58 protein-coding genes and 1 tRNA gene (2 of these 59 cut by a window edge) are annotated in these 54,312 nt (G+C 71.9%); 28 read left to right on the top strand and 31 right to left on the bottom strand.

Going from position 1 to position 54,312, the window contains the following annotated elements:
* The 3 genes in view from AB0J66_RS16570 to AB0J66_RS16560 are tightly spaced (at most 55 nt apart) and all read right to left on the bottom strand, a layout consistent with a single transcriptional unit that may run on beyond the window.
* On the bottom strand, positions 1 to 982 hold the 5' portion of the coding sequence (locus AB0J66_RS16570; protein ID WP_364660686.1) for a DUF6596 domain-containing protein. Its footprint begins 212 nt before the window's first position; 982 of the gene's 1,194 nt are visible here — the first part of the coding sequence; its start codon is at positions 980 to 982; its stop codon lies off the left edge, out of view.
* Entirely contained in the window at positions 979 to 1,323 is a 345-nt protein-coding gene (locus AB0J66_RS16565) for a YciI family protein (RefSeq protein ID WP_364660683.1), read from the bottom strand. Before AB0J66_RS16565 ends, AB0J66_RS16570 begins: the two co-directional genes overlap by 4 nt.
* Positions 1,324 to 1,378: 55 nt before the next feature.
* Entirely contained in the window at positions 1,379 to 2,194 is an 816-nt protein-coding gene (locus AB0J66_RS16560) for an LD-carboxypeptidase (protein WP_364660681.1), read from the bottom strand.
* A gap of 115 nt (positions 2,195 to 2,309) precedes the next feature.
* Between AB0J66_RS16560 and AB0J66_RS16555 the strand changes: the two genes are divergently transcribed.
* Positions 2,310 to 2,894 (top strand): isochorismatase family protein, encoded by a 585-nt coding sequence (locus tag AB0J66_RS16555; RefSeq protein ID WP_364660678.1) that lies wholly within the window; start codon positions 2,310 to 2,312, stop codon positions 2,892 to 2,894.
* A gap of 7 nt (positions 2,895 to 2,901) precedes the next feature.
* Positions 2,902 to 3,786 carry an AraC family transcriptional regulator gene (locus AB0J66_RS16550; protein WP_364660675.1) on the top strand — a complete coding sequence of 295 codons (885 nt, stop codon included), beginning with the start codon at positions 2,902 to 2,904 and terminating at the stop codon, positions 3,784 to 3,786.
* On the opposite strand, the gene AB0J66_RS16545 is transcribed toward AB0J66_RS16550, so the two are convergent.
* Positions 3,783 to 4,454, bottom strand: coding sequence for a TetR/AcrR family transcriptional regulator (locus AB0J66_RS16545; protein ID WP_364660672.1), 672 nt, complete (start codon positions 4,452 to 4,454; stop codon positions 3,783 to 3,785). The genes AB0J66_RS16550 and AB0J66_RS16545 overlap by 4 nt on opposite strands.
* A 116-nt stretch (positions 4,455 to 4,570) precedes the next feature.
* Here AB0J66_RS16545 and AB0J66_RS16540 point away from each other — a divergent pair, with 116 nt between their 5' ends.
* The gene (locus AB0J66_RS16540; protein ID WP_364660670.1) at positions 4,571 to 5,959 is read left to right on the top strand and encodes an MFS transporter; all 1,389 of its coding nucleotides are present in this window, start codon (positions 4,571 to 4,573) and stop codon (positions 5,957 to 5,959) included.
* On the opposite strand, the gene prfH is transcribed toward AB0J66_RS16540, so the two are convergent.
* From prfH to AB0J66_RS16520, 4 genes are all read right to left on the bottom strand, one after another.
* Positions 5,956 to 6,561 (bottom strand): peptide chain release factor H, encoded by a 606-nt coding sequence (gene prfH, locus AB0J66_RS16535; RefSeq protein WP_364660667.1) that lies wholly within the window; start codon positions 6,559 to 6,561, stop codon positions 5,956 to 5,958. The genes AB0J66_RS16540 and prfH overlap by 4 nt on opposite strands.
* Entirely contained in the window at positions 6,558 to 7,676 is a 1,119-nt protein-coding gene (locus tag AB0J66_RS16530; protein ID WP_364661196.1) for an RNA ligase RtcB family protein, read from the bottom strand. Before AB0J66_RS16530 ends, prfH begins: the two co-directional genes overlap by 4 nt.
* Positions 7,677 to 7,777: 101 nt before the next feature.
* Positions 7,778 to 8,416 (bottom strand): hypothetical protein, encoded by a 639-nt coding sequence (locus tag AB0J66_RS16525; RefSeq protein ID WP_364660665.1) that lies wholly within the window; start codon positions 8,414 to 8,416, stop codon positions 7,778 to 7,780.
* A gap of 247 nt (positions 8,417 to 8,663) precedes the next feature.
* On the bottom strand, positions 8,664 to 9,380 hold the full coding sequence (locus tag AB0J66_RS16520; RefSeq protein WP_364660662.1) for a carbon-nitrogen hydrolase family protein: 717 nt from the start codon (positions 9,378 to 9,380) through the stop codon (positions 8,664 to 8,666).
* A gap of 41 nt (positions 9,381 to 9,421) precedes the next feature.
* On the opposite strand from AB0J66_RS16520, the gene AB0J66_RS16515 reads away from it, so the two are divergent.
* On the top strand, positions 9,422 to 10,555 hold the full coding sequence (locus AB0J66_RS16515) for an FAD-dependent monooxygenase (protein WP_364660659.1): 1,134 nt from the start codon (positions 9,422 to 9,424) through the stop codon (positions 10,553 to 10,555).
* Here the strand turns inward: AB0J66_RS16515 and AB0J66_RS16510 are convergent.
* The 4 genes from AB0J66_RS16510 to AB0J66_RS16495 form a co-directional block, all read right to left on the bottom strand.
* A complete protein-coding gene (locus tag AB0J66_RS16510; protein WP_364660656.1) occupies positions 10,512 to 11,819 on the bottom strand; it encodes an FAD/NAD(P)-binding protein in 1,308 nt (435 codons plus the stop codon). The two genes, AB0J66_RS16515 and AB0J66_RS16510, sit on opposite strands and share 44 nt — an antisense overlap.
* Positions 11,820 to 11,833: 14 nt before the next feature.
* The gene (locus AB0J66_RS16505; RefSeq protein WP_364660653.1) at positions 11,834 to 12,343 is read right to left on the bottom strand and encodes a winged helix-turn-helix domain-containing protein; all 510 of its coding nucleotides are present in this window, start codon (positions 12,341 to 12,343) and stop codon (positions 11,834 to 11,836) included.
* 72 nt (positions 12,344 to 12,415) lie between these two features.
* Positions 12,416 to 12,835 carry a cupin domain-containing protein gene (locus AB0J66_RS16500; RefSeq protein ID WP_364660651.1) on the bottom strand — a complete coding sequence of 140 codons (420 nt, stop codon included), beginning with the start codon at positions 12,833 to 12,835 and terminating at the stop codon, positions 12,416 to 12,418.
* On the bottom strand, positions 12,832 to 15,021 hold the full coding sequence (locus tag AB0J66_RS16495; protein ID WP_364660648.1) for a molybdopterin-dependent oxidoreductase: 2,190 nt from the start codon (positions 15,019 to 15,021) through the stop codon (positions 12,832 to 12,834). Before AB0J66_RS16495 ends, AB0J66_RS16500 begins: the two co-directional genes overlap by 4 nt.
* Before the next feature lie 208 nt (positions 15,022 to 15,229).
* On the opposite strand from AB0J66_RS16495, the gene AB0J66_RS16490 reads away from it, so the two are divergent.
* Complete coding sequence (locus tag AB0J66_RS16490) at positions 15,230 to 15,739, top strand: flavin reductase family protein (protein WP_364660645.1); 510 nt, start codon at positions 15,230 to 15,232, stop codon at positions 15,737 to 15,739.
* A 190-nt stretch (positions 15,740 to 15,929) separates the two neighbouring features.
* Positions 15,930 to 16,400, top strand: a complete 471-nt coding sequence (locus AB0J66_RS16485; protein ID WP_364660643.1) for an NAD(P)H-dependent oxidoreductase — start codon at positions 15,930 to 15,932, stop codon at positions 16,398 to 16,400.
* A 2,371-nt stretch (positions 16,401 to 18,771) separates the two neighbouring features.
* Here AB0J66_RS16485 and AB0J66_RS16480 read toward each other — a convergent pair.
* The gene (locus AB0J66_RS16480) at positions 18,772 to 20,424 is read right to left on the bottom strand and encodes a S8 family serine peptidase (RefSeq protein WP_364660640.1); all 1,653 of its coding nucleotides are present in this window, start codon (positions 20,422 to 20,424) and stop codon (positions 18,772 to 18,774) included.
* A gap of 174 nt (positions 20,425 to 20,598) precedes the next feature.
* On the opposite strand from AB0J66_RS16480, the gene AB0J66_RS16475 reads away from it, so the two are divergent.
* Positions 20,599 to 20,721 carry a ribosomal protein bL36 gene (locus tag AB0J66_RS16475; protein WP_127501833.1) on the top strand — a complete coding sequence of 41 codons (123 nt, stop codon included), beginning with the start codon at positions 20,599 to 20,601 and terminating at the stop codon, positions 20,719 to 20,721.
* A gap of 100 nt (positions 20,722 to 20,821) precedes the next feature.
* On the opposite strand, the gene AB0J66_RS16470 is transcribed toward AB0J66_RS16475, so the two are convergent.
* From AB0J66_RS16470 to AB0J66_RS16460, 3 genes are read right to left on the bottom strand one after another with little or no spacing between them, the layout of a single operon-like run.
* Positions 20,822 to 21,448, bottom strand: coding sequence for a response regulator transcription factor (locus AB0J66_RS16470; protein WP_364660637.1), 627 nt, complete (start codon positions 21,446 to 21,448; stop codon positions 20,822 to 20,824).
* A complete protein-coding gene (locus tag AB0J66_RS16465) occupies positions 21,445 to 22,599 on the bottom strand; it encodes a histidine kinase (RefSeq protein WP_364660634.1) in 1,155 nt (384 codons plus the stop codon). The genes AB0J66_RS16470 and AB0J66_RS16465 overlap by 4 nt, the downstream gene beginning before the upstream one ends.
* Positions 22,600 to 22,609: 10 nt before the next feature.
* Positions 22,610 to 23,509 carry a hypothetical protein gene (locus AB0J66_RS16460; RefSeq protein ID WP_364660631.1) on the bottom strand — a complete coding sequence of 300 codons (900 nt, stop codon included), beginning with the start codon at positions 23,507 to 23,509 and terminating at the stop codon, positions 22,610 to 22,612.
* A 97-nt stretch (positions 23,510 to 23,606) separates the two neighbouring features.
* On the opposite strand from AB0J66_RS16460, the gene AB0J66_RS16455 reads away from it, so the two are divergent.
* Positions 23,607 to 24,971, top strand: coding sequence for a hypothetical protein (locus AB0J66_RS16455; RefSeq protein WP_364660629.1), 1,365 nt, complete (start codon positions 23,607 to 23,609; stop codon positions 24,969 to 24,971).
* On the opposite strand, the gene AB0J66_RS16450 is transcribed toward AB0J66_RS16455, so the two are convergent.
* The gene (locus AB0J66_RS16450; RefSeq protein WP_364660626.1) at positions 24,934 to 26,040 is read right to left on the bottom strand and encodes an XdhC family protein; all 1,107 of its coding nucleotides are present in this window, start codon (positions 26,038 to 26,040) and stop codon (positions 24,934 to 24,936) included. The genes AB0J66_RS16455 and AB0J66_RS16450 overlap by 38 nt on opposite strands.
* Positions 26,033 to 26,596: a nucleotidyltransferase family protein gene (locus tag AB0J66_RS16445; RefSeq protein WP_364660623.1), complete on the bottom strand. Its 564-nt coding sequence runs from the start codon at positions 26,594 to 26,596 to the stop codon at positions 26,033 to 26,035. Before AB0J66_RS16445 ends, AB0J66_RS16450 begins: the two co-directional genes overlap by 8 nt.
* Positions 26,597 to 26,897: 301 nt before the next feature.
* On the opposite strand from AB0J66_RS16445, the gene AB0J66_RS16440 reads away from it, so the two are divergent.
* Positions 26,898 to 27,755, top strand: coding sequence for a serine hydrolase (locus AB0J66_RS16440; RefSeq protein WP_364660620.1), 858 nt, complete (start codon positions 26,898 to 26,900; stop codon positions 27,753 to 27,755).
* On the opposite strand, the gene AB0J66_RS16435 is transcribed toward AB0J66_RS16440, so the two are convergent.
* The 5 genes from AB0J66_RS16435 to AB0J66_RS16415 are packed head-to-tail and all read right to left on the bottom strand — an operon-like array spanning position 27,727 to position 32,375.
* On the bottom strand, positions 27,727 to 28,125 hold the full coding sequence (locus tag AB0J66_RS16435) for a GNAT family N-acetyltransferase (protein WP_364661193.1): 399 nt from the start codon (positions 28,123 to 28,125) through the stop codon (positions 27,727 to 27,729). The genes AB0J66_RS16440 and AB0J66_RS16435 overlap by 29 nt on opposite strands.
* Positions 28,125 to 28,889 (bottom strand): endonuclease/exonuclease/phosphatase family protein, encoded by a 765-nt coding sequence (locus AB0J66_RS16430; protein WP_364660617.1) that lies wholly within the window; start codon positions 28,887 to 28,889, stop codon positions 28,125 to 28,127. The genes AB0J66_RS16435 and AB0J66_RS16430 overlap by 1 nt, the downstream gene beginning before the upstream one ends.
* Positions 28,886 to 30,355, bottom strand: a complete 1,470-nt coding sequence (locus AB0J66_RS16425; protein ID WP_364660614.1) for a phosphatase PAP2 family protein — start codon at positions 30,353 to 30,355, stop codon at positions 28,886 to 28,888. The genes AB0J66_RS16430 and AB0J66_RS16425 overlap by 4 nt, the downstream gene beginning before the upstream one ends.
* Before the next feature lie 39 nt (positions 30,356 to 30,394).
* Complete coding sequence (locus AB0J66_RS16420) at positions 30,395 to 31,414, bottom strand: YihY/virulence factor BrkB family protein (RefSeq protein WP_364660611.1); 1,020 nt, start codon at positions 31,412 to 31,414, stop codon at positions 30,395 to 30,397.
* A complete protein-coding gene (locus AB0J66_RS16415) occupies positions 31,407 to 32,375 on the bottom strand; it encodes a diacylglycerol kinase family protein (protein WP_364660608.1) in 969 nt (322 codons plus the stop codon). Before AB0J66_RS16415 ends, AB0J66_RS16420 begins: the two co-directional genes overlap by 8 nt.
* A gap of 63 nt (positions 32,376 to 32,438) precedes the next feature.
* On the opposite strand from AB0J66_RS16415, the gene AB0J66_RS16410 reads away from it, so the two are divergent.
* The 4 genes from AB0J66_RS16410 to AB0J66_RS16395 all read left to right on the top strand — a co-directional run bounded on the left by AB0J66_RS16410 (position 32,439) and on the right by AB0J66_RS16395 (position 36,126).
* Positions 32,439 to 32,939, top strand: a complete 501-nt coding sequence (locus AB0J66_RS16410; protein ID WP_364660606.1) for a DUF1990 domain-containing protein — start codon at positions 32,439 to 32,441, stop codon at positions 32,937 to 32,939.
* Positions 32,936 to 33,712, top strand: a complete 777-nt coding sequence (locus AB0J66_RS16405; protein ID WP_364660603.1) for an MBL fold metallo-hydrolase — start codon at positions 32,936 to 32,938, stop codon at positions 33,710 to 33,712. The genes AB0J66_RS16410 and AB0J66_RS16405 overlap by 4 nt, the downstream gene beginning before the upstream one ends.
* The gene (locus AB0J66_RS16400; RefSeq protein ID WP_364660600.1) at positions 33,712 to 34,305 is read left to right on the top strand and encodes a VTT domain-containing protein; all 594 of its coding nucleotides are present in this window, start codon (positions 33,712 to 33,714) and stop codon (positions 34,303 to 34,305) included. The genes AB0J66_RS16405 and AB0J66_RS16400 overlap by 1 nt, the downstream gene beginning before the upstream one ends.
* A 753-nt stretch (positions 34,306 to 35,058) precedes the next feature.
* Positions 35,059 to 36,126 (top strand): DUF4352 domain-containing protein, encoded by a 1,068-nt coding sequence (locus AB0J66_RS16395; RefSeq protein ID WP_364660597.1) that lies wholly within the window; start codon positions 35,059 to 35,061, stop codon positions 36,124 to 36,126.
* A gap of 16 nt (positions 36,127 to 36,142) precedes the next feature.
* On the opposite strand, the gene AB0J66_RS16390 is transcribed toward AB0J66_RS16395, so the two are convergent.
* Positions 36,143 to 37,096 carry a serine hydrolase gene (locus tag AB0J66_RS16390; RefSeq protein ID WP_364660594.1) on the bottom strand — a complete coding sequence of 318 codons (954 nt, stop codon included), beginning with the start codon at positions 37,094 to 37,096 and terminating at the stop codon, positions 36,143 to 36,145.
* Between the two features lie 136 nt (positions 37,097 to 37,232).
* Here AB0J66_RS16390 and AB0J66_RS16385 point away from each other — a divergent pair, with 136 nt between their 5' ends.
* Positions 37,233 to 38,213: a hypothetical protein gene (locus AB0J66_RS16385; protein WP_364660591.1), complete on the top strand. Its 981-nt coding sequence runs from the start codon at positions 37,233 to 37,235 to the stop codon at positions 38,211 to 38,213.
* A gap of 86 nt (positions 38,214 to 38,299) precedes the next feature.
* A complete protein-coding gene (locus AB0J66_RS16380; RefSeq protein ID WP_364660588.1) occupies positions 38,300 to 38,740 on the top strand; it encodes a hypothetical protein in 441 nt (146 codons plus the stop codon).
* Between the two features lie 22 nt (positions 38,741 to 38,762).
* Here AB0J66_RS16380 and AB0J66_RS16375 read toward each other — a convergent pair whose 3' ends face one another.
* The 3 genes from AB0J66_RS16375 to AB0J66_RS16365 form a co-directional block, all read right to left on the bottom strand.
* On the bottom strand, positions 38,763 to 39,545 hold the full coding sequence (locus tag AB0J66_RS16375; RefSeq protein WP_364660585.1) for a hypothetical protein: 783 nt from the start codon (positions 39,543 to 39,545) through the stop codon (positions 38,763 to 38,765).
* Positions 39,546 to 40,000: 455 nt separating this feature from the next.
* A tRNA-Val gene (locus tag AB0J66_RS16370) sits at positions 40,001 to 40,072 on the bottom strand.
* Between the two features lie 51 nt (positions 40,073 to 40,123).
* Positions 40,124 to 40,525 (bottom strand): TIGR02611 family protein, encoded by a 402-nt coding sequence (locus tag AB0J66_RS16365; RefSeq protein WP_364660583.1) that lies wholly within the window; start codon positions 40,523 to 40,525, stop codon positions 40,124 to 40,126.
* A 276-nt stretch (positions 40,526 to 40,801) separates the two neighbouring features.
* Here AB0J66_RS16365 and AB0J66_RS16360 point away from each other — a divergent pair, with 276 nt between their 5' ends.
* From AB0J66_RS16360 to AB0J66_RS16345, 4 genes are all read left to right on the top strand, one after another.
* A complete protein-coding gene (locus tag AB0J66_RS16360) occupies positions 40,802 to 41,233 on the top strand; it encodes an SsgA family sporulation/cell division regulator (RefSeq protein ID WP_020514863.1) in 432 nt (143 codons plus the stop codon).
* Between the two features lie 247 nt (positions 41,234 to 41,480).
* Positions 41,481 to 42,335 (top strand): AraC family transcriptional regulator, encoded by an 855-nt coding sequence (locus AB0J66_RS16355; RefSeq protein ID WP_364660580.1) that lies wholly within the window; start codon positions 41,481 to 41,483, stop codon positions 42,333 to 42,335.
* Positions 42,336 to 42,394: 59 nt separating this feature from the next.
* A complete protein-coding gene (locus AB0J66_RS16350) occupies positions 42,395 to 42,850 on the top strand; it encodes an Rrf2 family transcriptional regulator (protein WP_203759403.1) in 456 nt (151 codons plus the stop codon).
* A 105-nt stretch (positions 42,851 to 42,955) separates the two neighbouring features.
* Positions 42,956 to 43,141: a DUF4236 domain-containing protein gene (locus tag AB0J66_RS16345; protein ID WP_364660576.1), complete on the top strand. Its 186-nt coding sequence runs from the start codon at positions 42,956 to 42,958 to the stop codon at positions 43,139 to 43,141.
* Here AB0J66_RS16345 and AB0J66_RS16340 read toward each other — a convergent pair.
* The gene (locus AB0J66_RS16340; RefSeq protein ID WP_364660573.1) at positions 43,138 to 43,998 is read right to left on the bottom strand and encodes a hypothetical protein; all 861 of its coding nucleotides are present in this window, start codon (positions 43,996 to 43,998) and stop codon (positions 43,138 to 43,140) included. The two genes, AB0J66_RS16345 and AB0J66_RS16340, sit on opposite strands and share 4 nt — an antisense overlap.
* A gap of 96 nt (positions 43,999 to 44,094) precedes the next feature.
* Here AB0J66_RS16340 and AB0J66_RS16335 point away from each other — a divergent pair, with 96 nt between their 5' ends.
* The 4 genes from AB0J66_RS16335 to AB0J66_RS16320 are packed head-to-tail and all read left to right on the top strand — an operon-like array spanning position 44,095 to position 47,771.
* Positions 44,095 to 45,633 carry a fibronectin type III domain-containing protein gene (locus AB0J66_RS16335; RefSeq protein ID WP_364660570.1) on the top strand — a complete coding sequence of 513 codons (1,539 nt, stop codon included), beginning with the start codon at positions 44,095 to 44,097 and terminating at the stop codon, positions 45,631 to 45,633.
* A 46-nt stretch (positions 45,634 to 45,679) separates the two neighbouring features.
* A complete protein-coding gene (locus AB0J66_RS16330) occupies positions 45,680 to 46,375 on the top strand; it encodes a hypothetical protein (RefSeq protein WP_364660568.1) in 696 nt (231 codons plus the stop codon).
* Complete coding sequence (locus AB0J66_RS16325; RefSeq protein ID WP_364660567.1) at positions 46,372 to 46,728, top strand: transcriptional regulator; 357 nt, start codon at positions 46,372 to 46,374, stop codon at positions 46,726 to 46,728. Before AB0J66_RS16330 ends, AB0J66_RS16325 begins: the two co-directional genes overlap by 4 nt.
* Positions 46,725 to 47,771: an acetylhydrolase gene (locus AB0J66_RS16320; protein ID WP_364660565.1), complete on the top strand. Its 1,047-nt coding sequence runs from the start codon at positions 46,725 to 46,727 to the stop codon at positions 47,769 to 47,771. Before AB0J66_RS16325 ends, AB0J66_RS16320 begins: the two co-directional genes overlap by 4 nt.
* Here the strand turns inward: AB0J66_RS16320 and AB0J66_RS16315 are convergent.
* Positions 47,761 to 48,573, bottom strand: a complete 813-nt coding sequence (locus AB0J66_RS16315; protein ID WP_364660562.1) for a helix-turn-helix transcriptional regulator — start codon at positions 48,571 to 48,573, stop codon at positions 47,761 to 47,763. The two genes, AB0J66_RS16320 and AB0J66_RS16315, sit on opposite strands and share 11 nt — an antisense overlap.
* A gap of 85 nt (positions 48,574 to 48,658) precedes the next feature.
* On the opposite strand from AB0J66_RS16315, the gene AB0J66_RS16310 reads away from it, so the two are divergent.
* The 5 genes from AB0J66_RS16310 (at position 48,659) to AB0J66_RS16290 (ending at position 53,236) form a co-directional block, all read left to right on the top strand.
* Entirely contained in the window at positions 48,659 to 49,477 is an 819-nt protein-coding gene (locus tag AB0J66_RS16310; protein ID WP_364660559.1) for an SDR family oxidoreductase, read from the top strand.
* Between the two features lie 191 nt (positions 49,478 to 49,668).
* On the top strand, positions 49,669 to 50,715 hold the full coding sequence (locus AB0J66_RS16305) for an alpha-lytic protease prodomain-containing protein (protein WP_364660556.1): 1,047 nt from the start codon (positions 49,669 to 49,671) through the stop codon (positions 50,713 to 50,715).
* Between the two features lie 60 nt (positions 50,716 to 50,775).
* Positions 50,776 to 51,912 carry a cytochrome P450 gene (locus AB0J66_RS16300; protein WP_364660553.1) on the top strand — a complete coding sequence of 379 codons (1,137 nt, stop codon included), beginning with the start codon at positions 50,776 to 50,778 and terminating at the stop codon, positions 51,910 to 51,912.
* Positions 51,913 to 51,950: 38 nt separating this feature from the next.
* Positions 51,951 to 52,742, top strand: coding sequence for a methylenetetrahydrofolate reductase (locus tag AB0J66_RS16295; RefSeq protein WP_364660550.1), 792 nt, complete (start codon positions 51,951 to 51,953; stop codon positions 52,740 to 52,742).
* Positions 52,739 to 53,236 carry a DUF664 domain-containing protein gene (locus AB0J66_RS16290; RefSeq protein WP_364660548.1) on the top strand — a complete coding sequence of 166 codons (498 nt, stop codon included), beginning with the start codon at positions 52,739 to 52,741 and terminating at the stop codon, positions 53,234 to 53,236. The genes AB0J66_RS16295 and AB0J66_RS16290 overlap by 4 nt, the downstream gene beginning before the upstream one ends.
* Here the strand turns inward: AB0J66_RS16290 and AB0J66_RS16285 are convergent, their stop codons facing one another.
* A complete protein-coding gene (locus AB0J66_RS16285) occupies positions 53,237 to 53,779 on the bottom strand; it encodes a DapH/DapD/GlmU-related protein (RefSeq protein WP_364660546.1) in 543 nt (180 codons plus the stop codon).
* 12 nt (positions 53,780 to 53,791) lie between these two features.
* Positions 53,792 to 54,312, bottom strand: the 3' portion of a protein-coding gene (locus AB0J66_RS16280) for a LysR family transcriptional regulator (RefSeq protein WP_364660544.1). Its footprint extends 412 nt past the window's final position; only the last 521 of its 933 coding nucleotides appear in the window; its start codon lies beyond the right edge, outside the window; its stop codon occupies positions 53,792 to 53,794.

Below are 54,312 nucleotides of genomic sequence, written 5' to 3'. Positions count from 1 at the left end.
TGAGGGCGACGGCGCGGTTGAGGGCGACCACCGGGGAGCCGGGGCAGAGGCGCAGCAACACGTCGTAGAGGCCGGTGATCTCGGTCCAGTCGGTGGCGGCCCAGGTCGGGGCCTCGGCGTGGACGGCGGCGATGGCGGCCTCGACGGCGTAGCGGGTCGGCGGGTGCCGGCGCAGGGCGGCGGTGAGCAGGGCGGTGCCCTCGGCGATCTGCTGGCGGTCCCAGAGCGAGCGGTCCTGCTCGGGCAGGAGGAGCAGGCGGCCTTCGGCCGAGACCCGGCTGGCGGTACGCGCGTCCGTGATCAGCAGCAGGGCCAGCAGGGCGGCCACCGGGGCGGTGCGCGGCATCAGCAGATGCAGCGTGCGGGCGAGGTCGATGGCCGCGGTGACCAGGTCGTGGCGGATCAGCGACGGGCCGGCGGGCGCGGTGTGCCCGGTCGTGAAGAGCAGGTGGATCACATCGAGGACCGGGCCGAGCCGTTCGGCCAGCTGATCGTCGGCGGGCACCCGGTACGGGATGCGGGCGGTGGCGATCTTCTTCTTGGCCCGGGTGAGGCGGGCGGCCATGGTCGGCTCGGGCACGAGGAAGGCGCGGGCGATCTCGGCCGTGGACAGGCCGCAGACCAGGCGGGCGGTCAGCGCGACCTGCGCCTCCCGGGCGAGCGCCGGGTGGCAGCACGTGAAGATCAGCTGGAGGAGGTCGCTTTCTTGAGAAGAGTCGATGACCAGGAGCGGGAGGCGGCGGCGGAAGGCGGCCTCGCGGCGCAGCACGTCCAGGGCGCGGTGACGGGCGGCCTGGGTCAGCCACGCGCCGGGCCGTTCGGGGATGCCGCTGCGCGGCCAACTGCGCAGGGCCTGGGCGTACGCGTCCTGGGTGCACTCCTCGGCCAGGTCCAGATCCCGGGTCACCTGGGCGGTGGTGGCCAGGACCTGGGCCCAGTCGCGGCGGTGCGCCTCGTCGAGGGCGGCACCGATGTCGGTCACGGGTGCTCGATCACCGGCCGGATCTCGACGCCACCGTGCTCGGCGTGCACCTCGGGCAGCAGCGCCGTCAGGGCCAGCACCTCGTCCAGGTCGTTCGCCTCGACGAGATAAAAGCCGCCCAGGACCTCCTTGGTCTCCGGGTACGGCCCGTCGGTGGTGACGCCCGGGCCGCGCAGGGTGGTGGCCGAGGCCGGGAACTCCAGCTGCTCGCCGCCGACGACGCGGGGGCCGGCGGTGGTCCGAAACTCCTCGTGGGCCCGGTCGTGGTCCTTCCACTGCTCGGGAGTCATCGCCTCCCACTGGGCCGGGTCGCCGTAGATGAGCAAGGTGTACTTCGCCATGTCGGTTCCTCTCTTTGCCACCCCGACGAACCGCACCACCGCGAAATCGACAGTCTCACGAAACAGCCGCGTCCACGGTCAGGGTTCCGGCGTCCGCGTCCAGCTCGGCCATGGTGCCGATCGGCAGGTCGTCAAGGGCCAGACCCCCGAGCAGCGGTACGCCCAGAGCGCCGAGCCGGTCGTGCAGGACCTCCAGCATCCGGGGGCCGCCGTCGGTGAACCGGCCGACCGCCACGCCGCGCAGGCCGTCGAGCCGTCCCGCGTGGCGCAGCATGGTGAGCTGACGGTCGACGTGCGTGTGGTGCGGGCCGTGGCCCTCGAGCAGCAGGATCGCCCCGCTCAGGCTGGGCAGCATCCAGCCCGCGGCCGCGGCCACCTGGTCCTGGTCGCCGCCGAGGAGCACACCCTGGCAGCGGCCGGTGGTGGTCAGCTCGCCGGTCGGCGCCTTGGGATCGGCGGCGACGACCACAGGGTCGGTGCTGAACGCGCCGGCCGGATCGCCGCGCAGGCCGGCCAGGCCGGAACGCTCCCACAGGGCCAGGTGCACGATCGTGTGGCCGGCGCCGGCGATGAGCAGCTTCGGGTAGGCCGAGGCGGTGCCGAAGTCGAGCCGGTCGACGACGCGGTGGGCCCACTCGCCGCCGGGGGCGGCGACGATCGCCCGGACGCCGGGGTCGCGCAGCGCCCGGTTGACCGCCTCGATCTCGTCGGTCGTGTAGGCGCCGACGCTGACGCGCAGGCCGAGGCTCTCCAGCCGCGCCCTGATTCCTTCGTCCGGTTCGCCGCCGCCGAGCGCCACCACGCGCACCTCGTCGCCCGGCCGCAGCCTCGGCGGGCGGACGACATCGACCTCGTTGTATGCAAGCGCCACCTGGGCATTATCGCGCCTGCCGGGCCGTCCTCAGGGGCTCCGTTTGGCCGTATCGTTCCGCCTCGGGACGGGAACGTGCCTTACCGGCGGGCGGCCGGGCGCGAAAAATCAAGGCATGACGAACGCGCTTCTGGTGATCGACGTACAGGAATCGTTCCGGCAGCGGCCGCTGTGGGCGACGCTGAACAACCCTGCTCTGATCGACAACGTGCGGCGGCTGGTCGAGGCGGCGCGGGCGGCCGGCGACAAGGTCGTCTGGGTGCTGCACGCCGAGCCGGGCACGGGCGGGCTCTTCGACCCGGAGAACGGGCACGTCCGGGTGGTCGCCGAGCTGGTGCCGGCCAAGGACGAGGCGGTCGTGACCAAGACCTCGCACAACGCCTTCACCACGACCAACCTGCAGCAGCGGCTGACCGCGGCCGGGGTGACCTCGGTGGCGGTGACCGGGCTGCGTACCGAGCAGTGCGTGGAGACCACGGCCCGGGTCGCCTCCGACTTCGGCTACGAGGTCACCTACCTGACCGACGCCACGGGCACGTTCCCGATCCCGCACTGGACGGCGCCGGCCGACCAGACCGTCGAGGAGCTGCTGGCCGATCCGCGTACGCTGGCGGCGGCGGACGTGGTCGCCCGCACCGAGTACGCCCTGGCCGGCCGGTTCGCCACCGTGCGGACGGTCGACGACTACCTGGGGGAGTGACCAGATCGTGCAGCGCGTCGTCTTCGTCCTGACGCCGCGGCTGCACCTGCTCGATCTCGCCGGCCCGGCCCAGGTCTTCACCACCGCGCCCGGCTACTCGCTGTTCTACGTGGCCTCGGCGCCGTCGGTGCCGAGCTGGCAGGGCGTGCGGCTGTCGGCCGACGTCACATGGCCCGCCCTGACCCCGGACGACCTGGTGCTGGTGCCGGGCTGGCGGGACGGCTTCGACCCGCCCGGGCCCGACCTGCTGGCCCGGGTCGCCGCCCACCACCGGGCCGGCGGCACCGTGGCGAGCGTCTGCTCGGGCGCGTCGGCCCTCGGCCTGGCCGGGCTGCTCGACGGCCGGCGCTGCACCACCCACCACGACCTGCAGGAGACCCTGGCCCGGCGGCATCCGAAGGCCACGGTGGTGCGCGACGTCCTCTACGTCAGCGACGACCGCGTGGTGACCTCGGCCGGCATCGCCAGCGGGATCGACCTGGCCCTGCACCTGGTCGCCCAACGGCACGGGCCGGCGGTGGCGGCCCAGGTGGCCCGCGAGATGGTCGTCTACGCGCGCCGCAACGGCGACGAGCAGCAGGCCTCGGCCATGCTGCGGCACCGGGCCCACCTCAGCGACGTGGTGCACCGGGTCCAGGACCGGATCGACGGGTCGTTCACGTCCGCCCTGCCGCTCGCCTCGCTGGCCGCCGGGGCCGGGGTGAGCGAACGGACGCTGACCCGGCTGTTCGAGGCCGCGACCGGGCAGACGCCGCTGCGCTACCAGCAGCAGCTCCGGGTCGAGCGGGCCGAGTACCTGATCGGGCACGGCACGACGGTGGAGGCGGCGGCCCGGGCGGTGGGTTTCGGGGACGCCCGCATGTTGCGGCGCCTTCGTTCCCGTACGGCCTAGCCCTGTTCGGCCTTTGCTTTTCTCAGCGCGCCCTCGATGACGATGTCGATCGCGTAGTGGAAGCGCTGGTCGAAGTCACCGGAGACGATCGTGGCCGCGTGGGCGGTGATCAGCGGGAACTCGTCGGCCGGTAGCTGGGCGAAGTTGGCCGAGACCTGCCGCGCCAGCTCGGCCGGGTCGGCGGTACGCGTCTCGGCCTCGACCGCGGCGTGGGTGACCTGGGCGAACAGCGTGTCGGCGGTCCAGGCGGCGTCGCGCGGGCCGAGACCGCCGGCGAACAGGAGACCGAGCAGGTTCTCCTGCAGGCGCATGGACGCGTACGTGCGGGGTGGGTCGACCATCACCGCCGCGGTGATCCCGGGGTGGGCGACCAGCGCGTCACGGGTCCGCGTCAGCACCGCTTGCAACTGCTCGCGCCAGCGATCGGCCCTCGGCGGCTCCAGCTCGACGGTGGCGGCGACCCGGTCGAAGACGGCCTCGATCAGGGCCTCGCGGTTGGCGAAGTAGACGTAGAGCGAGCCGGCCCCGGTGTCGAGGGCGGCCGCGACCCGGCGCATCGACATCGCCTCCAGGCCCTCCGACCGCAGGATCCCGATCGCTGCGCCGACGATCGCCTCCTCGCTCAACGGCGCCTTCGCCGGGCGGTCCCGGGTCGATCGCGGGCTCATGCCTTGTCCCTCCGGCCGGTGACGGCAACCACCTTGACGCGGCCCAGCCTACACGTACAGTGTACGTAACGAACGGTGTTTGTTACGAACGGCGTTCGACCTGATGGGAGACGCGTATGACCCTCACCGACTACCGCAGCGTCCGCTGGACCGTGGCGATCGTCGTGCTCGCGGCCAACACCATGGACCTGCTCGACGCCACGATCGTCAACGTGGCCGGGCCGTCCATCCAGCGCGAGCTCGGCGGCAGCGCCAGCAGCATCCAGTGGCTCGGCGCGGCCTACACGCTGACCTTCGCGGTCCTGCTCATCGCGGGCGCCCGGCTCGGCGACATCTTCGGCCGCCGCCGGATGTTCCTGCTCGGCCTGGCCGGCTTCACCCTCTTCTCGGCCGCCTGCGCCCTGGGTCAGGACATGGGCATGCTCATCCTGTTCCGGGCGCTGCAGGGCGGCTTCGGCGCGCTGATGATCCCGCAGGGCTTCGGCATGCTGAAGGAGGTCTTCGACGACGAGGAGCTCGGCCAGGCCACCCGCCTGTTCGGCCCGGCCACCGGCCTGGCCATGCTCGGCGCGCCCATCCTGGCCGGCGTGCTCATCGACGCCGACTTCTGGGGCACCGGCTGGCGGATGGTCTTCCTGATCAACGTGCCCCTCGGGCTGATCGCGCTGCCGTTCGCGCTGCGCTCGCTGCCCCGCGGGATCAGCCACCCCGGTCTCAAACTCGACGTCGGCGGTATCTGGCTGATCGGCGCGGCCCTGGTCGCCGTGGTCTTCCCGCTCATCCAGGGCGAGGGCGCGGGCTGGCCGGCCTGGACGTTCGCCCTGCTCGCGGTGGGCGCCGTCCTGCTGTACGTGTTCGTCCGCTACGAGCGCCGCCGCCACACCAACGCGCTCATCGAGCCGTCCCTGTTCGCCAACCGCATGTACCTCAGCGGCGTCGCGGTCATGCTGGCCCTGTTCAGCGCCTTCGGCGGCCTGCTGCTCTGCGTCTCCCTCTACGGCCAGCTCGGCCAGGGCTGGTCACCCGTGCGGGCCGGGCTCTCCCTGACCCCCATGGTCATCGGCATGATCGGCGGCATGGTCGTCTCGGGCGCGCTGGTCAAGAAGCTCGGCCGCCACCTGCTGCACGTGGGCATCGCCGCCGTCGGGGCCGGGGCCGTCACCCTGGCCCTGCTCACCGGCGGCTCCATCTGGACCCTGGTCCCCGGCCTGCTGCTGATCGGCGTCGGTGTCGGCACGGTCCTCGGCCAGATCATCCAGTTCATCCTGGCCGCGGTCAGCATGAACGAGGTCGGCTCCGCCTCGGGCGTCATGGAGGCGGCCCAGCAGCTGGCCACCGCCCTCGGCATCGCCGTCCTCGGCACGGTCTTCCTGGCGGTGCTCAAGCACCACCCGGCCGCCGACGCCCTCCGGGTGACGTCCTGGGCGTGCCTGCTGCCGATCACGGTCGCCTTCCTGCTCGTGTTCCTGCTGCCCAAGCACGCCCGCGCCGAGAACGCCCACTAGGGGCGTTCGGTGCGGACGGGGTTGCCGCGGATCAGGTCGTCGTGGATCTGCCAGCGAGTGGTCTCGGCCGCGCGGGCGGTGGCCTGGTCGGTGCGCTGCAGGCGGTCGCGGAGCTGGCGCAGGGCGAGGCTGCGGTTGAGGGTGAACTGGCGCTCGGTGTCGACGACCACCACCAGGCCGGAGGGGCGATGGGTGGCGCGGACGGCGGTGCTCGCCTTGTTCCGGTGCTGGCCGCCGGGCCCGCCGGTGCGGACGCCCACGATGTCGACGTCCGACTCGGAGAACGGGGTCCGCTGGGTGTCGAGCTCGCACGGCTGCGCGATGACATACCAGTTCTTGCGGCTGGTGGAACGGAACGGACTGGGCGCCTGCCAGCACAGCGTCCCGGTCCAGCCGGCGGCGAACGTACCGGCGTCGTCACCCGACAGCCGGATCACCGCCGAGCGCAGGGTGCCCGCACGGTCGCCGGCCACGGACGAGACGTGCTCGCTGCGCACGCCGTGCCGTTTGGCGTCCGCCTCCAGCCGGGGCAGCAGACGCGCGACGGCCCAGGAGCACTCGATCGGTCCCCGCCCCGCGGAGAGCATCAGATGAACGGTCATGAGCGGCGCCGGGCGGCGGACTTGTAAGTGACGAGGGGAACCGTGACGGCGACCGGGGTGGCCAGGTGGTGCCCGGTCAGGTCGGCGATCACCTGCTCGATGCGCTTGTAGGCGGTGGGGGCCTCCTCGAACAGCAGCTGGCGGTCGCCGCAGACGACGACGGAGCCGAGCGGGGTGCGGCGGAGCTCCTCGACGGTGTGCTTGGCCTTGCCGCGGCGCAGGGCATCCGAGCGGGACATCTTGCGGCCCGCGCCGTGCGCCACCGAGAAGTTGGCCTCGGCCCCGGCGTGGGCGGCCACCAGATAGGACGGGGTGCCGCGGGTGCCGGCGATCAGCACCTCCCGGTCGTCACCGGCGGCGGCCCCCTTGCGGTGCAGGTAGGCGCCGTCGCGAACCTCGACCGAGTTGTGGCACTCGTCGACGATCGGCTCCTGCGGGGTCGCGCCCAGGGCGAGAGCAACCCGGGCCGCCATCAGCCGGCGGTTGAGCGAACCCCAGCGGACGGCGTCGTCGTGGTCGGCGAGATAGGCGGCCGGATCCTCGGCCGGGCCGGCGCCGTGGACCTCGGTGTGCGCGCGCAGGATGCGCTCACCGAGACCGCGCGACCCACTGTGGACGATGAGGACCAGGTCGCCGCGGTCAAGACCGGGGCGAGGCGACGGTACGGAATCCACGCGCGCCAGCTCGACGAAATGGTTCCCCCGGCCGACGGTGCCCAGGTGCTCGTCGTGGCCGGCCGGGATCTCCGACTCGACGTACGACCAGGCGGGGTCGTCGGGCCCGGGGGAGTAGTCGAGATCGGGAAACTTCAGGGCGAGTTTCTCGGGAACGGCCCGCTTGAGCCGGATCGGGAAGACGGCAATACCGCAGCCGATGTCCGAGCCGACCAGGAACGGGTAGAGAACGCTCGACAGCATGGCCGCGCCGATCGGCGCGCCCTTACCGGGATGCAGATCAGGCATGCCGGCCACGTGACGCATGCCTGGGAGGGCGGCCACCTGGTGACACTGGTCGAGCGCATCAGACTCGACCCAGCTCGACGGAGAAGCGAAAACAGCAACAGTTGCGGCCAAAACAAACGCTCTTTCGAAGACGACGACGAAGGGGACCGGAATGGACGGCCGCCTGCGGAATGCGCGGCCGGAGCGTCGGTGCTTCGTCAGTACGTCATGGGCTAACTGTTTCGTAGCGGGGCTGCGCTGACAAACGATTTTCCTCAGGAGCAGTCGAACCGGTAGCCGAACGGCCGCTCCGGGCACGCCCGGCACTCGAACAGGGAGATGCCGCCCGCGTCGCCCAGCATCAGCCCGGCCGGATTCTGCACGGCCCGCCACGGATGATCGTCCGGCGCGTCGAAGCCCCAGCCCGCCATCGCGGGACGGTCCTCCAGCGGAATCCACCGCCGGTCGTCGCCGCGGCTGAACTCCCAGCTGGCAACGGTGAGTAGATGGTCCCTCGTCCGGCCGCACCGGCACTCCGGCCACTCAGGCCCCTGCGTCCAGCCCGGATATCCGCCGACCTTGGTCCCCGGGACGACGCCCAGCTCGTCCTCGTACGGCCAGCCGGTCGCCTCCGGGAACGGCAGCTCGGGAACGTCCTCGGCCAGCAGCTGCAGCACCGGCACGAGCGGAACCCCGTCCTCACCCGGCGACCCGTCGAAGTGGTCGTACGCCCCCGGTCCGTCGCAGGCGGGCCACGCTTCGTCCACGGGCCACAGCAGCGGCCCACCCATCGAGCTCTGGCCGGCCGCCGGTTCCCCACGCCGCGGATGCAACCGAACCGCCGTCCGCGCGTACGGCGCCAGCTCGGGCATTTCGCCGGCAACGTCGAACGGGGCCGGCCCAGTAGTACGCACGGCGCACGATCCTACGGCGCGGTTCCTCTACGAACCGGCAGTGAGATGCCGTTCCGGGCCACCCTCGACGCACAGGACCGGATCGCCTTACTGTCCTTGGCCAGCCCGGGCTCCGGTGACTCCTGGGTGATCGGCCTGAGCGGATACGGAACGACGCCACCGCTGCTCGCACCGCCGGCCGACATCGTCAAGAAGCCCTCGGCGGGGGTGCTGACGATTCTCCGCGGCGTTACGGCGTCAGCGGGAATCAGTCAGTAGACGGAACGTCGGCGACGACGAAGCCGGTGGTCATCGAGGGGACCTGAGCGACCAGGTCGCCGGCCGGATCCAGGATGCTGGTCGGGCCCCAGCCGACGCGGTCGGGGTCGCGCTCGCCGGTGACGTCGGCGGAGATGATCCACAGGCCGGTTTCGCGGGCTCGCTGGGCGCGGATGGCGTTGTGGCGGTCCTTCCAGTGTTCGGCGGCGGGGCGGCGCATCATGTTCTGCGAGCAGACGAGCAGGACCTGCGCGCCCTGGGCGGCGACGGCCGCGGCGGCGGCCGGGAAGCGGGTGTCGTAGCAGATGTTGATGCCGAAGCGGACGCCGTCGAGGTCGAAGACCGGGTAGTCGCGGCCGGCGGTGAAGATCGCCTCGCCCGGGACCAGGTGGGTCTTGCGGTACGCGCCGAGCAGCCGGCCGTCGCGGACCACCACGGCCGTGTTGTGGAAGGACCGTTCGAGGACGCCGAAGACCAGCGTCGGCCGCAGCGGGGCCAGCCGGGCCAGCACGGCGGTGAACGACGGCGAGTCCAGGGCCAGCGCGTGCCGGCGTACATGCTCGTCGGTGACCAGATAGCCCTGCAGGAACCCCTCCGGGAAGAGCAGCAGGTCGGCGTCCGTGGCCGCGGCGAACTGCTTGATGCAGTCGAGTGCCGCCGGCACGTCGCCGAGGATCTCCGGGGTCTGGCAGGCCGCGATCCGCATCCGGCAAGTTTGTCCGGGCCGCCCTGGGAAAGGAAGCGGCCATGACCGCACGACGCGCAGTGATCTCCGGGGCCAGCATCGCCGGGTTGTCGGCCGCCTTCTGGCTCCGGCGGACCGGCTGGGAGGTGACCGTCCTGGAGCGGACGCCGGAGTTCCGCGACGGTGGTCAGAACGTCGACGTGCGCGGGGTGGCCCGTGAGGTGCTCGACCGGATGGGCCTGTTCGACGCGGTCAAGGCGCAGAACACGACTGAGACCGGTACGGTCCTGGTCGACGCGAACGGCAAGGTGCGGGCCGAGCTGCCCTCCGACGGGCCGGACGGGGCCACGGCCGAGCTGGAGGTGCTGCGCGGCGATTTGGCCCGCACGATCCTCGACCACCTGCCCGAGGGCGTCGAGATCATCTACGGCGACACGATCGAGGACGAGTTCGTCACCACGGCCAACGGCCGGCGGATCGAGGCCGACCTGGTGGTCATCGCCGAGGGCGTACGCTCCGCCACCCGCGACCGCCTGTTCGGCGACGCCGTCGACCGCAAGGAGCTGGGCATCACGATGGTCTTCGGCACCATCCCGCGCACGCCGGCCGACGACGACCGCTGGCGCTGGTACAACGCCGTCGGCGGGCGCCAGGTCCACCTGCGGCCGGACAACCACGGCACGACCCGGGCGATCCTGTCCTACGCCCGCGGCGACGACCTGACCGGGCTCGACCGGCGTGAGGCCCTGGCCCGGCTGCGGGAGCGGTACCGCGACGCCGGCTGGGAGGCGCCCCGGATCCTGGACGGCTTCGACGCGTCGGACGACGTCTACATCGACCACCTCACCCAGATCCGGATGAGCACCTGGCACCGCGGCCGGGTCGTGCTGGCCGGCGACGCCGCCTGGTGCGTCACCCCGATGGGTGGCGGCGGCGCGTCTCTCGCCCTCACCAGCGGCTACGTTCTGGCCGCTTTCGCCGACAACCTCGACCGGTACGAGAAATGGATGCGCCCGCTCGTCGACGACGTGCAGAAGCTGCCGCCGGGCCTTGAGCACTTCGCCTATCCACAGAGCCGCTTCGGCCTGGCCGTGCGGGGCCTGCTGGACAAGGCGATCACCTCGTCGCTGCTGGCCCCGCTGACCGCCAAGCTCACACAGGTTGCGGAGACCGACCGGACGCTGCCAGAGATCTAGAGACGGAAAGGCTCCGGGCCTGGGCGCGGATCTCCGGCACGGCCGTGGTCTCCCACCGGGCGCCGCGGCGCAGCGGCCCGATCAGCCACAGGTTGTCCCGGGTCTGCCCGTCGGCGCCGATCAGGTGGCCGGCGTCGTCGATGTCGAGGCCCAATCCGTGCGGGCCGACCCGGGCCTGCCCGGCGTCGAGCAGCCCGCCCACGAAGGAGCCGGCCGCGGCCGGGAGACGACCGGGCCCGGCGCAGTTGATGACGGCGCCGAACCACTGGACGCCGGCCTCCAGCTCGACCAGCAGGCCACCGGCGGGCGGGGCCGTCATCGAGCGGATGCCACCGGCGCGGACCTCCAGGCGCCCCTCGGCCCGCAGCTCGGCCACGCGGGCCCCGACCGACGGGGCCATCCGGTGGCGGTGACACTCCCACGGGCGGGCCAGGTGGCGCAGGAACGCGTCCTGCTCGTCGGGGGTCAGGGCGGTCCAGAGCTGGTCGAGGTACGGGCGAAGGCCGTCGACCACGGCGCGCCAGTCACCGGCCCGGGCCGCCTCGGCCCGCACGGCGCGGACGACGTCGCGCAGGGTGGTGCAGTCGTCGAGGGCGAGCCCGACCGGCGGCGCGGCGACCGCGGTGTGGGTCAGCGGGAGCTGCCCGCGCCGGCTGACCGCGGTGATCGGGGCGTCGCGGTCACGGTCGGCGGTCAGCGTCAGCGCCACGTCGATCGCGGTGAGCCCGGCCCCGACCAGCATGACGGGTACGTCGGTGGGGATGGCGTCGAGCACGCCGGGCGCCCACGGGTCGGCGATGTAGTCGGGGTGGTCGGGGCGGGCCGCCGGCTGGGCCGGGGCCGGGTTGCCGGTGGCCACCACGATGTCGTCGGCGCGGACGGTCGAGCCGTCGTCGAGCTCCAGCCCGCCGGAGACGAGCCGGCGGGCCCGGGCCTGCAGGTGAGAGAACCGGTCGTTATGAGCAGCGGCAGTGGAGTCGAAGACCGACCGCAGGTAGCGGCCGTACTCCGTACGGGGACGGAAGTCGTCCGCGGCGCCGCCGGACCAGCGGGTGAAATGCCCGAGATCGTCGGGGTCGGCGCTCATGGCGCCGGCCCGCGAGTTGAGCAGATGCCACGGCCGGGCCGAGCCGTAGGCCAGGCCGCCGCCCGGCTCGTCCGGCTCGATCAGCACCACCCGGTCGTCGCCGCCGCGCAGCAGCTCCCGGGTGGCCAGCACGCCGGCGCAGCCGCCGCCGACGACCGCAACGGTCCGGTTAACCATGTAGGGAACCCCGATCAGGAGGACACGACGACAGCGGCGTCGTCGGCCAGACGGTATCCGAGGCCGTAGACCGTGGTGACGACCTCCGGGTCGGACAGTTTGGTGCGCAACCGGCTGACGTGGACGTCGACCGTGCGGTTGGTGGTGTGGGTGTGGCCCCAGACCTGGGCCAGCAGCTGGCTGCGGCTGAAGACCTGGCGCGGGTGCTGGGCCAGGAACAGCAGCAGGTCGTACTCGAGGCGGCTCAGGTCGAGCGGCTGGCCGTCGCGGGTCGCCGTGCGTGCCTGGGGGTCGAGGCGCAGCGCGTCCCCACCGGCGACGGGCTCGACGGCCACCTCGACGACCGAGCCGGCCGCGTCGACCAGGTCGCGTAGGGCGGCCAGGACCCGGTCGCGGCCGGCCCCGGCGCCCCCGGCGATGCTGATGGTCACCGTGACCGGTGGCTCGGCGATGTCGGGCACCGGCCGCAGGCGGGTGATGCGGGAGCGCGGCACGGACGGGTGGGCTACGGCGAGCGCGGACATGTGGGTCCTCCTCGGGGGTGTGTAGCGGCCGGTGGGCCGCTGGAATAATACATTTCCTATCTGTTCGATAGGCTAAAACACGCGCAGAGAGGGCAGGTTCACAACGATCGCCTCCTGCGTGGTGCGGGCGATCACCACCACCGCCTCGTTCGCCGGGTCCGGGTTCTCCTCGCGGTGCGGTACCCAGGGCGGGACGAAGACGTAGTCACCCGGCTTCGTCTCCAGCCTTTTCTCCGCGCCCGTCTGCTCGTCGAAGAAGACGAAGACCGGGTTGCCCTTCACCACGTAAATCGCGGTCTCCGACTCACCGTGGTGATGGTTGTCACTCGCGGTGGCGGCCGAGACGTGGGTCTCGCCCATCCACAGCGCCGAGCTGCCCACGGTCTTGCCGCTGATCGCCTCGACCCGGCGCATGCCGGTGGTCTGCGCGGTGTCGCCGGACAGCCCGGACGGCACGACATGGTGCAGCTTCCGGTGGAACTGGTCGGTCACGAGGCCTCCAGCGGCGGGTCGTAGGCACGGACCGGCGGCACCGGCCCGTCGTACCGGCTGATCTGCACCGAGGTCACCTGGCCGGTGCAGCCCTGGGCCAGCCGGGAGGTCCCGGCGTCCTCGGTCAGCGCGTTCGGGTTGCCGTGCACGCAGGTCGCGACCTCCGGCGCCGACGGGTCGAACCAGGCGCCGGTCGACAGCTGGGCCACCCCCGGACGGCACTCGTCGCTGAGCACGGCCCCGGCCAGCACGCTGCCGTGATCGTTGTGCAGGCGCACGATGTCGCCGTCGGCGATCCCCCGGGCGGCCGCGTCGGCCGGGTGCAGCCGCACCGGCTCGCGGCCGGACCGCTTCGCGGCCTGCGAGAAACCGCCCATGTCGAGCTGGGAGTGCAGGCGCGTGCGGGGCTGATTGCAGATCAACACCAGGTCGTACGCTCCGCCGCCCGCCCCGCTTTCGAAGATCGGGTAGCCCGGGCACTCGGGGTAGCCGAACCCGGCCACGGTCGCCGAATAGAGCTCGATGCGCCCGCTCGGCGTGTCCAGCGGCCGGCCGGCCCGGAAGTCGGCGAACAGCACGGTGTCATCGCGCCGCCCCGGCAACTCCATCTCGCCGTCGGCCCAGAACTCGTCGAACGGCTTCTTCGGCTCGGCGCGCCACCGCTCGTACATCTGGCGCAGCCACTCCCGGCTGGACCGGCCCTGGGTGAAGGCCTCGGCGTAGCCGAGCCGAGCGGCGAGATCGGCGAAGATGTCGTACTCGTCGCGGGCCTCGGCGAACGGCGCGGCGGCGGCCTGCATGGCGATCAGATGGGTGTCGCCGTGACTGGCCCCGACGTCGTCGCGCTCGAGCGTGGTGGTCACCGGCAGCACGATGTCGGCGTGGCGGGCGGTGGCCGTCCAGAACGGCTCCTGCACGATCACCGTCTCGGGCCGCTGGAACGCCCGGCGCAGCCGCGTGAGGTCCTGATGGTGGTGGAACGGGTTGCCGCCGGCCCAGTAGACGAGCTTGATGTCCGGGAACGTGTACGTGCCGCCGTCGTACTCGAACTGCTCGCCCGGCCCCAGCAGCAAGTCGGAGATCTTGGCGACCGGGATGAAGTCGGGCACCGGGTTCATCACCTGGGGAAAGGCCGGCAGGCCGTACGGCAGCTGGCCGCCCCCGGTGTTGCCGGACGACCCGTAACCGTGGCCGAAGCCGCCGCCCGGCAGGCCGATCTGCCCGAGCACCGCGGCCAGCGCGAGACCGGCCCAGAGCGGCTGCTCGCCGTACCGCGCCCGCTGCAGCGACCAGCTGACGGTGATGAAGGTGCGGCCCGCGGTCATCCGCCGGGCCAGGTCGACGACGGCCGCCTCGGGCACGCCGCAGATCTCCGCGGCCCGGGCCGGTGGCCAGTCGCGTACCGCCGCCAGGAACTTGTCGCCGCCGACCGTGAAGCGATCCAGGAAGTCGAGGTCGGCCCGCCCGTCCGCGGCGATCTGGTGGGCCAGGGCGAACATCAGCGCCACGTCGGTGCCGGGCCGGATCGCCAGCCACTCGCCGTTGTCACTGGTCAGGTCGTCGCGCAGGGGCGAGACCGAGACGATGTGGGCCTTGGCCGCGGCCAGGTGGCCGGCGAAATCATGGGTGGCGCGACCGCCCGGAGTCACCTCCGTGGTCGCGGCCCGCAGCCCGCCGAAGGCCACGATCAGGTCGGTGTGCTCGGCGATCACCGGCCAGTCGGTGCCCTGCGAGATCACCCGGGCTGCGCCGCGCTGGCCGACGATGTGCGGCAGAACGACCTCGGAGGCGCCGAAGCTGTAGGTGTTGCGCGATCTCGTGTAGCCGCCGCCGAGCGCGAGGAACCGGTGCAGCTGCGACTGCGCGTGATGGAAACGGCCGGCGCTGCCCCATCCGTACGACCCGGCGAAGATCGCGTTGTCGCCGTGCCGCTCGCGGGTGTCGCGCAGCGCCTCGGCCACCAGGTCAAGGGCCACGTCCCAGGCCACTTCGTCGTACGCGTCGTAGCCGCGGCCCTGCGAGCGGCGGCGGACCGACGGGCGGGCGACCCGGGCCCGGTGCCGCTGGGCGTCCTGGATGTTGCCGAGCAGGGGCGAGGGACGGGGGTCACCGGATCGCGGCGTGACGGTGCCGTCGGCCTCCACTCGGAAGGCCCCCCAATGCGAACTGTTCGACTTGGCTGCCACGCGACCACGATGCCACTGCCGTACGACAGAAATCGGGGGAGCGGACATGGGACCACCTTGCGGGCCGCAACACCTTCATGTCAACCATCCCCCCTAGGTTTACTAGGATATGGGAAGAGCATTGACATCTACGGGAGCCGGGACGCACGGTGGGGTCATGCGCCTCCCCTATCTCAAATGGTGGGCGCGACGTTCTTAGGAGACAACCGTGACCGTCAGTTCCCTCGTGGACGCCGATCTCTTCCGGGCCCTCCTGCGCCGCCACGCCGCTGCCGTCGTGGTCATCACCGCGCCCGGCGCGCCCGGCCAGGCCCCCGCCGGATTCACCGCCACCTCGTTCACCTCAGTCTCCCTCGACCCGCCGCTGGTGTCGTTCTGCCTGGCCCACACCGCCTCGGCCTGGCCCGCGGTCGCCGCCTCGGACGTGGTCGCCGTGCACGTGCTGACCCAGGAGCAGGAGCAGGTGGCCCGCACCTTCTCCACCAAGAACATCGACCGCTTCGCCACCCACGGCGCCTGGGAGCCCGGCCCCGGCGGCGTCCCCCTGCTCGACGGCGTCCTGGCCCGCATCGTCTGCCGCGTCGAACAACGCGTCGAGGCCGGCGACCACACCATCGTCCTGGCCACCCCCGAACACGGCTGGCACCACGAGGACCACACCGCCACCCCCCTCGTCTACCACGACGGCCGCTACACCCAGCTCGGCCGCGCCGCCTAGCCTCGCCCGGCGATCACCAAGCTCGACCGTCGGGCTGCCTGCACGCCGCGCCCTCGCCTGTCGCGCAGCTCGACCCTTCCGCCCCTCGCCCGTCGCGGGCTCCGGCTGGCGCTTCGCCTGAGTACCGTTGCGCCGGCACCATGCCGCCGCTCGCTTTCCGCCCCAACCAACCGCTCACATCGGGAGAGTCATGAGTCGAATCGTCGTCGTGTCCGGCAACCCCCGCCCCGGCTCGCGCACCTCGGTGCTCGCGAGCGCCGTCGGCGCCGCCCTGGCCGGCGCCGAGCAGCCGGCGGTCATCGAGGTCGGCGCGCTCGGGGCTGGGCTGCTGACACCCGGGGACGAGGCGACCGCCGCCGCCCTCGAGGCCATCAAGGGGGCCGAGGTGCTGGTGATCGCCACCCCGACCTACAAGGGCAGCTATACCGGCGTGCTCAAGGTTCTGCTCGACAACCTGCCGGCCCAGGCCCTGGCCGGCAAGCGCGCCGTGCCGGTGGTCACCGCCGGCATCGCCCCCCAGGCGGCCGCCGCCGAGGCCCTGCTGCGCCAACTGCTCACCGAACTCGGCGCAGACGTCGCGGCCGGCCTCCCGGTGGTCGAGTCCGACCTCCCGGAGACCCCCGCCATCGCCGAGAAATACGCCGCCGGCTTCGCCGCCTGAGAAGCCCACGATCCCGCGCCGCGAAGAAGCCACAGACACCGCGGCGCGGGAGGCCGCGGTGTCGCGACGCGCGAAGCAGGACCAACCCGGCGGCTCGGCGTGCTACTCGTGCGTCGGCACCAACCCCGCGGCTCGGCGTGCTACTCGTGCGTCGGCACCAACCCCGCGGCTCGAAGTGCCACCCGCGCGTCGGCACCGACGCCGCGCGAGGAGGTGCGACCCATGCAGCGCCTCGAAGCGCGACCACCACGGCGCTACCAACGCGGCGTGAGCAAGCGGGACCGCGGTGCAAAAACGGCGAGGCGGCGCGGCGAGACGCCCACACGCGGGATCGGTCGCTGTGAAAGATTTTCAGCTTTTACCCAGCTGGATTCTAGGTCGCTGAAAGGTGCCGGTCGTAATGTCGAAGACGGCTCGGACAGGGCATCCGCCCCGCCCGGCCGAGCCGGGCAACACACCGCACCCGGCCCCCGTCCCGTTCGTCGATGCCGTGCCCCCGGTCGTCGAACGGGACGGGTCGGCCAGCGCCCTCGAGTCCCTGCCCTCACCGACTCGCGTCGCCGGCCGGGCAACTCACCGGTCGCCATCGACCAGGCCCGCGCCAAGACCCGCGCCAAGGCCCGCCCGCCCGACATCGCACGTCCGAAACCGCCCGCCGCCGGTCCTGCGATACAGCGCCGGGGCAACTCTCGGCGGCTTGGATAGTTGACTACTGAGCGCCGAGCCCTAGGTCGGCCCGCGCGGTCAGCTTCGCCTGACGCGCTGGTCGCGGCAGATCCGTGCACTTGAGCGTTGACGCGATAATCCTTCATCGCGAATGGCGATATGCTGAAAGGGCGCGAGCCGGAAACGGGAAATTTTTCGAGACTGGCATGATCCTATAATGGCGCCGGCCGATCGGATGCGGGACAATTCTTGCATGCGAGGGCAGATCAGTTTAATCAGCCGGGCCGAGACGGCAGCGATGCGTGATCGTACCAAGGCGAAGAATTATTCTCCCTCGCGTGATGAATTCCGGCGTGCTCAGAAGAAACGCCGTGATTGGGGGCTTGCTCAGCGGCACAACGAGAAGCTGCGCCGCGAGTTCGGATCCGTGGAGGCGGCCCGGGCCGAGTTCGAGCGGTGCGCTCGTGAACGGCGGATGCCACAGCCGACGCACGGCGCGGCGAGCGCCGCCGCGCCGGTTGCGGTGACCATGACCGCCAGGCGGGCGCCGTTTGCCCCGGATCACGCCGCGTCCCGGCCGGCGGCATCCCCACCAGCATCATCCGAGCCGGCCTCATCCGCATTGGCATCGACCGCGCCGGTAGTGATCGAAACGGCGATACCCGAGCCTGCGCCCCACGGACCGGCCGCGATCGGGCGGGCCGTGGTTGAGCCGGCGGCTCACCGGACGATGACGGTGCATCCGGCCAGATCCAAGAGCGCGCACCGCCCGCTGGACAGCGTGGGAACGGCAGTATCCGAGACTGCACACGATGTGCTGGCCGCAGTGGAACCGGCGGTGGCTGACCGGGTGCCCCGCGCGCTGGCCGTGGTGGGGCCGGCGGTGGCTGGCCGGGTGCCCCGCGCGCTGGCCGTGGTGGGGCCGGCGGTGGCTGGCCGGGTGCCCCGCGCGCTGGCCGTGGTGGAGCCGGCGGTGGCTGGCCGGGTGCCCCGCGCGCTGGCCGTGGTGGAGCCGGCGGTGCCCGACCGGGTGCCCCGCGCGCCAGCCGTGGTGGGGCCGGCGAGGGCCCGACCGTGCACCCCACCCGCCGGGCGCGATGGAACCAGCGGCGCCCGACCCTGTACCCACCCGCCGGGCGCGATGCACTCAGCAGCGCCCGATCCCTCACCCGGCGCGACGGCATCGATCAAAGCGGAGCCGGCCCCGGCCGCGTGCGCCGAGTCTGTCGCCGGTGCGGGTGCCCCGGCGGCTACGTCCAGCTACGCCCAGCCGCTCGTTCGCGAGCATCAGGCCTGGGCAGCGACCCGATCCGCCGCCGTAGCGAGGGCGCGCGGCGAGACCGCTCATTCCTCCAAGCGGGCCCGACCCGGCCGACGGAAATTCGCAATGAACAGCCGGCCGGACGGCCGCCGGTGCGCCGAAACGGGGCACCTTCTTGGCACCCGAAGAAGCGCGCCGCGACCGGACCGGAATTTCTTTCCCGAGCGGGCGAGCGCGTACTCCCGAATGGATCGGCACAAGCATTTCCGAGAAAGGAGTCCGGCCGCGAACTGAGCGCGCTCAATGCGGCGGATTCGCGCGCCAGCAGGCTCAGCGTCGCTTCATGAGCGCGCATACGCGGGGTGGGGCGGATGCGGGGGCGGGTCGTTGGCAAACGGCGGCGGGGCGCCGGTCGATTGACTGGCGCCCCGCTGAGCGGTTGGGCTACTGGTCGGCGACCTCGATGGTGTAGGTGCGGATCACCTTGTTGCCCCAGCCGTCGGTGAAGGCGGCCGTGAAGGTGCCGGGGCCGGCGGTGGCCGGGACGCCCTGGATGACGCCGGTCGGCAGCAGGGACAGGCCGGCCGGGAGAGATCCGGCGGAGACCGACCAGGCGCCGGCGCGGCCGTCGGCGATGGTCAGGGCGGCGCTGTAGTCGGCGCCTACGGCGGCCGGGGGCATCACGATCGGGTTGATGACCGGGACGGTGTTGCGGATGGTCACCGACAGGGTGCGCGTCACTGCGTACGGCACGAAGTCGGTGAATTTGACGGTGACCTTGGCCGTGCCGCGGCCGGTGGGGGTGCCGGTGATGGCGCCGGCGGCGGAGAGCTTGAGGCCGGTGGGCAGGCGGCCCGCGGTGATCGACCAGGTGCCCTTGCGGGTGGCGGTCAGCGTGATCTTGGCAGGGCGGTTGGCCGCGACGACGACGCTGCTCGACTTGATCGACGGCTTGGCCGGGGGCTTGGGGACGAAGAGCAGGCGGTTGGGGGAGCCGTGGGCGTCGGTCACCTTGTTCTTGGTCGAGTAGGTGACCAGGTAGTTGCGGACCTGGGCCGGGCTCATCCCGGGGTTGGCGTCCAGGGCCAGCGCGGCCGCGCCGGCCGCGTGCGGGGAGGCCATCGACGTGCCGTCGAGGACGGCGCTGGCGGAGTTGCTCGAGGCGTACGAGGAGCGGATGCCGACCCCGGGCGCGAACAGGTCGAGCGACGGGCCGAAGTTGGAGAAGCCGGCCCGGCGGTCCCTGCTGTCGGTGGCGCCCACGGTGATGGCGGCGGGCAGACCGGCCGGGCTGGTGTTGGTGGCGTTGGCGTCCTCGTTGCCGGCCGCCACCACGTACGTCACGCCGGAGTTGATCGACGCCTGGATGCTGGCCTCGAGGGCCGGGCTGTAGGCGCCGCCCATGCTCATGTTGGCCACGGCCGGCTTGACCGCGTTGGCCGTGACCCAGTCGACGCCCTCGATGACCTGGGAGAGCGAGCCCTCGCCGGCGCAGTCGAGGACCCGGACGGCGACGATGCGCACCTTCTTGGCCACGCCGAAACGCGTACCGCCGATCGTGCCGGCCACGTGCGTGCCGTGACCGTTGCAGTCGGCGGCGAAGGTGTCGCCGTCGACGGCGTCGTAGCCGTAGGTGGCCCGGCCGCCGGCGAACTCGGAGTGGGTGATCCGGATGCCGGTGTCGATGACGTACGCGTGGACCGCGCTCCCGTCGTCGGTCGGCGTGAAGCTCTTGGACGGCTTGGTCACCCGCTGGTCGATGCGGTCGAGACCCCAGCCGGGGTTGCGCTGCGTGCCCTCGAGGTGCAGCATCCGGTCCTGCTCGACGGTGCGGACCTCGGGGTCGGCGGCGAGCCGGCGGGCCTGCCGGGCGCTCATCTCGGCCACGAAGACGCCGCCGCGGCCGGCCGCCATCGCCGCGACGTCGCCCTTGGGGGCGTTCCGGTCGAGCGTGACGATGTAGCGGCCGGGGATCGCGTTCGGGGCGCCGGCCCCGATGACCGATCCTTCGGGAGTGGTGGCCAGGGCGGGGACGGCCGGGCCGGAGACGGCGACGACGGCGGCGGTGACCAGGGTCCCGAGGGTTCGCTTGCGCATGCCGGTCCATCGGCCGCCGGACGGCCCGGTTGACGGCCGCCGGAGGATCACTCCGAGACGGCAACCAGATCAGCGGACCGGTCGGTCCGTAAATGGAAATAGGGCGGCCGGGTCCGGCGTTACTCCCATCGCGCCCGGCGAACCGCAAGGCCGGCGCGGAAAGAGGGAGCTCCCATGAAGGTCCGCAACTCGCTGCGCTCGCTCAAGAGCAAGCCCGGCAGCGTCGTCACCCGTCGCCGCGGCCGCCAGGTTGTGATCAACAAGAAGAACCCCCGCTGGAACGGCCGCCAGGGCTGAGCCCGCGGGTTGCGATGATCGTATAGCTTGGCCGTAGCCGTGAGGCCGAGCAGAGCAGGGCCGGAGATCCGCCGCCACGGATCTTCGGCCTTTCTGTTGGTCACTGCTTCAGAGCAGCCAGGGCCAGCCGTACGCGATTGGGGCTGCCCGTCTTGGCCATCAGCGCCGTGATGTGCGTCTTCACGGTCGTCACCCCGATGTGCAGGCGCTCGCCGATCTCGGCGTTGGACAGCCCCTCACCGACCAGGCGCAGGACGTCCTGCTCGCGCGCGGTGAGCCCCTCGACCGGCCTGGGCCGCTCGGTGCTCGCGGTGACCGCCCGGCGCACGAGGCGCTGCAAGATGTCCTGGCTGAACGGGCTGTCCCCGGCCGCGACCCGTCTGATCCCGTCCAGCAGCTCGGCCGGGGGCGCGTCCTTGAGCAGGAACCCGGCCGCGCCCGCGGTCAGCGCCGGGTACAGATGGTCGTCGTCGCCGAAGGTGGTCAGCACCAGGATCCGGGTGGCCGGCCGCCCGGCCAGGATGCGGCTGGTGGCGCTGATCCCGTCCACCCCGGGCATGCGCAGATCCATCACCACGACGTCCGGCGTCAGCCGCTCGGCCAGCGTGATCGCCTCCCGGCCGTCCCCAGCCTCGCCGACCACCTCCAGGTCGTTCTCGGCGTCGCAGAGCATCCGCAGTCCGGCCCGGATGAGTTGCTGATCGTCGACCAGCAGCACCCGGATCACGCCGGCGCTCCCTCGTGCTCGTGGGCCGGCAGCACGGCCCGTACCCGCCAGCCCGCGCCCACCGGGCCCGCGTGCAACTCGCCGCCGAGCACCGCGACGCGCTCGCGCATGCCGGTCAGGCCGTGGCCGCCGCCGGGTGGGGCCGGGGCCGGCGGGGTGCCGCCCTCGTCGGTCACTTCCCAGGTCACGTTCTCCTCCTCGACGCTCACGCGCAGCCGGGCCACGGCTCCGGTGCCGGCGTGTTTGGCCACGTTGGTCAGCGCCTCCTGGGTCAGCCGGAGCACGGCCATCGCGCGGACGGCATCGAGGCCGCCCACCGCCGGGTCGATGTCGGCTTCCACGGTGAGGCCGGTCCGGCGGGCCCGATCCACGGCCGCTCCCAGCGCGGCGGGCAGCGACCCGGGGTCGATGGCCGTGAACGCCGCGTCACCGCGTACCGCCGAAGGGTCTCGCAGGACCGCGACCAGGCGACGCAGATCAGCCAGGGCGGTCGTGCCCGTGCCGTGGACGTCGTTGAGGACCGCGGCGATCCGCGGGTCGAGGTCGGGCACGACGTGGCGGGCCACGCCGACCCGCAGCACCATCGAGGCGACGTGATGGGCCACGACGTCGTGCAGCTCGCGGGCGATGGCGCTGCGCTCGTCGGCCCGGTCGGCCCGCGCCTCCGACTCGCGCCGGAGCTGCTCCTCGGCCATCCGGCGGCGGCCCTGCTCGCCCAGCTCGTGGCTCGCGCGCACGACCAGCCCGAGCAGCAGCGGCACCCCGGTCGCGACGAGCAGGGTCACCCAGCCCTCGTCGCCGGCCGCCAGGTGGACGGCGAGCACGAGTCCGGCGCCGAGCCAGTACGTCCGGGGCCGGGCGCTCCAGGCGACCAGCTCGGCCAGGGCCCAGCCGGCGCCGACCACGTTGATCGTCGGATCGTCGGTGACCAGGAAGGCGGCGACGAGCAGGCCGGTCTGCGTCAGCAGGCTGATCAGCGGCCATCGGAGCAACGCCAGGATCGCGGCGAAAGCAGCGAAGGCCAGCACCAGTTGCGCCACGGTCGGCTTGCCGGTCGTGTTGAAGAACAGGTAACCGATCCCGCTCAGGTCGAGCAGGACCAGCCGGAGCCACATGTCCCGCCGGTCGAAGAGACGCTCCACCCAGCCCATGCCGGTCAGCCTAAGCGCCCTTCCGGACGACCGCGGTGACCGCGAGGGCCGTCCCGCCGATCAAGATCCCCACGGCGGCCAGGGTCAGCGCGTCCGGGGACAGCAGCGGCTGGCCGCGCAGGGCCTGCCAGGTCAAGGTCAAGGTCATCAGGCCGTACGCGGTGGCCGCGATCAGCAGCAGGCGGAGGCGCTGCCGGGTCGCGAGCCGGGAGTGGCCCAGCAGGAAGGCGAGCAGCGGCAGGGCCTGCAGGCCGTGCATCCCGACGAAGTGGCCGATGCGCAGGTCACCGCCGGTGGTGCTCCACCCGGTCAGCGGCAGGCCCGGCCCGCCGTCGGGCACGCCGACCGCGTGGGCGCCGCTGACTCCGGCGATCCCGGTGTCCATCGGCATGACCATCGGCACCGCGGCCAGGAAGCCCAGCACGGCCAGGCCCAGGCCCAGGCCGATGCCGTAGGCCGCGACCTTGTCCGGGATGCGCTGCCGCAGGGCGACCACGGCGAACACCAGATGCGCGACGAACAACACCATGATGGACGCGCTCATCATCGACCAGAGCGTGCTGTCGAACGGGGTCGTGTCGTTGTAGTGGCTCCGGTGCCCGCGGGCGGCCTGGAACGTGATGACCGCGATCTCGACGACCAGGGCGGCCACGATGACGGTGGCCGACCACTCGGCGAGGCGGCTGCGGCGGGGGAGGACCGAGAGGATCCAGGCCAGGGTGAAGCCGTAGACGGCGATGCTGACCGAGAACTTGAACGGCTTCGACCAGACGTTGGCGCCGAGCAGGGCGCGGTCGTCGAGGACGAGCCCCACCAGCGTGACGAGCACCAGCACGGTCATCGCGGCGGTGAGCGCCAGCAGCGGGCGGTGCCAGTGCCGGACGTCGGGGCGGAGCGCGGTGATAGTCATGCTTCGCAGCCTTGCGGGCTTCGACCGGCGTCTCTTCCGTCCGCGGGCCGAGTGGTGGCCCCGGGTCGGAGGCGGCCTCCTACCGGGGTAGGAGAGGATGACGCCCGTGATCACGTTTCCCGCCGACGCGTCCGGTCGTCCCAGCAGCTCGGCCTTCGGGCGGTCGGTGGTCGCGGACGCGCTCCGGGCCGTCTCCCCGGCGGCCGCCGACGCCGCCGCCCGAGAGTCCGATTGGCGACGCGGCTACCTGCGGCACTTCCGGGAGCTCGTCGCGGCCGGGGCCACGGACGGCTACGAGATCGCCGCGGCCGGGCTGGCCTCGGTCCAGGAGCGGATGCCGGTCCCGGTCGAGCCGGCCGCCGGGCCGCTGGAGGTGATCACCGTCGAGGGTGGCGAGAAGCCCACCCGCGAGGTCGCCATCCCGTACCGGGGCGAGCTTCTGCGCGGCGCGGCCCTGGATCGTCAGCTGGACAGATGGGTCACGGCCGGCGTCATTGAGGACTCGGCGGCCGAGGCGGTACGGGCCGTGGCCGCCCACCCGGACTGGCTCGACCTGACCGACCAGCAGCTGGTCGTCCTGGGCGCCGGGGCCGAGATGGGCCCGCTGCCGGCCGTGCTCGAGTGGGGCGCCACGGTCATCGGCGTCGACCTGCCGCGGGTCGAGGAGCGGATCTCCGCCCTGGCCGCGAAATCCGCGGGCCGCCTCATCATCCCGCGCGGCGTCGACCTGCTGGCGGACATCGGGCCCCTCGCGCACTGGCTCGCCGAGCGGCCCGCCGGCCGGCTCACCGTCGGGAACTACGTCTACGCCCCGGGCGCGGCCTACCCCCGGCTGTCGATCGCCGTGGACGCGCTGGTGGCCTACCTCCAGGGTGTGCGCAACGATGTCGCCCTGGCCTTCCTCGCCACCCCGACCGATGTCTTCGCCGTGCCGCCGTCGGCGGTCGCGCAGTCGGCCGAGCGCTTCGAGCGGCGGTCCCGCGCGGCCCGGGTGACCGCCGCGCTTTCCGGCGGGCGGCTGCTGCAGCCCAACTACGCCGGCGACAACATCAACGACAGCCTCGTCCCGCAGCAGGGGCCCAACTACGCGATCGCCAAGCGGATCCAGCGGTGGCGGGCCACCCTGGCCCGGCGCGACGGCGTGGTCAGTTTCTCGGTCGCGCCGCCGGCGCGGACGAAGTCGGTCGTCGCCAACCGCATCCTGGCCGCCGCCTACGCCGGGGCGCACCTGTTCGACGTCGAGGTCTTCGAGCCCGACACCGCCAACCGCCTGATGGCCGTCCTGATGGTCCACCAGCTGCGGAACCCGCGGCCGGCCGCCGCCGAGGCCTGGCAGGACGAGGCGATCGGGGCCGCGCACGGCGGCCTGTGGCGGACCGCCTACCACCCGCGTACGGCCCTGGGCCTGGCCGCGGTCCGCGGCTTCATGCCTCCCCGTGGATCCGCCCCTCGACAGCCGTGAGGCGGGCGCCTGACCCGCCCCAGCGCAACGCGACGATCTCGGCCGCGATGCTGACCGCGGTCTCCTCCGGCGTGCGCGCGCCCAGGTCGAGCCCGACCGGCGACGCCAGGCGGGCCAGCTCGTCCTCGGTCAGCCCGGTCTCCTCGAGCCGCTTGAGCCGGTCGTCGTGCGTACGGCGGGAGCCCATCGCCCCCACGTAGGCCACCGGCAGCCGCAGCGCGACCTCCAGCACCGGCACGTCGAACTTCGGGTCGTGGGTCAGGACACACAGGACGGTCCGCCCGTCGATGCGCCCGGCCTCGGCCTCGGCCGCCAGGTAGCGGTGCGGCCAGTCGACCACCACCTCGTCGGCCGACGGGAAACGCCGGGCCGTGGCGAACACGGGCCGGGCGTCGCACACCGTCACGTGATAGCCGAGGAACGACCCGATCCGCGCCGTCGCCGCCGCGTGGTCGGTCGCGCCGAACACGAACATCCGGGCCGGCGGCGCGAACGACCCCACCAGCACCGACAGCCCCTCGCCGCGGCGCTCACCGTTCGGCCCGTACTGCAGCAGCCCGGTCCGCCCCGCGGCCAGCAGCCCGCGCCCGTCGTCGGTGGCCGCGTCGTCGATCCGGTTGCCGCCGAGCGTTCCCGTCCGCCCCTCCGGCGTGATCAGCAGATGCCGGGCGGTCGTCTCCTCCAGCCGGGTCAGCAGCGCCACCGGCTCGTTCGCCTGGATCGCCGCGGCCAGCTGCGGCAGCTGCGGGAACGACTCCCAGTCGACCCGCTCGATCAGCAGCTCGATGGTGCCGCCACAGGTCAGGCCCACTTCGAACGCGTCGTCGTCGCTCACCCCGAAGCGGACCGTGCGTGCCTCACCGGTCTCGGCCGCCTCCCGGCAGAGCTCGTAGACCGCGCCCTCCACACACCCGCCCGACACGCTGCCGGCCACCGTGCCGTCCGGCCCCACGGCCATCGCCGCCCCCGGCTGGCGGGGCGCGCTCGACCAGGTCGCGGTCACCGTGGCCAGCCCGGCCGGCTCGCCCTCCTGCCACCAGCGGAGCAGGCTGTCCAGCACGTCACGCATGAGGATTCAACTCCGGAACGTCGAGGTCGAGGTCGTCGGCTACGTCACCCACAGCGACCACCCGCACCTGGTCTTTGTGGGCCCGCAGGTAGTCCCTGGCTCCGGAATCCCCCGTGGCGGTGGCCGCCACACCTGCCCAGTGGTTCCGCCCGAGCAGCACCGGATGCCCCCGCCGCCCGTCGTACCCGCCCATGACCAGCGCGTCTTCGCTCGCGTAAGCAGTGACCCGGCGTACCGCCTCGGCCGAGACACCCGGCATATCGACCAAAAGCATCACTGCGGCGTGGGCGTCGGCCGCCCGCAGGCCGGTCTTCAGCGAGGAGGCCAGGCCACTGTCCCAGTCGGGGTTGATCACGACCCCCGGCAGATCCGGCGCTTCGCGTTGCACGCGTTCCGCCTCTGCCCCTAGAACCACGACGATCTGCGACACCCCGGCTGCTTTCAAGGTGCTCACCGCTCGCTCGACGAGCATCTGATCGTTGAATCGCACGAGCGCCTTGGGCATGCCGTACCGGCGCCCCGCGCCCGCCGCCAGCACCACCCCGGCCACCGTCACACCTCAAGCTTAAGGCGGCGACCGTCACAGTACGCGTCCACAACCAACCCCATTGTGCGGGCGATCCCCGCCATTGGCACAAAACCGGCGCGCCTGTCGCCTGTGGACAGGGAAAGCGGGGTCGGCGCGCGGGAAAAGGGCTTCACTACGGACGGGATGCTTGCTATCCCGGTAGGCATGACGACGTCGATGCGGGAGCGTTTGGACGGGCTGCTGAAGGCCGGTGAGCTGAACGGCCTGCACGGGATGGTGGTCGTCCGGGGTGGCGAGACCGTGCTGGAGCATTACGGCACGGGGCCGGATGTCAGCTGGGCGACGCGATTGGGGGGTCGTCGAGTTCGGGCCGGGCGTGCTGCACGATCTGCGGTCGGTGACCAAGAGTGTGACCGCGCTGCTCTACGGCATCGCGCTCGGTGAAGGGCTGGTGCCGGGGCCGGAGGAGCCGCTGCTGCGGTACTTCCCGGACTATCCCGATCTGGCGGCCGATCCGGCGCGGGCGCGGCTGACCGTCGAACACGCGCTGACGATGACGCTCGGGCTGGAGTGGCGGGAGGATCCGCCCTACGACAGCCTGGCCAATGCCGAGATCGCGATGGAGTTCGCCCCGGACCGGTACCGGTTCGTGCTGGAGCGGCCGATCGCCGGGCCGCCGGGGGAGCGCTGGTCCTACTGCGGCGGGGCGTCGGCGCTGCTGGGCAAGCTGATCGCCGACGGCTCGGGACGGACGTTGCCCGAGTTCGGCATCGAGAAGCTGTTCGCGCCGCTCGGCATCCGTGATTTCGGATGGCTCACCGGGCGGGACGGCGTGCCGTCGGCCGCGTCGGGGCTGCGGCTCGCGCCGCGCGACCTGGCCCGGATCGGCGAGCTGGTCCTGGCCGAGGGGGTGTGGGAGGGGCGCCGGCTGGTGCCGGCCGAGTGGATCCGGGCGATGCTCGAGCCGCGCTTCACCACGGACTGGGGTTTCGAGTACGGCTACCAGTGGTACGTCGCGCCGCGGCTGGTGACGGCCATGGGCAACGGCGGGCAACGCCTGATCGTGGCGCCCGGGCTCGACCTCGTCGCCGCCATCACCACGGGCAACTACGACCAGCCCGATCAGGGCCGCGTGCCCGATCTCCTGCTCAACGAGGTCATCCTTGGTGGAACGGATAAATCCTGAATCCGGGCTTCACGAAATGCGGGAACGACCGGTAGAAGCCGGCCGCGTCGTCCTCGCTCAGGGTGTCGATGCGCTCGCCACCGGCCTCGCGCAAGGCCTCGGTGACGAGCCGGCGGCCGATGCCGGCACCCCGATGCGCAGCGTCGACTGCCAACAACGCCAGGTAGGCCTGGAGTTCGCCGTCGCTGAACATCTCGGCGAAGCCGGCGACCGAGCCGTCGTCGTCCACCGCGACCATCGTCGTCACGCCCGGGGCGGTCAGGATCCGCAACGTCCGGGCCGCGTCCGCGGTGAAGGACGGCCAGCCCTCGGCCTCGCACAGACGCATCACCCCGGGAACGTCGGCAGGGGAGAGGCGACGGATCTCCATCACAAGTCGAGGGTGACCGTGACCGGGTAGTGGTCGGAGGCGTACTCGGTCTCGTCGCCCCGGACCACGGTCATGTCGTGGGCGAAGCCGGCCAGCGACGGGCTGGCCAGCACGTAGTCGAGGCGCATGCGGGAGAACTCGCGGCCGCCGCCGGCCGTGGTGGGCACGGTCAGCGGGTTGCCCGAGCCGGCCACGTCCCACAGGTCGACGAACCCCGAGTCGAGGAAGGCGCCGACCGCCCGGGTGTCGGCCGTGCCGTCGGCCGCCAGGTGCCGGCGGCGCAGGAAGCCCGGCTGCGGGGCCAGCGTCGCCGTGTGGTCGGTGCCCGGGTTGAGGCCGTTCAGATCGCCGGCGATCAGGGTCGGGCCGGGGTGGGCCCGGTAGCGGTGGGCGAGCCAGATCGCCTCGCGCATCCGGCGGTAGGGCGCGAACGGGTTGAGATGGGCGCTGACCACGGTCAGCAGCCCGGCCGAGCTCGGCACCCGGACGATCGCCGCCGCGTGGTGCAGCTGCCACCGCACCTCGGCGCTCTCGGCGATGGTCAGCGGGGGCCGGACCAGGACGGCGACCGGCTGGCCGAAGACCGAGCGGGACAGGTGCGCCAGCATGCCGACCGACTCGGCGAAGGTCTGTGCCTTGGCGGCCGAGAAATCACGCAACTCCTGCAGGGCCAGCAGGTCCGGCCGCTCCCGGTTGATCACCGTGGCGATGGCCGGGAGCCGCTTGCCGCCGCCGGTCTTGATGTTCCAGGTCATGAACTTCATGCGGCCACCGGTTCCTCGCGCGGCTGGGTGACTTCCGATGCTGCCTCGGTGGCCGAGATCGCGTGGGCGTTCGGCCGGATCACCCAGTAGAGGAGACCGACCCAGCACGCCGTCAGCAGCGCCGCGCCGAGCATGTCGGACGGGTGGTGCATGCCGCGGTACATGCGGGAGACGGCGACGATCGCCGGCATCAGGATCGCCAGGCCGACGAAGACGTAGCGCCACCACTGGTGGATGCGGGGCACGCAGATCACCGCGATGGCCACCCACACGCACATGGTGGCGGCGATGTGGCCGGACGGGAACGACGACGTGGGCATCTGGCCGTCGAGCTGCTCGACCGGGGGACGCGGGCGCCCGACCGCGGCGGCCGTGCACAGGAAGAGCGTGAGCTCGCCGACCATCGTCAGCACCAGGAAGAGCACCGGCCGCCACTGCCGCCACAGGGCCAGCGCGATCGGGCAGAAGACCAGCGCGATGAACAGGATCGCGTGGGTGTCCCCGGCCTTGCTGGCGGCCCAGCTCAGGTCGTCGAGCCGCTCGGTGCGGAAGGTCTGCAGCCAGCGGGGCACGCCCTCGTCGAACGACGACAGCGGCGACCAGCGGGTCAGCGAATAGCCGACGACGTAGAGCAGGCCGAACGTGAAGACCCAGCCGACCAGGATCTCGGCCCCCTTGGCCCACGGGTGCGGCAGCAGCGCGCCCTCGGCCGGGGCCGGGGCCAGGTCGGTCTTGGCCTCCGGCTCGAGGCCCTCCGCGAGCGGGTGGTCGGCATGGCCCGCTTCGCGGCGCCAGACCCGGAAGGCGTACGCGGTGACGCTGATCCAGGCCAGTCCGAGGAACCACCCGGCCAGCACGTCGGAGAGGAAGTGCACGCCGAGCGCGATGCGGGTCAGGCCGACGGCCACGATCAGCACGGCCGCCAGCGTGATCACCAGGGCCCGGAAGCGACGGGTGGCGGAGAGGATGACCAGCGCCAGCATCCCGTACACGATGGTCGCCCCCAGGGTGTGCCCGCTCGGGAAGCTGTTGCCCTGCCCGTAGGCGATCGGGTCGGCCACCACCGGCCGCACCCGGCCGACCAGGGCCTTGAGCGACGGGTCGAGCAGCAGCGCGCCGAGCCCGGTGACCGCCAGGTAGATCGCCAGCCGGGGGAGCCGCCGGATCAGCAGCAGCAGGATCATCATGATCGTCAACGCGAAGAGGGTCGTCCGCCCACCGGCCTGGGTGACCGTGGTCAGCACCTTGACCAGAGCCGGGTGCGGCGCGACGAGGTCGTTGAGACCGGAGGCGATCGACTGGTCGAGCTCGCGCAACGGGGTCCAGTGGAAGCGGACGAGCAGCAGCAGCGTGCCGAACGCGAGACCGGCCAGGACCACCGCGGCCAGCCCGGCCACGCTGCGTTCGGCGAAGTGCCGCACGGGGGCCCAGCCGGCCCGCTCGACCACGCGGTGTTCGTCGGACACTTCGGCTCCTCCAGGGGATCGATCGGGGGTGGCCCCGATTTACCCGGCGGGCTCTTTTCGTACACCGAGGTTCCCGTGGTGCTGATGCGGTATTTCCGGCTTGGGCTCGGGCTCCCATTTGTCGGTCAGGTCCGGTCTCGGGACGCCGACCCGGGCCGCCTCGAGCTGGGCCGCGAAGGCGATGCCGAGGAACAGCGCGATCCCGGTCAGGTTGGCCCAGAGCAGCAACGCCATGATCGCGGCCAGTTGCCCGTACGTGGCCCCGAAGCCGCCGCCGAAGCGCACGTAGCCCGCCAGCATCAAGCTGGCCATCCACCAGAGCACGGTCGACACCACCGCGCCGAAGATCAGCCAGGTCAGGCCGGGCTGGTTGCGGCGCGGACTGTACTTGAACAGCAGCCCCACCGCGACCACGATCAGGGCCAGGCTGAGCGGCCAGCGGATCACATCCCAGGCCACGCGCAAGGTGCCCGGCCAGTGCCAGTGCTCCTCGGCCGCCTCGCCGAACGGCCGGCCCGCGACCAGCAGCAGGAAGCCGATCAGGGCGGGCACACCGGCGAAGGCCATCAGCAGCGTCGCCCGCAGGTACTTGAACACCGCCGGTCGGTCCCGCTCGACGCCGTAGATCCGGTTCGCCCCGCGCTCGATCTGGGCCATCGCGGTGGTCAGCGCGACCAGCCCGGTGATCAGACCCAGGGTCAGCGCCACCTCGCCGGCGTCGCGGGTGCGCTCGCCGCCCTCCAGCAGGTCCCGGACCAGGGGGTCGCTCGCGCCCGGGGTCAGCGCGAGCACCGTGTCGGCCACCACCTGGCCGCCGGACTCGACGCCCAGGTCGGCCGCGAGACCGGCCAGGGCGATGAGGAACGGCACGATGGCCAGGCAGAGCTGGAACGCGAAGGCGCGGGCATGGCTGAACCCGTCCCCGTACCGGAACCGGACGAACGCGTCGCGGACCAGCGGCCACCGCCCGTACTTCTTGAGCGCCAGCATCGCATCGTCGGCCGACAGCTCGTCCCCGCTCATGTCGCGCGTCTCGGGGACCGGGGAGGTACTACTCACGCGCGGCCTCGCGGATGTCCTCGGCTGCTTCCTCGGCGGTGCTGACGTCGTACGCCAGGTCGGGATCGCCGGCCGGAACCGGAACGCAGAGCAGGAGCGCCGCGGGCTTGACGTGGATCTTGAGGTGGCGGCCGGGATCGATCAGGTCGCCGTCGAGCTGCCGCTGCTGGGTCGAGCGGGTGTGGATCTCGACGCGCTCGGCCGAGTAGGTCTCCATCAGCGGCACGCGCTTGCGGCGGCGCACCACGGCCCAGCCCAGCCGCGCCCAGTGACCCAGGTTGTTCGGGCTCAGGATGGCCACATCAAGCTTGCCGTCGGCCGGGTCGGCCTCCTGCAGCAGCCGTACGCCACCCTGCAGCCGGCCGACGTTGCCGACGATGACGGTCCGCGCGTGCCGGGGCATCGGCGCGCCGCCGTCGAGCACGATCCGGGCCCGCATCGGGCGGTCCCGCAGATGCCGCAGGGCCCCACCGACGTACGCCAGCCAGCCGATGTGCTTCTTCGCCGTCTCCGAGGTGCCGGCCAGCATCTGCGCGTCGAAGCCCATGCCGGCCATCACCGCGAAGCAGCCGCCGCCCTCCACGACGCCGACGTCGATCCGGCGCCGGCCGCCCTCGAGCACGACCTCGATGCCGGTGGCGGCGTCGGTGCCGAGGCCCAGGTTGGCCGCCAGCAGGTTGCCGGTGCCAGCCGGCAGCACCGCCATGGTGACGTCCGAGCCGGCCAGCGCGGTCACCACGGCCATAACCGTGCCGTCGCCGCCGCACGCGAAGACCAGCTCGGCGCCCTCCTTGACGGCCTGTTCGGCCTGGCCCCGGCCGGGATCCTCCGGCGTGGTCTCGTACCAGGCCGGCTCGGGCCAGCCCACCCGCGACAGGCCTTCGCCGACGAGCCGGCGCAGGTGGTCGAGGTCGGGCACCTTGGCGGGGTTGTAGACGACAGCGCTACGGGGTCCGGTCACGCCGGACAGTTTGCCCGAGACACTCGAGAATCATTCGTCACCGGGATGGGAAACACTTGAGGAGTGAGTGACTTGACCTATTCGCCCGTCGGCGCCACCCGCGCCGGCGAGCGGCCGCCCGGCTTCCGGCACCTCTATTACCGCACGCCGCTGGGCATCGGGGCGGATCTGCACCGCCGGGCCGGCGAGGCGGTGGTGACCTTCCGCATGCACCGCGCCACCGGCGCTCGTGTGGTTCCTGAGAGCGGGCGGGCCGCCCCCGGGGTGCGGCTCACCGTGGGCGCCGGCCCCCTGACCGTGCCATGCGAGGTCGTCTGGTCCGCGTCGGATCCCGCCATGATCGGCTTCGGTTACGGAACTCTCCCGGGCCACCAGGCCTCCGGCGAGGAAGCCTTCATCGTCGAGCGGGACGAACGCGACCGCGTGTGGTTCGTCGTCCGCGCGTACAGCCGCCCGGCCCGCACCCTGATGCGGCTCGGCGGGCCGGCCGCGGTGGTTCTTCAGCACGCGTACGCCCGTGTGTGCGGCCGCGCGCTGAAACGGCTCTGTACCGTGAACGCGTGAGTACGACCTCGGTCACCTGGTGGGGCCACAGCACGATGTGGCTGTCCGACTCGGGCACGACCCTGCTGACCGACCCCGTGCTGAGCGACCGCTTCGCCCACCTCAAGCGGATGGCCGGCCCCACCCCCGACCTGCCCGGCGCGCCCGACGGCGTGCTCCTGTCCCACCTGCACGTCGACCACTTCCACCTGGCCTCGCTGCGGGCCGTCGCCGGCTCACCCGTCCTGGTCGTCCCGCGCGGCGCCCGGGCGTTCATCGCCAAAACCCTGGGGCGGCCGTACGAGGACCGTACGGTCGAACTAGCCCCCGGCGACGAGACCACGGTCGGCAACCTGAAGGTGCGCGCCGTCCCCGCCACCCACGACGGCGGCCGCGGCCCATGGTCGCGCGACAAGGCGATGGCCATCGGCTACATCATCGAGGGCGCCGCCCGCACCTGGCACGCGGGCGACACCGGCCTGTTCGACCAGATGAGCGAGCTCGCCCCGCTCGACCTGGCCCTGATCCCGGTCGGCGGCTGGGGCCCGTCGCTCAGCGCCGACCACCACCTCGACCCGGCCGCCGCCGCCGAGGCGGTGCACCGGGCCAAGGCCAGCTGGGCGGTGCCCGTCCACTACGGCACGTTCTGGCCGATCGGCCTGAGCCGCATCCGCTCCCACATGTTCCACGACCCGGGCGTCCAGTTCGTCCGGCACGCCGAACTGGTCGCCCCCGACACGCGGGTCCGGGTGCTGGCCCACGGCGAGACCCTGACGATCGGCCGTACGGCGTGATGGCCCTCCTAGGTGCCCTGGCTTGGCTCTTCCTGGTGGTGGCGTTCGGCGCGATCGTCCCGGTCGTCCCCACCGGCGCCGCCGTCAGCGGCGCCGCCGCCCTGGCCTTCCACGAACACCGCCCCCTCACCATCGTCCTGGTCATCGCCGCCGGCGCGGCCGCCGCCTACGTGGGCGACCTGGTCATGTACGCGGTCTGCCGCGTCGGCGGCGAAAAACTGGCCCGCCGCGTCCGCTGGCTCCGCGACGAGGAACACCTGGTCAGCGTCAAGGAACGCCTGGCCCGCAGCCAGATCCCGGTCCTGCTGGTCTCCCGCCTGATCCCCGGCGGCCGCGTGCCGGTCCTGCTGGCCGCCGCCTTCCTGGGCATGCCCTGGCACACCTTCGTCGTGGCCAACGCCCCCGCCTGCGCCCTCTGGGCCAGCGTCTACGCCGGCATCGGCGTAGCCGGCGGCTCCATCTTCCCCAAGCCCTGGCAGGGCGTCATCGCCGCCGTGGTCCTCATCCTCATCATCAATCAGACCGTCTCCTGGATCAGCAAGAAACGCGAGGCCCGCCAGTCCGTCGCCCCGGAGTCCCCCTCCGAGGCCTGATCCCTGAGCTCACCCGGCGCAGGCCCGCCGCTGCCCTGGCAGGCGCCCCACCTTCCCGGGCCCACCTGAGGCCGGTCACCTGAGGCCGGTCACCTGAGGCCGGTCACCTGAGGCCGGTCACCTGAGGCCGGTCACCTGAGGCCGGTCACCTGAGGCCGATTGCCGTGGCCCGACCGCCCTGCGGGGCCCACTCCTGCGGGCCGACCCCGACCCGCGGCCCACCCAGGGAGGCACACCCAGGCGGCCGACCTCGCGGGCCGATCCCCGCGGGCCTACCCTCGCGCCCGACCCAGGCGGGCCAACTCTCGCAGGCCTTCCCAGAGGCCGACCCTTGCGGGCCGATCCCCGCGGGTCCACCCTCGCACCCCACCCAGCAGGCCGATCGTTGCGGGCCAACCCCCGCTGGCCTATGCCGCGAGCCGCCCCCGCCGGCCTATGCCGCGAGCCGACCCGCGCAAGCCCACTGCAGCCCACCGCGTGGGCCCATCGCGCAGGCCCACCCCGCGGGCTCTCTGCTCGGTGGGCGTGACGGGCGGTCTCGGCAAGGCGGCGCGCCGTGCTCGTGGGCAAGATCGTCCGTTGGTTGGCGGCAAAGGGACGAAGCGCTGCGAAGATCGCCCTGCGTCATGATCAACTAACTGATTCGGTGAGTGATCTTGGCGGTGGTGGCCGGTTGGGTGTGGAGGCGGCCTGGTTCTTTGGACTGGGGCCCGGCCGCTCACCAGTCCTGACCGGTCCTTGGAGCTCCTCACTGTGACCCATCCTCCTCAGGAATCGAATACGCCCTACGGCCACGCCAACGGTGTCCCTTATGACTCTCACGGACAGCCCGCCGCCACGCCATACGGTCAGCCGTACGGTTCGCCCGGTCAGCCGCAGCCCGGCTACTCCGGTCAGCCACAGCCTGACAATTCCGGTTGGCCGCAGTCGGGCGCGTCTTACGGTCAGCCGCAATCTGGCGCGACCTATGGTCAGCCGCAGTCGGGCGCGACCTATGGTCAGCCGCAGTCGGGCGCGGCCTACGGTCAGCCGCAGTCGGGCGCGGCCTATGGTCAGCCGCAGTCGGGCGCGGCCTACGGTCGGCCGCAGTCGGGCGCGTCTTACGGTCAGCCGCAGTCCGGTGCGCCGTATGGGCAGCCGCAGCCGGACCAGGCCCACGGTCAGCCGGGGCCGGCTTTCGGGCAGCCGGGACAGAACTACGGCCAGCCTCAGACGGGCCATAATTACGGGGCACCGCAGCCCGGGTTCGCCGCTGGATCCGTACCGTCAAAGCCCACGAAGAAGCGCAAGTGGCCCTGGATCGTCGCCGTCGTCGCGCTGGTTTTGATCGTCGGATGCATCGGCATCATCACCGCGGTCGTGGGTGGGGCCAAGGATGCCGTGGAGACCCTTGACGACAACGTCAACGGTAAGAACGCCGTCGCCGGGGAGATGAACAAGGCCGCCCGGGACGGGAAGTTCGAGTTCGTGGTGTCGCAGATGGACTGCTCGAAGGCCACGCTGGGCGACTCGATCATCAACGAGACCGCGCAGGGCACCTTCTGCGTGGTGACCGTCAAGGTGACCAATATCGGGCAGGAGGCTCAGCTGTTCGACGGTTCGTCGCAGAAGGCGTACGACGCCAAGGGCACGCAATTTTCCAACAGCACCGCGGCCGAGGTCACCATCAACAAGAACTCGGCCACGTTCCTCAACGAGATCAACCCGGGCAACTCGGTGACCGGCAAGCTCGTCTTCGACGTGCCGAAGGGCACCAAGCTCACCTCGATCGAGCTGCACGGCTCGATGTTCTCCGGCGGCGTGAAGATCCCGCTGAAGTAGCCGAAGGGACGGCCCGTCAGTACTTGAGGTATTGGCGGGTCATCCTGGCGACCTTCTCCACGACCGTGATGCCGCTGCTCATGGTGGCGTTGTCGTGGGAGAGCACGGCGATCGAGACGTCCGTGTCGCCGCCGGTGACCCGGCCGACGGTGTTGATGATCCAGCGGTAGCCCTCGGTCGAGCGGGCCAGCCAGCCGTTCTTGACCGTGAACTTCTCGCCGGTTCTGGCCGCGGCCGGCACGCCCCAGTCCTGGCTGGTGTCGACGGTGCTCATCAGGGTGTAGGCCAGTTTGCGGGAGTCGGCGTCGAGCGGGCCCTTGGTGTCGACCAGCTCGCTGAGCAGCCGCACCTGGTCGTCGACGGTCGTCCGGGTCAGGCCCCAGGAGCTGCTCACCTTGGTCTGGGTCAGGCCGAGCCGCTTGTTGCAGGCGCCGACCGCGGACGCCCGGCCCAGCTTGCTGAACAGCGAGGTGGTGGCGTCGTTGTCGCTCAGCCGGATCATGCGCTTGGCCAGGGCCAGCTCGGTCGAGGTGAGATCGCGGCCGTTGTCCTGGGCGGTGAGCAGCAGGCAGGCCAGCACCTGGACCTTGACCACGCTGGCCGTCTCGTACTTCTCGGTGCCGCGGAACGAGTATTTCTGGCCGGTCTTGCGGTCGAGCACCGCCACCGAGAACTCGGGGGCCGACGCCGCGTACTTCTTCAGCGCCGCGTCCAGGGCCTTGACCTGCTTGGTCCGCTGGGCGGCGGCCAGCTCGGCCGCGCTGGGGCCGGTGGGCGTGGGCGCCGCGGTCGTCGTGGCCGGGGCGGGCGTCACCGGTCGGGCGGCCGGGGTCGCCGCGTCCTCGAAGGTGCCGGCCACCGCCTGGGTCTTGCCGCCGTCGTCGTCCATCATCCCCGCGCCGACCAATCCCGCACCTCCCAGGACCCCCACTGCCGCCACGGCCAAGATCCAGTTTCGCGTACGTCGCACGCCTGCCATAGTGCCGTGTCCGCTCGCATCATGGGCGATCTGACCCCCGGCACATAAGAAGTTGACAGGGAGTTTCCACCTATGGCGCGCCGTCGGTCACAAAGCGTGACGTGTGCGGTTGACGCATGATGGATGAATGCGCCTCCCGTTCCTGTCGCCCGCCGCCCTCGCCGACCTCACCCGCGCCGCCGTCGGCCAGGTGGTGGAGACCGCGGCGGCTGCCGCGACCGTGCCGGTACGGGTGGTGGGGTTGCTCGGTCAAGCGGAGCTCCTGGTCAGCCGTGTGACCGTGATCGCCGACCAGGCCGAGGGCCTCATCCAGCGGGTCACCACGATCGTCGACTCGGCCGAGGAGACGGTGGCCGAAGCCCAGGTCATCGCCGCCGCCGCGGGCCGCACGATCGAGGGCGCCGAGCTCATCGCGTCCGCCGCGGGCGTCCTGGTCGAGGGCGCCGCGGTCACCGCGGGGGAGGCCGGCACCCTGGTCAAGCGGGCCGCCGTCACCGCCGGCGAGGCCGACGCCCTGGTCAACCGGGCCGCCCTGACCGCCGACGCGGCCGGCCTGCTCGTCGAACGCGCCGCCATCACCGCCGACGCCGCCGGCGCCCTCATCGACAAGGCGGGCGGCACCGCCGACGAGGCCGGCTCCCTGGTCCGAAAGGCCTCGGGGACGGCCGACGACGCGGGCGCCCTGGTGCGACGCGCCTCCGAGACGGCCGACGCCGCCGGCTCGCTGGTCGGCAAGGCGAACGGCATCAGCGACCGTGCCTCGGCCGTCGTCGACCAGGCCCAGACGGCCGCCGGTGAGGCCACCCAGCTGCTCGACGAGTTCTCGCCCGCCCTGCGCAAGGGCGCCCCGCTGCTGCGCCGCTTCGTCGACGAGTTCTCGCAGGAGGAGGTCACCGCGGCCATCCGCATGATCGACACCCTGCCCGCCCTGCGCGCCCACCTCGTCGACGACGTCATGCCCCTGCTCAACAAGCTCGACCAGGTCGGCCCCGACCTGCACAAGCTCCTCGAGGTCACCGAGGACCTGCACCTCGCCATCGCCGGCCTTCCCGGCCTCAAGCTGCTCCGCCGCCGCGGCGAGGAACGCGTCGAGGACGGCCGGGCCTGACCGCCGAGACCCGGAAGCCCCTCGGGGCGTTTGGTTCTTGGCGGTCCAACCGGGCCGCAACGCGTCTTCCTCCCAAGGAGCAGACAATGCGGTCCTACTTCCTCCGGGCGCTCGGCGCTCTCACCGCCGCCGGTGTCGCCCTGGTCGCCGTCCCGACTCCCGCCGCAGCCGCCGATCCCACGACGTTCCGGCTGGGCGCCGGCGGCTTCGTCAGCCACGGCACCTACGCGCACATGATGAGCATCCCGGAACAGCCGGTGCCGCCCATCCGCATCACCGGCACCCTGTCCGGGCGGCACTGGCTCCGCTGCGCCGTGCTCCAGGTCGCCCGCAGCGGCCCCGCCGACGGCCTCGAATGGCAGACGTACGCCCACCAGTGCGGCCGCGGCCGCACCGACTTCCGCATCCAGGCGTCCTACCTGTTCCGCGGCGTCAACCCACCCGTCCGCCTCTGCACCGGGTGGACCCTCACCCAGGCCCAGCGCGGCCGGTCCTGCGACCTGTACCGCCCGCCGGCAGACCGCTGACCCCCTGCCCGCCCTCGGCGGCCTACTCCGGGTAGGAATCGTCGATCGTCATCTCGCGGATCTCGATGATGCCCGGCCAGTACCGGGACACCGGGTCGGCACCGCGGCGCATCCACAGGGTCGTGCCGTCGGTAGCGGTAGCGGTCGCGGTCTCGATGACGTGGTCGGCGTCTGCCTCGATGCGGCCGGTCGCAACGGGGCCGAGCCCGAGTTTCTCGGCTTCGGTCGGCAGGTCGGCGCGGGCGAGGTACGACAGGGCGGCGCGGCCCGGGTCCAGGCCGACCGCGGCGGACTGGACCCGGGCCAGCCATGGCTCCAGCGCCTGCACGGTCTCGACGAACGTCGCCCCCGGGACGGCGACGAAGAGCCGGGCGACGACATCCGCCTCGGCCGGTTCGATCTCCAGGGCGCGGTCGGGGGTGAGGCCGGTGCCGTGGGTCGCGCCCTCCCAGCCCAATTCCTGGTCGCCTCGCTGGATCCGCAGGTGGACGGCCGGCGGTCCGGGCGGGGGTGTGAGGGTTTCGGCGTAGCGGACGTTCCGCAGGTATTTGAAGTCCTGCTCGCGCCAGCCGAAGCGCTGCAACAGCCGGTAGGCCATGGCATGCATGGCGCGTTCCTCGTTCACGTTGACGAGGGAGCCGGACAGCAGCAGGTCCGCGCGTTCCACGTCGACGTCGATCCCGTCGGCGCCCATCTCATCGGCGAGCGGAGCGTATCGGCGCACAGTGTCGGCGGCGTTCGCCGTACCGCGCTCCAGCCGGAGCATCGCCTTCATCTCGAACGGCGCCTTGTAGCTCTTCGACACAGGTGCTCCCTAGGCGATGAACGCGGCGATGCGCCGGCGGCTTCGTCGCGCACATGATGAGCATCCCGGAGCAGCCGGTGCCACCGATTTGCATCGCCGTCTTCCCTGGCTGCGCTGGCCGTGGTTCAGGTCGCCCGCGCCGAGCGGCCTCCGCCAGCGCTCAAGGCCTCACTCGCCTCGGCGCCGGTCAGCAGTTCCGCGTAATGCGCTCGGGCCCGCGTCCGCTTCTGCCCTTCGACGGCGAACCCGGCCCGGTCTTCAGGTTCCCCCGTTCGCGGCGATTGCTCGTAGACGACACCCGCCCGACCGCGGCATTGCTCAGTCCCCAGCCAGCGCACCCACCGCGCTCACAGCACCCACCGCACCGCGGGGCTTCAGGGGGCTCGGCCCCCTGAGCAGACATGACGAGAGGCCGCAGTCCGCGCTTTCCGCGGACACACGGCCCCTGCATCTCGTGGGCGATACTGGGATCGAACCAGTGACCTCTCCGGTGTGAACGGAGCGCTCTCCCGCTGAGCTAATCGCCCTCAACGGAGACTGACTGTACTAGACGCCGGCCCCGCGTTGCGAATCAGGGGTCAGTCCAGGATCTTCCGGCCCTCTTCGATCAGGTCGATGCCGAGGCTGAGCTTGACCGAGAAGTACACGATCGCGCAGACGAAGGCGAAGCTGACCAGGCCGACGACGATTTTCACGGGCCAGGACTGGCGGGCTATCCAGTGGGTCCAGCTCTGGACGTGCCGTCTGGTGAACTCGAGCAGTTTTCTGGCCCACGCGAACTCGATGGCCCAGATGGCCAGGCCGAGGATCACGATCGCCCAGCCGGGGCCGGGGAACGGGATCAGCACGATGCCGACGGCGACGACGATGGCGCCGAGGGTCGCTACCGAGATCTTGAGGGCCAGCCGGCCGGTCGGGTTTGCGCGGATCTTGTCCAGCACACCGAGCGGGGACTGATCTTCGTCGGGTTTCGTAGTCATTTCATCCCCCAGTGTTCCGGGTCCCCGTCACTACCCGGGAGGAATGGACGTTACCGGAGTAAGTCAACTGCTGGACCACCCGACGCCGGGCGGAACCGAGTACTTGGGCAGAACAGGACAAGATATCGCTTTTCGTCTTGTACCAAAGGGTTTTCGGAACCGTCTTCCCACTACTGGGTGAGATCAGCGTATGGCGGAGCGTAACGACAGGGATCACCTGAGTATGGGAAACGCGGGGTTCACCAGCCTCGCAGCGGTGCCGGGGGGAGTTCGTCCATGAGTACCATTCGTCCAACGACCGTCGAGGTCGAGACCTCGCTGCGGCTCGTAGCGCCTGACGCCACGGCACTGCCCGTGCGCGCCAGTCTGCGGTACGACCCAGCCGACCCGTATGCGGTCCACGTGTTGTTCCACGCAGAATCAGCCGGTGGGGAAGCCGTGAGCTGGTCCTTTGCGCGGGAACTGCTCGTGACCGGGCTCGATGAGCCCGCGGGTATCGGCGACGTCCGGGTGTGGCCGTGGGCCACCCCCCGGGGGGATTTCGTCGCCCTGGCGCTGTCGTCGCCCGACGGCAATGCCCTGTTCGAAGTGCCTCGTAGTGTCCTTGTCCGTTTCCTCCGCCGCACCTATGTCGTGGTGCCGCGGGGCCGGGAATCGGAGCACCTGGACGTCGACGCGGCGGTCAACCGGCTGCTGGCCGGTCGATAGCGAACAAAGCCGGTCGATAGTGAACAAGGCCGGTAGATAGCGGAGAAAGCAAGAAGCGACCCGCGCGGACACTGCCGGTCCGCGCGGGTCGCTCTTTTACGGCGCAAAATCAACAACCGGACAAATAGCGGAATCCGGGTCAAGAAACGGACATTTCCGTGCCCGCGGGCGAATAACTCCCCGACCTTGGAAAACACTGGCCCGAGCAGGGATGCGTTGCTGGTCATCGCCGGTTACCGTCGGCGCGATGTCCCTTGCAGCCACGCGGGATACCGCGACCAGTTTCCGACCGCCCGGCTGGGCGGGCGTCGGCACCTGCGCGCTCGACGCCACCGGCTCGCGGGCCCCCGATCGGCTTCCGTTCCACGTGCTGTTGCTGGTCACGGCCGGCCACGGCGCGGTCGAGGTCGACTTCTTCGCGCACAACTGCCGGCCGGGCACGCTGCTCTGGGTCCGGCCCGGCCAGGCGCTGCGGGTGGGCCGCAACGGCCTGACCGCCTCGGCCGTCACCTTCACGCCCGATCTGGCCGGCGATCAGGAGCCGCCGCCGGCCGGCCGCTGGCAGCTGCGCGGCGAGGACGAGGACGCGGTGATCAACGAGTTCGCGCAACTCGCGGTCGATTGCGACCGGCACCGGCAGGGCCCGCTCGCGGGTGAGCTGCTGCGCCATCAGCTGCGGGTGCTGCTGCTGCGCATCGCGCTGCTCGGCGGGGCCGACACGGCCGGGCCGGAGAGCCGTACGTACACCCGGTTCCGCTCGATGCTCGAGGCGGGCCATCCGCACAGCCGGCGGGTCGAGGACTACGCCGAGGAGCTGGGCTGCTCGGTCCGTACGCTGACTCGGGCCTGCCTGGCCGTCACGGGGCGTACCGCCAAGCAGGTCGTGGACGACCGGGTGTCGCTGGAGGCGCGGCGGCTGCTCGCCTGCACCTCGCTCTCCGTGGCCGAAGTGGGCCGTCACCTGGGTTTCGCCGAGCCGACGAACTTCGGCCGGTTCTTCCATCGCGAGGTCGGCCTGAGCCCCGGCCAGTTCCGTTCGGACGCCGCTAACGGACCCCGGCAGGCCATTCCCGCTCAGCGATTGCCCCCTGACGGAGGGTAATTCCCACATATCCGTGGGGTATGTGCGAGTCGCTGGCGCCGACGAGGCATTATGGGTGGGTGCAGATCTCCGCGCGCGGCGACTACGCGGTCCGGGCGGCCCTCAGTTTGGCGCGGGCCTACCCGGCACTGATGTCGGCCCAAGCCATCGCTCAAGACCAGGAAATGCCCCGGAAGTTCCTCGAGGCGGTGCTGGCCGACCTGCGTCGCGCGGGTGTCGTCCGCGCCCAGCGAGGCGCCGAGGGCGGCTACACACTGTCACAGCCTCCACGCGATGTGATGATCGGCCAGATTTTGCGAGCCGTCGATGGACCGCTCGCCGGTGTCCGCGGTCTCCGTCCTGAGGAGACCCAATACACGGGCGCCGCCGAAAATCTGCCCAACCTCTGGGTGGCTGTCCGGGCCGCCGTGCGCGAGGTGGTCGACGAGGTCAGCCTGGCCGAGCTGATCAGCGGCCGGATGCCGGCCCACGTCCGCAAGCTCACGACACGCCCGGACGCGTGGCAACCGAGATGATCAAGGCACCGTAAAGGCGGCGTGAAAGACAGCCAAGTTTGCCGATTTGACCAACCGGGAAGAAGTTCGCCCATCCCCGACATCCCACGAAAGGGACACAGAGCGATGGGCATCGTCTTCCGGAGCCGCAAGAAGTTCGGCCCGCTGATCCTGAACTTCACCGAGAACGGCTTCTCCTCGTGGAGCTTCAAGATCGGCCGCTGGTCGTGGAACTCGCGCACCCGCGCGCACCGCGTCGACCTGCCCGGCCCGCTGTCGTGGAAGCAGGACAAGAGCCGCAGCCGGTCCTAAAGCGAGATCACGACGTCGCCGCCGAGCCGCCCGTGCTCAGGTGACCGGGACACCGCTCCCGAGTCGATCAGGGTGTGCAGCACGCGAGTCGCGTCGGCGGCCCGGTAGACGGTGGACGTCAGCGTGAAAGTGCGCAGCTCGGTCACCGTCGCCGACGTCGAACGCGACAGGAAAGCGAGCAGCTCCCGGCGCAACGGCCCCGGGTGCGGCGACAGCGAGATGTCGATCAGATGCCGGTCCGGATCGCCGGGGTCGCGGTAACGCACCCCGGCGAACTCGTCGACCGCCCACAGCGCCTCCTTGAACCCTTCGAGGCTCTTGCCGGTCGTCGTCGCGAAGATCAGCAGCTCGCCCGGCTCGTCCGACACCGCGAGCTCGACCTGGGTGAACAGCGGCCACCCGACCCGATAGGGATCCGCGTCGGTCCCGGGTGGCAGCACCAGCAGGGCCTCCGCCGGCTTTCCGGCGGTCAGCGCGGCCACCGTGGCCGGCGCCGGCGCGACACCTGCCGCAGCACCATCCAAATACCCCAGCAGCGGTACGCGGGTGGCCCCGATCGCCTTGAGCGCGACCGGCAGCATCCCATCCGTGTCACCGGCCACCGCATGCACCGGGAACGCCAGCCCGGACAGATCCGCCGCCCCCGTGGCCACCATGGACAGCTCGCGACCGCGTACGTAGCCGGTCTGGTCGGCCAGGACCCGAGCCGCCGCCGCGACCGCGAGACCGCCGTCGGCGTCGGCGTAGCCGTGCGCGTAGACCACCCGCCGGGCCCGGTGCAGCGCCGCGGGCGCCCAGGCCTCCAGGTGGCGGACCAGGAGCTCACGCTTGACGGTGGCGATCTCTGCGTTGGACATATCCGATTTCTATCCTGCCTGGTCGGCGTGGATCGGACTGAGTGTTCGCGCTTGCTGACTTGTACCTACGGTGTTCACGCGAGCACTATGAGATATATGGCCCGTCCTCCGCTAGCCGAGCTCACCCATCGCGCCCAGACCCTGACGTCGGCGGGCGATCTCGTGGGCGCCCAGCGGGTGCTGGCCAATGTGCTCGATCCGGCCGCCGCGGCCGACCCGCGCCAGGCCAGCCCCGATCTCGCTCTCGCGGCCGCCCTGCACGCGCGCATCCTGATCGCGCTCGGCGACGTGCGGAGCGCCCGGGTCTGGGCCGAGTTCGCCCACGCGGCCGAGGAGCGGCTGCACGGGCCACATCACGAGCGTACGGTCGCCGCCGCCGCCACCCACGCCGCCGTCCTGCAGCGCACCGGGGAGTTCGGCCCGGCGGCCCAGGTCTACCGCCGGCTGGTCGGCGATCTCACCGAGATCGACGGGCCCGACACGCAGCGGGTGCTGGCGGCCGAGGCCGATCTCGCCACGGCCGAGCACGCCGCCGGCCACTGCGGCGCCGCCCGGGGCCGGCTCTCCGCGGCCTGGCGCCGGCACAGCCGCCTGTACGGCGACGCGGCCCCGGCCGGCATCAAGATGCTGGCCCGGCTCGGCGCGATGGAACGTGACTGCGGCCGCGACGCCGAGTCGCGCGACCACCTGGCCAAGGCGCAGGAGCTGTGCGCCCGCTACCTGCCGGCCGACCATCCGCTGGTCCGCCAGGTGGCGGCGCTGGCCGCGGCGCCGCCGTCGCCGAAACACCGGTGCCGCCCGGCCGAGACGGAGGCGCCCGGCGTCACCACGGTCGACACCCCGGGCGTACGGACCCTGCCGTTCCCGCGCCGTCCCACCGTCTCCGAGACACCGGAGGATCCGCCCGACAACCGGCCCACCGACCCCAACGGCACGGTCTACCAGCAGCCGCTTTACCTGTCCGATGTGCATCAGGCGCCGGGCGACCTGACCGGCCGGCACGCCCGGGCCGACACGCCGCCGCCGCTGCCCGGCCAGCGCGCCCCCGAGTACGGCCCGGACGGTCGCCCGCAGCCGGTCGGCTCGGCCCCGGCCAGCACCTACGAGACGCCGCCGAACACCGAGCGCCGCCTGCCGGTCCGTACCGAACAGCCCCCGGCCCCGCGCCGCCGCCAGCCCTTCATCCTGGCCGCGGTCCTGGTCGCGGGCATCGCCGCCGCCGTTGCCGTGGTCGCCCTGACCCTGCCCGACGCGGACGGCGCGACCGGGCCCCCGGCCACGACACCAGCCACGGCTCAGGCCACTGCGAAAGCGCCTACGGAAGCGCCGACAAAAGCCCCGGCCACCACGCCGCCGGCCGCGGTCGACCCCACGGCGCCGCAGAACGTCAAGCTGGTCGACCACCGGGACAGCGTGGCCATCGAGTGGACCTACCCCAAGGACGCCGAGGGCCCGATCCTCGTCTCGGGCGGCCGGGCCGGGCAGCCCCAGAAGCCGTTCCAGCAGCTCCCGGCGGGCAGCGGCGACTACGTCGTCTACGGCCTCAACGAGAACCTGAACTACTGCTTCACCGTCGCCGTCGCCTATTCGAGCAGCCACATCGCCAAGTCGGCCCCGGCTTGCACCAAACGATAGGAGTCAACCACTAGCGCCAAATGGTTTGCTGTGGAAACCTGTTGGCATGACAGCCAACTCGGTGCCCGCGGCTGACGATCCTCGGCGGCTTTTGTCGGAGATGCGGGCTCTGTCCCACCGCGTACGTCTCGATCAAAGAATGACCTGGGCCGCCCTGCTGGTGCTGGCCGCGCTGACGCTGGCCGCGATCCCGGTCGACTGGTTCGGCATGAAGGTCGACTGCCACCCCGACGGCAGCTGCGAGTTCGCGCGCCGCGGCATGCTCTACTACTGGCCCGCCGCGTCGCTCCTGGCCTATGCGGCCATCGCCTTCATCTACTTGCGGTCGGCGCGGGCACGCGGGCTGGGTGCGCGGGTCTGGCCGTACGCCATCACGGGCGCCGCCACGACCGTCGTGTTCCCCGCCGCATGGGTGGCCGTGGCCACGTACTTCTCGAACCACCCCGTGCCCGAGGGCCCGCTGCCGTACTGGTGGTTCGTGCTCGACCGGCTGGTCATGCCCTGGGGCATGATCGGCGTCTCGCTGCTGGTCCTGGCCTGGCTCGAGCGCAACGGCGCGCTGCTGCTGTTCACCCTCGCCTATCTGGCCCTGGTGCTGCTCGTGCTGCCGATGTCCGACGGCTTCGGATCACCGCACTTCGGGATCCGGGTCGGGATGGCGCTGCCGCAGCTCATCGTCGGCGCCGTCCTGCTGCTGGCCGCGCTGGGCTTCCGGCGGGCCGCTCAGCGGCGACCGCGGTGACCGCCGTGACCGGCACTGAGGAGCCGGACGCCGCGCATCCGGCCAACGGCCTGGACGAGGTGGTCCACCAGCGGGTACGCCTCGGCATCCTCACCGTCACGCATGAGGCGCGCCGGGTCGAGTTCGGCTACCTGCGCACCCAGCTGGAACTGACCGCCGGCAACCTTTCCAAGCACCTGAGCGTGTTGGAAGAAGCGGGCCTGATCGAGGTCGAGAAGGGCTACGAGGGCCGGCGCGGCCGCACGTGGATCACTCTCACCGACCGCGGAACCAAGGCCCTGACCGACGAGATCGGGCGGCTCAAGCAGCTCATCGCCCGGGTCGAGACCACGAACAACGGGGAGGACCAATGACCACGCGCCGCACCCTGCTCACCGCCGCCCTGACCGTGCCAATGGCGGGCGCCTGGGCCGCACCGGCCCTGGCCGCACCGGCCCGGCTCACTCTGCCGAGGCCGACCGGGCCGCACCGGATCGGCACCATGTCGCTGCTCCTGGACCGCAAGTTCATGGTCAGCGTCTGGTACCCGGCCCGGGACATCCGCCGGCACCCGCCGGCGCCGTGGATGCCCGCCGCGTCGATGCGGGCCTTGCTCGCGGACAACGGGTTCGACGCCGATGTCGCGGCGCCGCTCAGTGTCGGCCACGAGGGCGCTCCGGCGACCGGGCGGTGGCCCGTGATCCTGTACTCGCACGGCGCGGGCAGCCACCGCTCCGACACCACCGTCATCGTGCAGGAACTGGCCAGCCACGGCTACGTGGTGGTCACCGTGGATCATTCGCACGACTCGTACAGCCAGCTCCCCGACGGCCGGGTCCTCGTGCCCGACGACATCTCGGCCACGCCCTGGGACCACGCCCACGATCTCCGCCTCGTCGTCGACTGGATCGAGGACCTCGCCGCCGGTCGCCGCCGCCTGCCGGTCGCCCTGGGCCCGGCCCTCGACACGAGCCGCATCGGCGTGTACGGCTGGTCGAAGGGCGGCACCGCGGCCGCCCTGCTCATGAACAGCGACCGGCGCGTCCGGGCCGGGCTCAGCCTCGACGCCCCCATGCTGTCCCAGCCGCCGGTCACGGACCTCTACCGGCCCTTCATGCTGATGACCGCGGAGAACGTCCCCGGCGGCGAGGAGTCCGGCGTGGCCGAGATGTGGCCGCTACTGCACGGCTGGCGGCGCCAGCTGCACGTCAAGGACGCGAGCCACGACTCGTTCAACGACCACCACTGGCTGATCCCCCAGCTGACGGGCGACGCCGGCGGCTTCGACCCGGCTCAGGCGGTACGCATCCAACAGGCGTATCCTCTGGCCTTTTTTGAACTGCACCTGCGCAACCGGCGGCAGCGCCTGCTGGAGGCACCCAGCCCGGCCTTCACCGAGGTCGAGTTCATCGGCTGACCAGGGCGGCCAGCGTGGCCAGGGCATCCGCCGACGGGGTGCCCGGCTCCGCGTGCAGCAGCAGCGCCTCCAGCCCGTCGGCGCCGATCACCGCGAACTTGTCGATCAGCAGCGTCACGTCGCCGACCCGCGGATGCCGGATCACGAACTCGCCGCCAGTGGCCATCCGCACGTCGTGACGCGCCCAGAGCTGCCGGAACCGCTCGCTCTCGCGCGACAGCTCATCGATCAGGTCGTGCAACCGCTCGTCCTGGGTGCCGGCCCCGGCCTGGGCGCGCAGGTGGGCCACCGCGGCCGCCGTGTACCGCTCCCAGTCCGGGTGGTAGTCGCGGGCCACGGAGTCGGTGAAGAGCATGCGCAGCCGGTTGACACCGGGGAGCATGTCAGGTGACAGCTCGCGGGCCAGCGGGTTGGCCGCCAGGACGTCGCTGTAGCGGTTGAAGACCAGGGCAGGCACGTTGATCGTGGCCAGCAGCAGCTCGATGCTGCGCGGCACCTGCTCGGGCTGCCCCTCCGGCCGCCGCCGCAGCCGCGGCTGGGCGAGCGCCATCAGGTAGTCGGCGCCCTCCCCGTCGAGCTGGAGCACCCGGGCCAGCGCCTCGATCACCTGCCCGGATGGGCTGCGGTCGCGACCCCGCTCGAGCCGCAGATAGTACTCGGCGCTGATGCCCGCGAGCATCGCCACTTCCTCGCGGCGCAGCCCCGGCACCCGGCGCGGGCCGACGCCGGGCGGCAGACTCACCTCGGCCGGCGTGACCAGCTCCCGCCGCGCGCGCAGGAAGTCCCCGAGGGCGTTGTCCATGACTCCCACGGTAGAGGGGGTCCTGGCGCTACCCCTAACAGCGGGGAACTCCCGCGCCGCCGGTGGTAGGCCGACGCTGGGCGCCATGACGAATTGGCTCATCACCGGCATCAGCAGCGGCTTCGGCCGTGAAATGGCCACTCAAGCGCTCGAACGCGGCGACCGGGTGGCCGGCACGGTCCGCCGCGAGACCGATCTCGCCGCCAAGTACGGCGATCGGCTCTGGGTGGGGCATCTCGACGTGAGTGACCCGGCGGCGGTACGCCCGGTCGTGGACGCGGCGTTCGCCGCGCTGGGCCGGATCGACGTCGTGGTCAACAACGCCGGGTACGGGTTGTTCGGCGCGGCCGAGGAGCTCACCGACGAACAGGTCCAGCATCAGATCGCCACCAACCTGCTCGGCTCGATTCAGGTCGTCCGGGCCGCGCTGCCCCACCTGCGGGCGCAGCACGGCGGGCGGATCATCCAGCTCTCCTCCGTGGCCGGGCTCGCCGCGCACCCCGGCGCGTCGCTGTACCACGCCAGCAAGTGGGGCATCGAGGGTTTCATGGAGGCCCTGGCCGGCGAGGTGGCCCCGTTCGGTATCGGGGTGACCCTGGTCGAGCCCGGCGGCGCCCGTACAGAGTTCGCCGGCGACAGCCTGCGGCGGGGAACGCCGCTGAGCGCCTACGACGGCACACCGGCCGCTTTCGTGCGCACTCTGGCCGGTGATGGCGCTCTCCTGCCGGGCGATCCGGCGAAGATCGCGGAGCGGGTCATCGCCAGCGTGGAGCAGGAGCCGGCCCCGTTGCGGCTGATTCTGGGCAGCGACTCGTACCAGGCGTCGGTCGCGGCCGTACGGGCCCGGCTGGCCCAGATCGAAGCCCAGCGTGCGGCCGCGGCCCAGACCAACGCCCAAGATTGATCGATAAACCTGAATCAAGTCATCCCGGTTCAGTAATACGATCGGCGGTATGTGACCGCATATTCGCAGGTCACACTGGTTCTGCCGGGGGATGGGGAGAAATGACCGCATCTTGAAGGATGCATCGAGGTCTGCCAATACTGTGCGCGGTACGCCGCATCAGGCGTATTCCCCATCCCCCGGGAGGAACCGTGCTCAACCGGAAGCTGCGCCGACCGATCGTCGGCCTGGCGGCATCTGTGCTCGTCGGCTCCACGCTCATGGCCTTCTCGCCCGCGTCATCCGCGGCGGCCGCCCCCGGCGCCGACCCCTCGTTCGCCCCGTCGGCGCTCGCCGGCAAGCTCGACGCGCAGTTCGGCGCCACCGCGGCCGGGTCGTACATCGACTCCGCCGGCAAGGTGGTCGTGAACGTCACCGACGCGGCCACCGCCCGCTCGGTCACCGCGGCCGGGGCCACGCCCCGCTTCGTCGCCCGCAGCGGCGCCGAACTGGCCGCCGCCGACAACGCCCTGAAGGCGTCGCTCAAGACGCCGGGCACCGCGTTCGCCATCGACCCGGTCAGCAACCAGGTCGTCGTCTCCGTCGACAGCACGGTCACCGGGGCCAAGCTCGCCGCCGTCGAGGCCACCGTGGCCAAGCTCGGCGACAAGGCCCGCATCGAGTCCACCCCGGGCGAGATCTCCATCAAGATCTCCGGCGGCGACGCGATCTACGCCGGCGGCGGCCGCTGCTCGCTCGGCTTCAACGTCCGCAACAGCGCCGGCACCAACTACTTCCTGACCGCCGGCCACTGCACCAACATCGGCGCGACCTGGACCAACGGCTCGACCACCCTGGGCACCCGGGCGGGCACGAGCTTCCCGGGCAACGACTACGGCATCGTCCGCTACACCAACACGACCATCACCAAGACCGGTGGCGTCGGCTCGCAGGACATCACCTCCGCCGGCACCCCCGCCGTCGGCGCGACCGTCTACCGTCGCGGCTCCACCACGGGCCTGCGCTCGGGCCGGGTCACCGCCCTGAACAGCACGGTCAACTACGCCGAAGGCTCCGTCTCCGGCCTGATCCGCACCACCGTCTGCGCCGAGCCGGGCGACTCGGGCGGCTCGCTCTACTCGGGCACCACCGCGCTCGGCCTGACCTCGGGCGGCAGCGGCAACTGCTCCTCCGGCGGCACCACGTACTTCCAGCCGGTCACCGAGGCCCTCAGCGTCTACGGCGTCTCGGTCTTCTAAGTCGCACCGCCGAACAGCCCCGCCCTACCGGCGGGGCTGTTTCGCGTCCACAATCGGACCATGCGCAAAATCGATCGCGGTGAATTGGACCCGCGCTGCCCGGTCCGTCGGGACGCCGACGGCGTCTGGCGGATCCAGGACCATGCCACCGCGCGGGAATTCCTGCGCCACAACGACACGCGCCAGGCCGGCTTCGGGATCGAGGGCGCCAAGCGGTTCAACCAGGGGATGCGCCTGGCCGTGCTCTACCGCGACGGGCCGGAGCACCGCGAACACCGCCGGCAGACCGCGAAGTACTTCACCCCCAAGCGCGTCGACGCGGCGTACCGGGACCTGATGCACCGCCTGGCCGACGAACAATGCGCGAGGCTCCGGCGCGAGAAGCGGGTCGATCTGTCCGAGCTGTCGTTCCAGCTGGCGGTGGCGGTGGCCGGCGAGGTGGTCGGTCTCACCGAGAGCCGCGGCAGCATGGCCGAGCGACTCGACCGGTTCTTCGGCACGATGCCCGACCCCGACGCGCGCGGACTGCGAGCGGCCCGGGCCGGCGTGCGGAGCCTGTTCACCATCGGCGCGTTCTTTCTGCGCGACGTCCGGCCCGCCATCGCCGTACGCCGCAAGCAGCGCCGCGACGACCTGATCTCCCACCTGATCGACGACGGGTGCAACGACCGCGAGATCCTCGGCGAGTGCGTCACGTTCGCCGCGGCCGGCATGGTCACCACCCGCGAGTTCATCACCGTCGCGGCCTGGCACCTGTTCACCGACGAGGCGCTGCGGGAGCGCTATGTCGCGGCCGAGGAGAAGGAGCGGTTCACGATCCTGCACGAGATCCTTCGCCTCGAGCCCGTGGTGGCCGATCTGCTGCGGTGGACCACTGAGGACGTACGCCTCGGCGGCGTGACCATCCCCGAGGGTGACCTGGTCGACGTGAGCGTGGCCGCGGCCAACACCGACGAGACCGTCGTCGGCGCCGAGCCGGAGAGGGTCTGCCCCGACCGCCCGGCCGGCGACGCGGTCCTGTCCTTCGGCGACGGCCCCCACCGCTGCCCCGGCGCGTACATCGCCATCCAGGAGACCGACATCTTCCTCAGCAGGCTCTTCGCGATGCCCGGCCTGCGCATGGTCAGGACCCCGGCCGTACGCATCCGCCCCGAGATCGCCGCCTACGAACTCACCGGCTTGATGCTCGAAGTCTGAGGAATACCGCAGCTCACCCACCGGTTCCGTCGGCGGGGGTGTTCACTGCGGCTCTCATCGACGACTTCTCCGTGGAAATCACCGGCCGGGACGCGACCGAGCTCGAGGCCGTTGCTCTTCCGGCCGGCACACGCGTCAACGTGACCTTCCTCGGGCACGAGGACGCCGCGACGCGCCTGGCCACGGCCCGGGCGATCGCCACCCGGGGGCTCATTGCGGTGCCTCACCTTTCGGCCCGCCGGCTTTCGTCCCGTACGGAACTGGCGTCGTTCCTCGCCGCCCTGCCGTCCCCGGCCGACGTCTTCGTCGTGGGCGGCGACCCGGCGACGCCGCACGGCCCCTTCGGCGACGCGCTGTCGGTGATCGAGTCGGGTCTGCTGGAGGAGTACGGCGTCGAGCGGGTGAGCATCGCCGGCTACCCGGAGGGCCACCCCGGCCTCCCCGAGCCTGTGCTGTGGTCGTCGCTGGAGGCCAAGCTGGCCGCCCTGCGCGCCCGCGGCCTCGAGGGCGAGATCATCACGCAGTTCGGCTTCGACGCCGACCCGGTCCTCGACTGGATCGCCGCCCTCCGGTCCCACGGCATCGAGGTCCCCGTCCGCGTCGGCGTTCCCGGGCCGGCCGGCGCCGGGCGGCTGCTGCGTTACGCCACCCGCTTCGGCGTACGCACCCTGGCCGCCAACGGCCTCCCACCTGCCACCCCCGACGGTTTCCTGGACGCGCTCGCCACCGACTACCACCCGGCCGATCATGGCCTGGTGAAGCTGCACTTCTACCCGTTCGGCGGCCTGCGGGCCACCGTGGACTGGATCGGCGCTACGTTGCTGCGGTGAGCGACTTTCCGCAGTTGCACTCCAGTGAGCGCGACACCCTCGCCTACTTTCTCGACCAGCACCGGGAACGGACGCCGGCCGCGCTGGACGGCTTGGCGGACGCCGATGCCGCGGCCCGGCTGCTGCCGGCGACCGACATGACCATCGGCGGCATCGTGAAGCACCTGGCCCACATGGAGGACCTCTGGTTCACCCACACCCTGCTGGGCGAGCCCTACCCCGAGCCGTGGGCCTCCGCGCCGCCCGGCGAGGAGTGGGCCTGGCGTTCGGCCGCCGGCGACTCGGTGGCTGAGCTGCGGGAGTTGTACGAGGCCGCGTGCGCCCGTAGCCGTGATGCCGTCAGCCGCTTCGACGACCTGGACGCCCGGGCCGCCCGTCCCTCCTTCGGTAAGGCTCCGGTCAGCCTGCGCTGGCTCTGGGCGCAGATGATCCGCGAGACCGCCCAGCACAACGGCCACCTCGACCTGATGCTGGACGTGATCCGGGCCCGCTGATCACCATTGCCGGCGTACCGTCGCCTTGCCGATCGTGACCAGGCTGGCCGGTGGCACGTCCTCGGCCACCACCGCCCCGGCGGCGACCACCGCATCGCGGCCGATGGTGACGCCGGGCAGGATCGTCGCCCCGGCCCCGATCCAGGCGTTCTCCTCGACGGTGATCGGGCCGCCGGTGAGCCATTCGCGCCGCTCGCCCGGGTCGACCGGATGCCCCATCGTGATGAACGTGGCCTTCGGGCCGACCAGCACCCGCTCGGCCAGCCGGATCCCCGCGTAGTCGAGAAACGTGCAGTTCTGGTTGATGAAGACCCGCTCGGCCAGCTCGAGGTTGAAGCCGTGATCGGTGAAGAACGGCGGATAGATCGTGGTCCCCGCCGGCACCGGCCGGCCGAGGATCCGCTCGAACAGCGCCGCCTTGCCCTCCTCGTCCTCGAACGGCAGCACGTTCAACCGCGAGGTGAGCTCGGTCGCCCGCAACACCCTCTCCGTCATGGCCTTGAACTCGGGACTGTGAATCCGCATTAAGCGGTCGTTCGACATGTGGGGCGCCTTTCAGTCGTCCCGGCCCCAGGACGGACGCCACGCCGGCTCGGCGGCCCTGGGCAGGCTCTCGAGGTGGGCGACGACCGCGCGGAGGCCGGGATGGGGATTGGTCCGCGGCAGAAGAAGTGACAGCGGGTAGACGAGCGCCGGCCCCACGATCGGGATGCGGCGAAGATCGTGGGCGGCGGGCCAGACGTACCGATCGCGGGACCCGACCAGCGTGGCCACCTCGCCCGAGCCGGCCAGCGTGTCCAGCAGCACCTCGTCCCCGAAATGCGGTCCCGCCGCATCGACCCGCAGGTCGAAGGTGGTCACGAGCTGGTCGTAGAAGTCCGCCCACTCGCTCCCGGCCGCGATGCCCGGCACCCAGATCCGGTGCCCGCGCAGCTGCGACGGCGTCACCGCCGCCGCGCCGGCCAGCGGGTGGTGCGGCCCCACAAGCAGCTCCGACGGCGAGTCGAAGGCGGAAATCATCCGTACAGCCCCCGGCAGCGCCCCCGGGTCGATGACGCTGCGAAACGAGGCATCCA

Source organism: Actinoplanes sp. NPDC049598, assembly GCF_040675435.1.
Taxonomy (GTDB): Bacteria; Actinomycetota; Actinomycetes; order Mycobacteriales; family Micromonosporaceae; genus Actinoplanes.
Note: the sequence above shows the minus strand (reverse complement) of the source record. Positions and strands in the feature narration are given on the sequence as shown.

Excerpts from the sequence above, each read along its gene's own strand:
- prfH (WP_364660667.1), bottom strand. The coding sequence starts at position 6,561 with ATGACCGTTCATCTGATGCTCTCCGCGGGGCGGGGACCGATCGAGTGC.
- AB0J66_RS16335 (WP_364660570.1), top strand. The coding sequence starts at position 44,095 with ATGGCCCGTCCTCCGCTAGCCGAGCTCACCCATCGCGCCCAGACCCTG.
- AB0J66_RS16355 (WP_364660580.1), top strand. The coding sequence starts at position 41,481 with ATGTCCCTTGCAGCCACGCGGGATACCGCGACCAGTTTCCGACCGCCC.
- AB0J66_RS16545 (WP_364660672.1), bottom strand. The coding sequence starts at position 4,454 with ATGAGCCCGCGATCGACCCGGGACCGCCCGGCGAAGGCGCCGTTGAGC.
- AB0J66_RS16475 (WP_127501833.1), top strand. The coding sequence starts at position 20,599 with ATGAAGGTCCGCAACTCGCTGCGCTCGCTCAAGAGCAAGCCCGGCAGC.
- AB0J66_RS16565 (WP_364660683.1), bottom strand. The coding sequence starts at position 1,323 with ATGGCGAAGTACACCTTGCTCATCTACGGCGACCCGGCCCAGTGGGAG.
- AB0J66_RS16385 (WP_364660591.1), top strand. The coding sequence starts at position 37,233 with ATGCGCCTCCCGTTCCTGTCGCCCGCCGCCCTCGCCGACCTCACCCGC.
- AB0J66_RS16285 (WP_364660546.1), bottom strand. The coding sequence starts at position 53,779 with ATGTCGAACGACCGCTTAATGCGGATTCACAGTCCCGAGTTCAAGGCC.
- AB0J66_RS16330 (WP_364660568.1), top strand. The coding sequence starts at position 45,680 with ATGACAGCCAACTCGGTGCCCGCGGCTGACGATCCTCGGCGGCTTTTG.
- AB0J66_RS16400 (WP_364660600.1), top strand. The coding sequence starts at position 33,712 with ATGGCCCTCCTAGGTGCCCTGGCTTGGCTCTTCCTGGTGGTGGCGTTC.
- AB0J66_RS16320 (WP_364660565.1), top strand. The coding sequence starts at position 46,725 with ATGACCACGCGCCGCACCCTGCTCACCGCCGCCCTGACCGTGCCAATG.
- AB0J66_RS16315 (WP_364660562.1), bottom strand. The coding sequence starts at position 48,573 with ATGGACAACGCCCTCGGGGACTTCCTGCGCGCGCGGCGGGAGCTGGTC.
- AB0J66_RS16365 (WP_364660583.1), bottom strand. The coding sequence starts at position 40,525 with ATGACTACGAAACCCGACGAAGATCAGTCCCCGCTCGGTGTGCTGGAC.
- AB0J66_RS16450 (WP_364660626.1), bottom strand. The coding sequence starts at position 26,040 with ATGCGTGACGTGCTGGACAGCCTGCTCCGCTGGTGGCAGGAGGGCGAG.
- AB0J66_RS16380 (WP_364660588.1), top strand. The coding sequence starts at position 38,300 with ATGCGGTCCTACTTCCTCCGGGCGCTCGGCGCTCTCACCGCCGCCGGT.
- AB0J66_RS16485 (WP_364660643.1), top strand. The coding sequence starts at position 15,930 with ATGAGTCGAATCGTCGTCGTGTCCGGCAACCCCCGCCCCGGCTCGCGC.
- AB0J66_RS16480 (WP_364660640.1), bottom strand. The coding sequence starts at position 20,424 with ATGCGCAAGCGAACCCTCGGGACCCTGGTCACCGCCGCCGTCGTCGCC.
- AB0J66_RS16455 (WP_364660629.1), top strand. The coding sequence starts at position 23,607 with ATGACGCCCGTGATCACGTTTCCCGCCGACGCGTCCGGTCGTCCCAGC.
- AB0J66_RS16555 (WP_364660678.1), top strand. The coding sequence starts at position 2,310 with ATGACGAACGCGCTTCTGGTGATCGACGTACAGGAATCGTTCCGGCAG.
- AB0J66_RS16440 (WP_364660620.1), top strand. The coding sequence starts at position 26,898 with ATGTCAGCTGGGCGACGCGATTGGGGGGTCGTCGAGTTCGGGCCGGGC.
- AB0J66_RS16515 (WP_364660659.1), top strand. The coding sequence starts at position 9,422 with ATGACCGCACGACGCGCAGTGATCTCCGGGGCCAGCATCGCCGGGTTG.
- AB0J66_RS16435 (WP_364661193.1), bottom strand. The coding sequence starts at position 28,125 with ATGGAGATCCGTCGCCTCTCCCCTGCCGACGTTCCCGGGGTGATGCGT.
- AB0J66_RS16505 (WP_364660653.1), bottom strand. The coding sequence starts at position 12,343 with ATGTCCGCGCTCGCCGTAGCCCACCCGTCCGTGCCGCGCTCCCGCATC.
- AB0J66_RS16310 (WP_364660559.1), top strand. The coding sequence starts at position 48,659 with ATGACGAATTGGCTCATCACCGGCATCAGCAGCGGCTTCGGCCGTGAA.
- AB0J66_RS16510 (WP_364660656.1), bottom strand. The coding sequence starts at position 11,819 with ATGGTTAACCGGACCGTTGCGGTCGTCGGCGGCGGCTGCGCCGGCGTG.
- AB0J66_RS16465 (WP_364660634.1), bottom strand. The coding sequence starts at position 22,599 with ATGGGCTGGGTGGAGCGTCTCTTCGACCGGCGGGACATGTGGCTCCGG.
- AB0J66_RS16540 (WP_364660670.1), top strand. The coding sequence starts at position 4,571 with ATGACCCTCACCGACTACCGCAGCGTCCGCTGGACCGTGGCGATCGTC.
- AB0J66_RS16345 (WP_364660576.1), top strand. The coding sequence starts at position 42,956 with ATGGGCATCGTCTTCCGGAGCCGCAAGAAGTTCGGCCCGCTGATCCTG.
- AB0J66_RS16300 (WP_364660553.1), top strand. The coding sequence starts at position 50,776 with ATGCGCAAAATCGATCGCGGTGAATTGGACCCGCGCTGCCCGGTCCGT.
- AB0J66_RS16340 (WP_364660573.1), bottom strand. The coding sequence starts at position 43,998 with ATGTCCAACGCAGAGATCGCCACCGTCAAGCGTGAGCTCCTGGTCCGC.
- AB0J66_RS16430 (WP_364660617.1), bottom strand. The coding sequence starts at position 28,889 with ATGAAGTTCATGACCTGGAACATCAAGACCGGCGGCGGCAAGCGGCTC.
- AB0J66_RS16360 (WP_020514863.1), top strand. The coding sequence starts at position 40,802 with ATGAGTACCATTCGTCCAACGACCGTCGAGGTCGAGACCTCGCTGCGG.
- AB0J66_RS16460 (WP_364660631.1), bottom strand. The coding sequence starts at position 23,509 with ATGACTATCACCGCGCTCCGCCCCGACGTCCGGCACTGGCACCGCCCG.
- AB0J66_RS16520 (WP_364660662.1), bottom strand. The coding sequence starts at position 9,380 with ATGCGGATCGCGGCCTGCCAGACCCCGGAGATCCTCGGCGACGTGCCG.